This window comes from Aeromonas sp. HMWF016 (genome assembly GCF_963878195.1).
GTDB lineage: Bacteria > Pseudomonadota > Gammaproteobacteria > Enterobacterales > Aeromonadaceae > Aeromonas > Aeromonas lacus.
The window spans coordinates 6,723-61,692 of record NZ_CAWNWX010000069.1 but is presented as its reverse complement, the minus strand read 5'-3'; the positions used below and the strand labels follow the sequence as shown (position 1 = coordinate 61,692).

Genomic DNA, 54,970 nt, shown 5'->3' with positions numbered 1-54,970 from the left:
GTCATCCACCGCCAGTACCTTGATCGGCTGCAGCTGGCGAGCAGATGGCTGGGCCGGCAGCTGCTGGCGGCTCGCCTCCGGCGTGAGCAGTGCGTGCAGCAGTTTGCGATGGTTGAGCGGCTTGGAGAGACAGTGCTGGGCACCGTGAGCCAGCATCGACTCGTAGAGCGCCGGTTCATGGCTGCTGAGCAGCACTATGGTGTTCTGCTGCTGGCCGCTCAGGCTGTCGAGTCGGCTGATCACCTGTTGCGGAGTATGCAGGGTGCTGCTGCCAATGAGCACAATGTCCTGTTCACTCATCTCTGGCCAGGGAGCGTCGTTTGTCAGCAACTGCACATCGAGCTGCCACTCGGCCAGCAGTGCCAGCAGAGCGGCGCGAGCAAAGGGATCCGGCTCCTGCAGCCAGAGCCGTTTGTTGCGGATGCGATCCAGCGGCAGTTGATCGGTCTGGGGCAGGGGAGAGACCTCCAGATCCAGGCTGAAAGAGAAGACTGAGCCCTTGTCCAGCTCCGACTCGAAGCGGATCTGGCCACCCATCTGCTGCACCAGCTTCTGGGTGATGACCAGACCCAGTCCGGTGCCGCCATAACGGCGCGAGATGGAGGAGTCGGCCTGATTGAAGGCCTGGAACAGCTGGCGCTGCTGCTCTTCCGAGATGCCGATGCCGGTATCCCGGATCCGGACGTTGAGCTTCACCTTGTGGTTGCCGCTGCCGAGCTGCTCGATATGAACATCCACGTTGCCGCGCTCGGTGAACTTGATGGCGTTGCCGGTGAGGTTGGTCAGCACCTGCTGCAGACGCATGGGATCACCGGTGAGGGTATCGGGGACATCCGCATCGACCCGCAAAGAGAGCTCCAGCTGCTTGTCGTGGGCGCTGGGGCCGAGCAGGTGCATGGTCTCGTTGAGGGTGTCGCGTAGGCTGAAGGGAATATGCTCCAGCTGCAGCTTGCCCGCCTCCAGCTTGGAGAAGTCGAGGATGTCGTTGATGATGCCAAGCAGATTGCGCGCCGACTTCTCGATGGTCTGCATGTAGTCGGTCTGGCTCGGCGTGAGGCTGGTTTTGAGCAGCTGACGGGTAAAACCGATGACGCCGTTGAGCGGAGTGCGCAGCTCGTGAGACATGTTGGCGAGGAACTCCGATTTGACCCTTGCCGCCTCCTGCGCCCGCTTCTTGGCCATGTCGAGCTCGACGTTCTGGATCTCGATCTGCTCCAGCGTCTCGCGCAAATCCGAGGTGGCCTGATCGATATTCTGCTGCATCTCCTCGTGATATTCGGAGAGTGCCTTGGCCATGGCGTTGATGCCGTTTTTCAGCATGTCCAGCTCGCCGGTCAGCTCGCCGCTGACCCGGGTATCGAGCCGCCCTTCCCGGATCTTGTGCACCGCCTGCACCATGTTGGTGATGGGCTGGGTCACGCTCTTGACCAGTCGGAAGCCAAACAGGGTACTGACGGCGACCCCGAGCAGCACCATGATGATGGCGAAGAAGGTATCGCGGTAGTGAAGCAGCATGGCGCGATCCGTGGTCATCTGCATCGAGATGTAACCGATCATCGGCGGCTCCACATCGCTGGGCAGCGGGAAGCCATCCATGGTGGTTTCGGCCTGGATCGGGGTGCGCAATATGATGTCGTCACCGTAGAGGGTGATGCTGGTCAGCTCCGGAATCGGCTCGCCATCGGGCAGCTGCAACCGGGTGAAGTCCCTGTGATAGTTGGACGTCACGAATAGCTGGTTGTCCTGAGTGAAGACGGCGATGGACTTGATGAGCGGTGAGTTCTTGCGATGGGTCAGACCAATCAGCCGCTTGAGGGATTCGCGGCTGTGCTGGGTCATACCATATTCACTGGCGATGGCCAGTGGCTCTATGATGTTGATCCCTTGATCGATCAGGTTGTTTTCCAGCTGCTGGTAGCGATGGAAGGTGAAGTAGCCGGCCATCAGGCCACCGATTATCAAGGTGGGTAATATGGTAAATGCCAGCACCCGCGCCCGAAGGCCGTATTTGGTCATACTATTATTCTTGTGGGACAATAGCCTGCTGCAGATTCCACAATCATGACATAGCCACCTATAGGCACCAAGTTTTATGGCCCAGTTTTTCAAGCCCCAAAAGAAATCCACCCAGCCCCAACGCATTGAATTTACGGTAGACACTCTGGATCACCACTGTGTCGGGATCGGTCGTCATCAAGGCAAGGCGATCTTTGTTGAAGGGGCGCTGCCCGGCGAGACCATCAAGGCACGGATCACCGACGACAAAAAGCAGTATGGCCATGCCGCCTTGCAACAGGTGCTGACACCAGCCGCCAACCGCATTGCCCCCTTCTGCAGCCACTACCGCGAGTGCGGTGGTTGCAGCGCCCAGCATATGTCGGTGGCGGATCAGCAGGCAGCCAAGGCGGCCGGGCTGGTCAATCTGTTCGAGCGTCTTGGCAACATCAGTGCGCCGGCACTGGAGCCGGTGCTGACTGGCGAGGAGCGTGCCTATCGCCGGGTCTGCCGGCTGGCCATCAAATTCGACAAGAACGGTCGCTGCACCCGGGTCGGTTTTCGTCGCCGCAACAGCAACGATCTGGTGGAGATCGAAGGGTGCCCGGTGCTGGCCGAACCGCTCTCTGCACTGATTGCGCCGCTGCGCGAGTGCCTCAATCGCTTGAAGAGCCAGCGCGAGCTGGGTCATGCCGAACTGATTCAGGCTGAGCAGGGGATCATGATGCTGCTGCGTCATACCGGTCGTCCCAACGAGACGGATCGGGCGCAGCTGGTGGAGTTTGCAACCGAGCAGGGTATCGACCTCTATCTGCTGGCGGCTGACGACAAGATAGTGCCGCTGCATCAGCAGTTCGAACCCTCTTACTCGCTGGATGGCCTGTCTCTTGCATTTGCTCCGGGTGACTTCATTCAGGTCAACGGCCCCGTCAACCAGCAGATGGTCGATCAGGCGCTCTTATGGCTTGGGGCAAGCAAGGATGACAAGGTGCTCGATCTCTTCTGCGGTATCGGCAACTTCACCCTGCCGTTGGCCCGTCAGGCCCGCGAAGTGGTGGGGGTGGAAGGTGAGCTGGCCATGGTGGCGCGCGCCGAAGAGAACGCCCGTCGCAACGGCATCAGCAATGCCCGTTTCTACAAGGCGGACTTGAGCGGCGATATCGTCGGCATGTCCTGGGTGCGGGAAGGGTTCGATCTGGTGCTGCTGGATCCGGCTCGTCCCGGTGCGCTGGAGGTGATGGAGCACGTAGTGAAACTTTCACCCAAGCGGGTGGTCTACGTCTCCTGTAATCCGGTGACGCTGGCGCGCGATAGCCAGGTGCTGGTGAAGGGCGGTTATCGACTGGTACGGTTGGGTATGCTCGACATGTTCCCCCACACCGGTCATCTGGAGTCCATGGCCCTCTTCGAGCGGGGCTAGCGAGTGCTCATCAGCAACCTGAACTGAAGCTGTTTGAGCAGACGTGATTGGGGTAACCTAGCCCCTCGTAATTCGGCTGGGCCTGCCGGAGAGACCTATTGTCTTTTTTGACAATATGCCTTGAAACCCTCTCCGGAAATCCCCATTTGAGGCGATCTCACAAGGGGTGAAAGTGACTACTTTCGGCCAAACACTTTAAAGGATTGATACCATGGTTGCGGTTCGCGATATTCATTTGAAAGACAACTTCACCCTGGAGGAGTGGGTCAGCTCGCTCACCCTGAGTGACAGTGACAAGGAGCAGTTGCGAACCGTCTACCAGTATTGCCTGACGCTCGGCGACGAGGCCCTCACCAGCAAGCTGCTGGTGCGCGGCATCGAGATGGTGGGCATCCTGCTGATGCTCAGCATGGATCTCGGCACCCTCAAGGCGGCCATTATCTATCCCTTTGTCGAAGCCGGTCTCATCAGCCAGGAGCGGATGGACGAGGACTTCGGGCCCAAGATCGCCAAGCTGGTGGAAGGGGTGCTGGAGATGGAGGCCATCCGCTCCCTGCAGACCCTCCATCGCAGCGAAACCTCGCCGGAGCAGGTCGACAACGTGCGCCGCATGCTGCTCGCCATGGTCGAGGATGTGCGTGCCGTGGTCATCAAGCTGGCCGAGCGGATCGCCTGCCTGCGGGAAGCGAAAAAGGCGGATGAAGAGACCCGGGTGCTGATGGCCCAGGAGATCACCAACATCTATGCGCCGCTGGCCAACCGTCTTGGCATCGGTCAGCTCAAGTGGGAGCTTGAAGATCTCGCCTTCCGCTACCTGCATCCGGAAACCTACAAGCAGATCGCCAAACAGCTGGATGAGAAGCGACTCGATCGGGAGCGCTACATTCAGGAGTTTGTGCGCTCCCTACGCGATGCGCTGAAAGATGCGGGAGTCGAGGCCGAGGTCTATGGCCGGCCGAAACACATCTACAGCATCTGGCGCAAGATGCAGAAGAAGCACCTCGAATTCAACGAGCTGTTCGATGTGCGCGCGGTGCGGGTGGTGACCAAACGGTTGCAGGATTGCTATGCAGCGCTCGGCATCGTCCACACTCACTTCCATCATATTCCCCGCGAGTTTGACGACTATGTCGCCAACCCCAAACCCAACGGCTATCAGTCGATCCACACGGTAGTGGTAGGGCCGGAGGGCAAGACGGTCGAGATCCAGATCCGTACCGACCAGATGCATCAGGATGCCGAGCTCGGCGTCGCTGCTCACTGGCGCTACAAGGAGGGTCCGCAGGCTGGCGTCAAGGCCAACACCTTCGAAGACAAGATCGAGTGGCTGCGCAAGCTGCTCGCCTGGCAGGAGGATCTCTCCGAGAGCGGCTCCCTGCTCGAAGATCTGCGCAGTCAGGTGTTCGAGGACCGGGTTTACGTCTTCACCCCGAAAGGGGATGTCATCGACCTGCCGGCGGGCGCCACCCCGCTCGACTTTGCCTATCACGTGCACAGCATGATCGGTCACCGCTGCATCGGCGCCAAGATTGACGGCCGCATCGTGCCGTTCACCTATGCGCTGCAGACCGGCGATCAGGTGGAGGTGATCACCCAGAAGGAGCCGAACCCGAGCCGCGACTGGATGAACCCCAACTCCGGCTTCCTGCGCTCCAGCCGGGCGCGGGCCAAGGTGGCCACCTGGTTCAGAAAGCTGGATCGGGACAAGAATATCGTGGCCGGTCGCGAGCTGTTCGAGAAGGAGCTGGATCGCCACAACCTCAGCATGTCCAAGATCGACAAGGGCAACATGCTGCGCCGCTTCAATCTGGAGAGCACCGACGATCTGCTGGCCGGTATCGGCAGCGGCGATATCCGCATCAACCAGGTGCTCAACTATCTCGACACCTGCTACAACAAGCCGACGGCGGAAGAGGAAGATCGTCGCCTGCTGGAGAGGCTGGAGCAGAAGGCCAATGCGCCGATGCGCCACAAGCCAAAGGATCACATAGTCGTGGAAGGGGTCGGCAACCTGATGACCCATATCGCCCGCTGCTGTCAGCCGATCCCGGGCGATGCCATTCAGGGCTTCATCACCATGGGGCGCGGCGTCTCCATTCACCGTGAAGATTGCGAGCAGTTGAAAGAGCTGTCACGTCGCAACCCCGAGCGGCTGATCGATGCTGTGTGGGGCGAGAACTACTCCGGTGGCTATGGCCTTACCATCCGGATCATCTCCAATGATCGCTCCGGCCTGCTGCGCGATATCACCACCGTGCTGGCCAACGAGAAGATCAATGTGATGGGGGTGCGCTCACGCTCCAACGTGCGCGAGCAGACCGCCGAGATCGACATGGAGCTGGAGATTTACAACATCAACGCCTTCAACCGGGCGTTGGCCAAGCTCAGCCAGCTCAACGACGTGATCAGTGCCAAGCGGCTTTGATAGCGAACCGACCGGCCCCAGTGGCCGGTCTGCATTTGCGACCCTTTTTGAACGAATCGAAAGCGAATATCCCATGTCCCCACGTTATGACCTCTCCCAACTGCTCGACATGAGATTGCTCGACTGCGCGGCCTGATGTCGCTTCCTCCCCATTTAACGAATCGAAAGTGAGTAGCCCATGTCTCAACGTTACGATCTGCCCCAACTGCTCGACATCATGGCTCGCCTGCGCGATCCGCAAAACGGCTGCCCCTGGGATCTGAAACAGAACTTCCAGACCATAGTGCCGCACACCCTGGAAGAGGCCTACGAAGTGGCCGATGCCATCGAGACCGAAGATTGGCAGGGGTTGAAAGGGGAGTTGGGAGATCTGCTGTTTCAGGTGGTGTTTTACGCCCAGCTTGGCAAGGAGCGTGGTCTGTTCGACTTCGCCGACATCGTCGATACGGTCAGCGAGAAGCTGATCCGCCGTCACCCCCATGTCTTCTCTGATGCCGACCTTGGCGACGAGCAGGCGGTGAAAGCGAACTGGGAAGCAGAAAAGGCCAAGGAGCGGGCGGCGCTCGACAAAGAGAGCGTGCTGGACGATATCCCCCTCTCGCTGCCGGCCCTGACCCGCGCTGCCAAGATCCAGAAACGCTGTGCTACCGTCGGTTTTGACTGGAAGACGCTGGGGCCGGTGGTGGACAAGATCCACGAGGAGATCGACGAGGTAATGGAAGAGGTGCTGATGGTCGATGTGGACGAGGCGCGGGTGAGCGACGAGCTCGGCGATCTGCTGTTTGCTACCGTCAATCTGGTGCGTCATCTGGGCAAGGACCCGGAGCAGGTGCTGCGGGGCGCCAACGCCAAGTTCGAGCGTCGCTTTCGTCAGGTTGAACAGATAATCGCCGCAGAAGGGCTGAAAATGACCGATTGTACCCTCGAAAAGCTTGATGCTGCCTGGGACAAGGCGAAGGAAACCGAGCAAAGTTGATTTGGCGCAAGATGGGGCGGCAAGGAGCCTGATAGATTTTTGCTCATTGTTTGGGAGAGGGGTTTTTGGTATACTGTTTCCCCGTCCTGCTTCATCCCCGAAGCACCCCTTAAAATTCCCTAAACTTCTTTCAGGTTCAGCATGACGACCAAATATATTTTTGTTACTGGTGGCGTTGTTTCATCCCTCGGCAAAGGCATTGCCGCAGCTTCTCTGGCAGCCATTCTGGAAGCCCGTGGTCTGGATGTGACCATCATGAAACTGGACCCCTACATCAACGTGGATCCGGGCACCATGAGCCCGACCCAGCATGGTGAAGTGTTCGTAACCGAGGACGGGGCCGAAACCGATCTGGATTTGGGTCACTACGAGCGTTTCATCCGCACCAAGATGACTCGTCGCAACAACTTTACCACCGGCCGTATCTACGCCGACGTACTGCGTAAAGAGCGTCGTGGTGACTATCTGGGTGCCACCATTCAGGTTATCCCGCACATCACCAACGCCATCAAAGAGCGGGTGATTGCCGGTGCCGAAGGCCATCAGGTTGCCATCGTCGAAGTGGGCGGTACCGTAGGTGACATCGAGTCCCTGCCGTTCCTCGAAGCCATTCGTCAGCTGGCTGCCGAAGTGGGCCGCAACAATGCCATGTTCATGCACCTGACTCTGGTTCCTTACCTGGCCGCTGCCGGTGAAGTGAAGACCAAGCCGACCCAGCACTCTGTAAAAGAGCTGCTCTCCATCGGTATCCAGCCGGATGTGCTGATCTGCCGCTCCGACCGTGCCATTCCGGCCAACGAGCGCGCCAAAATTGCCCTGTTCTGCAACGTGCCCGAGCGCGCCGTCATCTCCATGAAAGACGTCGACTCCATCTACAAGATCCCGGCACTGCTGAAATCCCAGAACCTGGACTCCTACTTCACCGAGCGTTTCGGTCTGGAGTGCAAAGAAGCTGACTTGTCCGAGTGGGAACAGGTTATCTACGAAGAGGCCAACCCGACTGGTGAAGTGACCATCGGTATGGTCGGCAAGTACGTCTCCCTGCCGGACGCCTACAAGTCCGTCAACGAGGCGCTCAAGCACGGTGGTCTCAAGACCCGTCACTCCGTCAACATCAAGTACATCGACTCTCAGGATATCGAGACCCGTGGCTCCGAGCTGCTGGAAGGTCTGGACGCGATCCTGGTGCCGGGTGGCTTCGGTGAGCGCGGTGTGGAAGGCAAAATTCTGGCTGCCCAGTATGCCCGCGAGAACAAGATCCCCTACCTGGGTATCTGCCTCGGCATGCAGGTTGCCATGATCGAATTCGCTCGCAACGTCGCGGGCATGGAAGGGGCTCACTCCTCCGAATTCAAGAAAGATTGCGCGTACCCGGTCGTCGGCCTCATCACCGAGTGGGTGGATGAAGAGGGCAACATCGAGACACGTACCGAGAAGTCTGATCTGGGCGGCACCATGCGTCTGGGTTCCCAGCTCTGCCACCTGGTCGAAGATTCCAAGGTGCGTCAGATGTACGGCAGCCCGACCATTTACGAGCGTCACCGCCACCGTTATGAAGTCAACAACAAGCTGCTGCCGCAGATCGAGGCAGCCGGCCTGAAAGTGACCGGTCTCTCCGCTGACAAGAAGTTGGTGGAAATCATCGAGATCCCGGATCACCCCTGGTTCGTGGCCGCGCAGTTCCACCCGGAGTTCACCTCTACTCCGCGTGATGGCCACGCCCTGTTCGCCGGTTTTGTGAAGGCGGCAGGCGAGTATCAGAAGCGTAATTTGAAGTAATTGAAAATAAATGCGGTTGGGGCACTGTGCCACAGCCGCTTTTTTTGGCATATTTTTGTTGTTTTTTTACGAAACCTGAGGAAATACACATGTCCAAGATCGTTAAAGTGATCGGTCGTGAAATCATCGACTCCCGTGGTAACCCGACCGTTGAGGCCGAAGTTCACCTGGAAGGTGGTTTTGTTGGTATGGCAGCCGCTCCGTCTGGCGCGTCCACCGGTTCCCGCGAAGCGCTGGAACTGCGTGACGGCGACAAGAGCCGTTTCCTGGGTAAAGGCGTTCTGAAAGCCCTCGAAGCCGTAAACGGCCCGATCGCTCAAGCTCTGCTGGGTAAAGATGCCAAGGACCAGGCCACCGTTGACCAGATCATGATCGACCTCGACGGTACCGAGAACAAATCCAAGTTCGGCGCCAACGCCATCCTGGCTGTTTCCCTGGCTAACGCCAAAGCTGCCGCTGCTGCCAAAGGCATGCCGCTGTACGCCCACATCGCCGAGCTGAACGGCACCCCGGGTGTTTACTCCATGCCGCTGCCGATGATGAACATCATCAACGGTGGTGAGCACGCCGACAACAACGTCGACATCCAGGAGTTCATGATCCAGCCGGTTGGCGCCAAGACCCTGAAAGAAGCCGTTCGCATGGGCGCAGAAGTGTTCCACAACCTGGCTAAAGTGCTGAAGTCCAAGGGCTACAACACTGCAGTTGGTGACGAAGGTGGTTTCGCTCCGAACCTGAAATCCAACGCCGAAGCGCTGGAAGTTATCGCTGAAGCCGTTGCCGCTGCCGGTTACAAACTGGGCACCGACATCACCCTGGCTATGGACTGCGCTGCTTCCGAGTTCTACGACGCAGAGAAGAAAGAGTACAACCTGAAAGGCGAAGGTCGTGTCTTCACCTCCAACGGTTTCTCCGACTTCCTGGCTGACCTGACCACCAAGTTCCCGATCGTCTCCATCGAAGATGGCCTGGACGAATCTGACTGGGAAGGTTTCGCCTACCAGACTGCTGAACTGGGCAAGAAAATCCAGATCGTTGGTGATGACCTGTTCGTAACCAACACCAAGATCCTGAAGCGCGGTATCGACAACGGCATCGCCAACTCCATCCTGATCAAGTTCAACCAGATCGGTTCCCTGACCGAAACTCTGGCTGCCATCAAGATGGCCAAAGACGCTGGCTACACTGCCGTCATCTCCCACCGCTCCGGTGAGACCGAAGACGCGACCATCGCCGACCTGGCTGTTGGTACCGCTGCTGGCCAGATCAAGACCGGTTCCATGAGCCGTTCTGACCGTGTTGCCAAGTACAACCAGCTGATCCGTATCGAAGAAGCTCTGGGTGCCAAAGCTCCTTTCCGCGGTCTGAAAGAAGTTAAAAACCAGGCTTAATCAAGCCTCGGTCGTCAACCTCGGTTGACCCGGCCAGACCTAAGGTTTGGCGAACAATCCGGAGCCCTTGTGGCTCCGGATTTTTTTATGGCTGTTTTTCGTCGGCGTTGCCGGCGTGGCAGAAGTTGGCGGTGCAGCTGGTCAGCCAGGGTCAGCAATCCCTGACCGGCAACAGATAAAAAGAAGCCCGCATGATGCGGGCTTTTTGCTTGGGGTGGGCTCAGCTTTTGGCGTGGTCAGCCTTGCTGTGGTGTTCGGCTACCGTAGTCGTTGCGGCGGCCGGGGGGCTCTGATCGGCCAGTTGCGGTGCAAGCAGGCTGGCTGGGGCGAGCTGGCCATAGGCGCGCGACTTGCCGTCAAACAGCAGGCTCTGCTGATACCAGGTGGTGGCCCAGCTGAAGTCCCGCTCGCGGGCCGCCGCGTCGTCGCAAGGCTGCGGCCGGTGCAGTTGCAGATCCGCCTTCCAGTTAAAGCAGGTGAGCTTGTCTGGCTCGCGCATCGGATACTCGACGATCTGCTCGCCGTAGACCCGCCCCAGGGTGCCGCTAGCGGCATAGATGCCCCCGCGCGGCGGTTCGCTTAGCAGGGAGTGGCCGGTAAACCAGGGCGCCTTGCCCCCCAGCAGATCGAGGATGGTGGGGGCGATATCCTGCTGGGCGCCGATGCCCGGTTGATGGCGCGGGGCGATGGAGCCATCGGTGGCGAACATCAGGAAGGGGATCCAGTACCGCCCCATATGGCCGCTGCGCTCGCCGGCGGTGTGATCGGCGGTGATGACGAACAGGGTCGGGCCAAGGTTGGCCTGCTTGAACTCCTCGATAAAGCGGCCGAGCGCCTTGTCGGCGTAGTGGAGCACGCTCATCTGCCGCTCGTTGCTGCTTTGGTCGCCAAACAGCCAGGGCTCGCCCGGCGGCAGCTGATCATCGTGAGTGGTGGTGTTGTTCACCATGTAGAAGAAGGGGCGCGACTCCTCGCGCGCCTTGCTCAGGATAAAGCGGTAGAGATCCGGGTCCTGATAGCCCCAGCTGTTCTGCTCCACCTCGGCGGCGGGCATCTCCAGCTTGCCGTAAGAAGCCTGCGTCCCCAGCAGCTGGGCCAGCTGTCCGGTCTCCCCCTTGTGCATCCCCTGAAAGACCGCAGTGCTCCAGCCTGCGTCGCTCAACAGTTTGGGCAGGCACTCGTAGTGCTGATCCTGCAGCGGCGTATTGGGGATGCCCGCCTCCAGCGGATTCTGATAGGAGCAGAGCGCTGTAAAGAACCCCTCCACTGTGCGACGGCCGCCGGCGATCAGACCATCGGTGCGCAGCCCCTCGCGGTGCAGCGCATCCAGATGGGGGGTGGTGAGCGGCGCAGCCGGGTTGTAGCTTTGCATCAGCTCGGCAGGCCAGCTCTCCAGCAGCATCAGAATGACGTTCATCTTGCGCTGCGGCGGCTGATAGGGGGCGTGGCCATCGAGCTGTGCCAGCGTCGCCAGCTGCTGCGCCGCGGGTGGCGGCAGCTGTTGATAGAGCGGCGTGCCGCCACCGGTCTCGTCGGCGGAGCTGCTGCTGACCAGCATGGCGTAGACGGGGTTGAGGGCGAGCAGCGCCTGCTGGGGATTGCCGATGGCGTAGGCGCGATCCGGCTTCATCGGCAGATCGGTCAGGGAGCCGCGCACGCAGAGCACCGCGACGGCAAACGTGAGCAGCAGCGGCAGTTCGGTCTTCGCCAGCGACATGCGCGCCGGCAGGCGCAGCTGGCGACGGCACAGCAGGGCGCTGGCCAGCGCACCGGCCAGGGTTGCGACCATCAACAATGGGTACTGCTTGAGGGCGGTGGTGAGCAGACTGCCCGCCTCGCGGGTCACCTCGCCCAGCTCATAGCCGATATGGCGCCCCGAATTGGCGAAATACATCAGGTCGGCCACCTGCAACCCCGCCAGCACCATGGCCGGAACCCACCACCAGAGCCAGGAGAGGCGACGCAGCCCGAGCCGCACCGCCAGCCAGCAGAGCAGGGCAACAGGCGCCCACAGCAGGGCCGCCGCCGCCAGATCGAAGCGAAAGCCCCACAGCAGCGCCTCAAGTTGTTGAGTGGTGGTCAGCACCGCAAAGCTGGCGGGCGACCAGAACAGCAGCAGAGATTTGAGCAGCAGTGCCAGGAGCGCGAGCAGCGCCAGACCCGACAGCAGAAAGCGAGCGAACATAGCCAATCCGGAGTATCAGGAAGTCATCGAGCGGCTATTGATAACGGATGTAGTTGTCGGCTTACAAGCATTACTGTCACGCAATGGTAACCAGATGTGACAAGTGTGAAGAGGTTCGCCTTTGCCGGAGGGATGCGAGAGCCAAGTGCGCTCGCATCCCCTCCCTGTTGTGCACCTAGCGGGCGGCGGATTGGCTGGTCAGCCACTCCTGCAAGGTATTGGCAAAGGCGGCGGGTTGCTCGATGGGGTAGAGGTGGTTGGCCCCGTCGATCCGCTTGAGCTGGCAGTGCGGCAGCTGCGCGGCAAGGGCCTCGCCGACCAGCGCGAACAGCGGGCGGGTCGCCGCTCCCAGCATCACGCAGGCGGGCAGGGTCAGGGTGGCAAGACGTGCTGGCGACCAGTCAGGGCGTTCGCTCTGGCTCAACTGCTTGGGCAGGCTGGCGGCCTCGGCCAGCTGCGCCTGCTGCCACTTGACGGGCTGGCTGGCAAAATAGCCGCCGCGGCCACCCGAGCCATCGATCAAACTGGCGACCGCCTGCGGCAACTTGCCCTCCTGCACCTGTGCAAACAGCGGGCCGAACATGGCGCCGGCATCGGCCATAAAGGCGGCAAGGCCTTGCTCATCGAGGGCGCCGGGGCAACCCGGCTCCACCAGACAGAGTGAGCGAAACCGCTCGGGCGCCATCAGGGCAGCGGTCAGGGCGACATCCGCCCCGTATGACCAGCCCGCCAGATGCACTGGCCCGCACGGCAACTGTTCCAGCAGGGCAAGCAGATCGCTGGCATGGGTCTCAAGACCAAACGGCCCCTCTTTGCCCGCCTCGCCAAAGTGGCGCAGGGTGGGGGCATAAACGGTGTAGTGCTGCGAGAGCAGCTCGATATGTTCGAGCCAGAGGGTGTGGTTGGCCAGCGCGCCATGGATCAGCAGCAGCGGCTCGCCGCTGCCCGCCTGCAGGCAGGGCTGCGAGTTACCGTTGACGATAAAGGTGTGAGTCTGTGACTGCATATCAACGCCTCCCCGGCGTGTCATAAGAGCGGAGGAGTATATGACAAGCGCCCTGCGGCCGGTAAGTGGGCGCTTTCAGGTTGGCGCTAACCACTATAAGCAAAAGTTGGGTCATTATCGGAAAACCCATAAATCCAGCTTATAGTGACTCCGGTGCGCCTTGGGTTGCCCCAAGGCTGCCGATATCAACCCCGCAAGGGGATCTTCCGATCCTTGTTTATTTTCATGGCTGGGTTATACGAGATTGTCAGAATACGTTTTGCAATTCGAAATTATGGGCTCTAGCTGATTGAAGTAAATGTATTTGATATGTCAATTGATAATAGGCGAGGAAAGTCATTAATGACTGTGTTAATAATATCCTTCTTTAGAACGCTATCTCCACCATTGTTGCTTCTGACGCTTTTTAGTATTGGCCAAGTATCCTTTATAATTTCTTCTAGTTTGTGCCCTTTCATTTCAAAAGAATCTTTTCGTACTTGAAGTTTATACCCACTTAATAATTCGCTTTCAATCATGTGGTTATTTCCCCATTTTATTTTCCCATGAACATTGTCTGCAATTGTTTGAAGTACATCATTGTTAGCTTCAATAGCTTTTGTTACATCAAGATATGAATTGCAAGTTGCAAGGCCTAGCTCATTGGGGTTTACAAATTTTTTGTATATTAAGTACAATCCAAGGAAATGAGGTTCAAATATATAGTTCTCTATAGCATAACGATTCCCTAATCCAAGAATTATGACCTGTTGCTCAGGTGAATTTTTTAGATCCCAATCAATTAATCCATAAACATGAGGATTACCCATATCTCGAAGTTTACGCGTTATTTCTAAAACAGCATCGCAATTCGAACCATTAAGTGTATGTGGTGGGAGAAACTGAGGAGTTACAGTAAATTCCTGATGTCTGGAAATTATATCAAATAATGCTTCGTAGTATTCGACATCGTAAGTATGTTCTACAAAGACCTGACGTCGATGTTCAGTGGAAACTCTCAGGTTTGGAATGCCATAGGTCAATATTTTCATGGAGTCTTCTAGGTCGCATTGTGCTGGAACCTTGTTTGATGCTGATATTTTGTAAAGAGCATTAGCTGGTGAGCATGCAATTGTTGTTGGTGAATGGGTTGACAACAATACAGGGATTTTGTGCTTTCTTACTATTTCTTCCTCAATGATTTCTAGCATTAATTTTGACATAGAAGGATGTAGTGGTGCATCAGGTTCATCCAATATGAGAAATCCAGTCCTATCACGAGTTCCTGTAGAGTTGTATATGGCTAAGGCCAAGGACATCAATGTTTTTTCTCCAGTAGATAGGTCATTTGTTTCGATCTCTATACCAGAGTGTTTATGAACCAACTTGAAGATAAATGTTGTATCTCTCATTGTATTCATTGGGTTATTAACAGTGTAAGGCAATTTTAATTTTTCTAGAATTCCATTTACAAATGTCCATGGAGCCTCGCCATATTTAGCATTGAATTTCTCTTCATTTAGGTATGGAGGTGCATCAAGAATTCCTTCATCGGCGTAAATTTTATTTAGTTTATTATCTAGATATCTTATGTGATATGCCTTGAATATGAGCGCAAACTGACTGTTAAATAAGCTTTCACCTGAAAGGTCCATTATGCTGATATTATCAGCTACAAGATCCTCGGTCAGATTTGAAGGTAAGACATTTAACTTTTTCGAAATGTCTTTAATTAAATTTTTATACTGATTGGCGTACAAAAAAACAGGATCGTTCTCTAGTGTTCCTGAATAAACAGAACCTTGTTGGTGTCCCACAAAATTCTGCTTGAGTTGTGCAATTGTTTGCCAAACATGTTTCACCCGTTGTGATATTTGAGCTGGGTCGCATTGCTGATCAACTTGAGGGTTCAATCCCCCAAATGGAATATAACTAATTGATTTTAGCAGTTCCCCATCTAAATAAACCTCACCATTGTCAGCATTACCAATAGCTTCAAATAAATGCGTTTTTCCACTGCCATTTTCACCAGTTAAGACTGTAAATATAGGCAATTCAAATTCAAGATTGGATTGAATTGATTTATGGTTTTTTCTGATTTTTATTTTCATTTTAAATCCAATGTAAGAAGAGTCATTTTGAGGATGTAACTTTCTTTAGGTATGCTTGATTACACACATGAACCGAATGTGTAATCTCGAATGTTGAGCTTCATGAGGCTTTGCTCCAACCGAAAAAAACACGCTACCGCCCCTGAATTTCAGCCTCCAGTCTGCTGCTTTTAACCAACGGGTATGGCTGGCATGGCTCATGGGGTGACTCCGACGAGGCGTGTGTTGCCAATTGGCTATAGTACCGGCCCATTGGCCAAGGGAAAGGGCGATGCGGGGAGTTTCTGAGCCAGATCAAGCAATTAATAAATCGCGACCGGTTGGCGCAGCGAGTGGAAAGTGCTGCCACTGTGTTGCTGGATAAAAAGTGTTGGCGGGTAGCCGTGTCGGTGGGTAAAAGCGCTGGCGGGTAAAAAACAAGAAGCCCCTGAACGGGGCTTCTCTTTGGCGGCATAGCCACAGTGAACGGCTTGACTGATCGTCTCGCTGGCGCCTTGATCGGGCGCCGGAGCGGGCTGGTGCGGGCTTACTCTTCGACCTTGTTGAGCCACTCGACCTTGTACTGGGCGCCGGCGCCCTGCGCCAGTTTGGCACAGAGGGGTTTGAGGAAGGCTTCAATCTGCTCGTCCAGCATCCAGGGCGGGCTGATGATCAGCATGCCTGAGCCGTTCATACCCCAATCCTTGGTCTGACCGGCCACTTCCAGCTCGGCCACCAGCACGTTACCGAAGTTCTCGCGCTTGATGGCGCGCAGCATGTCGCGGGATTTGTCCGCCTCTTCACCCAGAATGGGATACCAGAGGGCGTAGATGCCGGTGGCCCAGCGCTTCTGCGCCTTTTTCAGGGTATCGACCACCGCGAAGTAATCTTCCTTGAGCTCATAGGGCGGGTCGATCAGCACCAGCCCGCGGCGCGGGGTGGGCGGCAGCAGGGCGACCAGCCCCTCGAAGCCGTCACGATGGTGGACGGCAACGCGCGGGTCGTAACCCATGTTGGCGCGCAGATCTTCCACTTCGTTGTTGTGCAGCTCCATCAGCGCCAGCTTGTCCTGCTCGCGGGTGAGGCGGCGGGAGAGCTCCGGCGAGCCGGGGTAGTAGTGCAGCTCACCGTTCTGGTTCATCTCCTCGATAACGGCGAAATAGGGGGCCATGGCGGGCCACTGGCCGCGCTCGTCCCACAGTCGGCCGATACCGTCGGCATACTCTGCCTTCTTCTGCGACCACTCGCCGCGCAGGTCATAGAGACCGCCACCGGCATGGGTGTCCAGCACGATGAAGGGTTTCTCCTTCTTCTTGAGGGACTCGATGATCAGGGCCTGAACGGTGTGTTTCAGTACGTCGGCGTGGTTGCCGGCGTGAAAGGCGTGGCGATAACTCAGCATATTAGGTCTCTGAGGGGGCCCTGCGTGGCCCCCAGTAGCGATAGATAGTTCAACAGATTCTGGCTCTTGCCGCGCACCAGGGTGAGGCTGCGCAGGGTTTGCAGCAGCACCCCCTGCTGGAGCCGTTCCAGCTCCAGCTCGTGGGCCAGCATGGCCTGATATTCGGATTCGCCGAGCCGCCCCTTGGCGTTTTTGCGCAGGGCGCGCCAGGGGGTCAGCACGGCTTCGGTTTGCAGCAGGGCGGGCTGCAGGTCGAGCAGGTCGACCGGGATCATGAGCTCATCGAGGCGATGCAGCAGCAGGGCCAGATTGACGCTGCCCCCCAGCTCTTGCACGGTGAGCCAGTCATGACTGCGGGCGCCATACACCTCGCCGCTCCACTGCCAGAAGCCGCGCGGGGAGGGGAGTTCATCGGCAGCGATCCGCTCCGGGGCCATCAGCATTTCGTCACGCAAGGAATTCCTGCTCCATGGTTTCCAGCTCCTCGGAGAGGCTCATCCACTCCATCTCGACGTTCTCCAGCTCCTCCTTGATGGGGCCCTGGGACTTGAGTAGTTCGGAGAGTTTCTGCTTGGCGCTCTCCTCGTAGATGGCTGGATCGGCGAGCTGGCTCTCGATATCGGCCAGCTTGCCCTGCAGCTTCTCCATGCTCGCTTCGAGCTTTTCGAGTTTCTGGCGCAGCGGACGGGTCGCTTGCCGGAACTCCGCCTCGCGTCGCTTCTGATCCTTGCGCGCCACCGCCGAGTTGGCGGAGACGGGGCCATCGGCCGGTTTGGCGTTGGCCTCTTTCTCCTGCTCGCCGAGCCACTTGTGGTAGTCGTCCAGATCGCCGTCGAACGGCTCGACCCGACCACCGTGCACCAGATAGAAGTCGTCGGTGGTGGTGCGCAGCAGGTGCCGGTCGTGGGAGACCACCACCATGGCCCCTTCGAAGCCTTGCAGTGCCATGGTCAGGGCGTGGCGCATCTCCAGATCCAGGTGGTTGGTCGGTTCATCGAGCAGCAAGAGGTTGGGCTTTTGCCAGGTGATCAGGGCCAGCACCAGCCGCGCCTTTTCGCCGCCGGAGAAGGGGGCCACCTTGTCGAGCGCCTTGTCACCGTGAAAGCCAAAGCTGCCCAGATAGTTGCGCAGCTCCTGCTCGGTCTTGTCCGGCGCGAGGCGCACCAGATGATCGAGCGGGGTGTCGTCGAGACGCAGGGTCTCCAGCTGATGCTGGGCAAAATAACCGATGCTCACCCCGGCGCTCACTTCGAGCTTGCCGGAGAGCGGCGGGTTGGAGCCGGCCAGCATCTTGATAAAGGTCGATTTACCGGCTCCGTTGCGACCGAGCAGACCGATACGGGAACCCGGTACCAGATTGAGTTTGATCTTCTCGAGGATCACCTTGTCGCCGTAACCGGCAGAGAGGTTCTCCATGGCGATGAGCGGGGTCGGCAGGGCCGACGGCTCGCGAAACTCGAAGCTGAATTCGGAGTCGGCGTGGGCGGGCAGGATCTTCTCCATCCGCTCCATCGCTTTCAGGCGGCTCTGGGCCTGACGGGCTTTGGAGGCCTTGTAGCGGAAGCGGTCCACATAGGATTGCATGTGGGCCATCTCCCGCTGCTGCTTCTCGTACATCGACTGCTGCTGGGCCAGATGTTCGGCGCGTTGCAGTTCGAAGTCGGAGTAGCCGCCGGTGTATTCGTTGAGCTTGCCGTTTTCGATATGGATGATGCGGCTGATGACCGAATCGAGGAAGTCGCGGTCGTGAGAGATCAGTACCAGCGTGCCCTGATAGCCCTTGAGCCACTTCTCCAGCCAGATGACGGCGTCGAGATCCAGGTGGTTGGTCGGTTCATCGAGCAGCAGCAGATCGGAGCGGCAGAGCAGCGCCTGGGCGAGGTTGAGGCGCATGCGCCAGCCACCGGAGAAGCTGCGCACCGGCGAGCTCAGCTGCTCGTCGGCAAAGCCGAGGCCGTGCAGCAGCTCGGCGGCGCGGGCGCGGATGCTGTAGGCGCCGATGGTGTCGAGCTTGCTGTGCAGCTCGGCTACCAGCAGGCCGTTGTCATCCTGCTCGGCCCGGGCGAGCTCGGCCTCCAGCGCGCGGAACTCCTTGTCGCCGTCGATCACATAGTCGAGGGCGGAGCAATCGAGCGCCGGGGTCTCCTGCGCCACGCCCGCAATCTGCCAGCCGGCGGGCAGGCTGAAGCTGCCGCTGTCGATGGCCAGCTCCCCCCGTACCAGTGCAAAAAAGGTGGACTTGCCACAGCCGTTTTTGCCCACCAGACCCACCTTGTGGCCCGGGTGAATGGTGGCGGAGGCGTTGTCCAGCAGCTTGCGGCCGCCGCGGATCAGTTCGATTTGACTGGCAACTATCATGGGTGGGATCTGCTTGCTCAAAAATGGAGGAGAAAAACTGGCGCGGATCTTACGTGAAAAGGCGCAGATTTGCACTTTGGCGCGCGGCTCGCTATGGCTGGTATGACAAAAACATGCCATAACAGAGAAACCAGTTTGGTTACGGGAGGTTAGCATGCTTATCAGGGATATTATGACGACCCGGGTTGCCACCGTGTCGATGGATGATCGGCTCAGCGTCATCAAGGATATCTTCGAGCAGGCCCACTTTCGCCATCTGCTGGTGCTGGAGGAGGAGGAGCTGGTGGGGGTCATCTCCGACCGCGACCTGTTTCGCGCCATCAGCCCCTATCTCGACTCCGAGGCCGAGATGACCCGCGATACCGAAACCCTCACCAAGCGGGCGCACCAGATCATGAGCCGCCACCCCGTCACCATCGCCCCCCAGCTCACCGTGCGCGAGGGCGTGCAGCTGATGCTGGAGAAGAATGTCTCCTGCCTGCCGGTGCTGGAAAACGGCGCTCTGGTCGGCATCATCAGCTGGAAGGATTTTCTGCGGGTTGCACTGACGCCGGACGGGCTCTGAATCGCACCAGCCAGCTCACAGCCTATGGCTAAACGGGCACTGATAACCGGAATAAGAGAGGGGAGCCATGGCTCCCCTCTCGCATTGAGGCTCACAGGTCGGTTGGGCTTTACGACGCCGGCGGCTTGCCGGCATTGCTCGCAGGCATGCTGCCGGAGAGCTGGGGTTGCAGGTGGCTGCGGATCTCGCTCAGGGTCTGGCGATACTGCTCCCCGTGCTGCTCCAGAAAGGCGGGGCTATGGCGCAGGCGTCGCTCCAACCGGTCCACCACCAGCGCCACCTTGGGCGCCGCCATGCCGGCGGGCCAACTGTGTTGCAGCAGCTCCAGCAGTTGCCAGGCATCGCCGGGCAGAGCGGGGAACTCCTCCTGCAGTTGCAATCCCGCCTGCAACGCCAGCTGGTGGTCGCCGATGTGCATCGCCCGGTGGCGGGTCTGGCGCAGCTCGGTGAGGCGCTGTTCACGGGCCGTCAGGCGCACTCCCAGCTCGCTCACCAGATGGTGAAAGAGCTGGCGGGTGAGGGGATGGGGGGCGACCCGGATGCGATATTCAGAGAGCTGGGTCAGGTAGCGGCTCGCATGGTGCGGCAGCCCGCAGAACTGGCTGACGGCAAAGCCGAGCAGCAGGGTGACATGGCTGGTGCTTGCCTGATCCGGCTGATGGTGCGAGATGAGGATCAATGCCTCGTCGAAGCGGTACTCCAGCCCCAGCTTCAGCGCCTGCAGCAGCTCGTATTCGTGCGCTTGCAGGGTCACTGTGCGCTTGAGGTGAGCCCACTCCTGCTGCAGGGAGCGGATCCGGTTGGCGGAGGGGCTCTGCCACAGTACCGCCAGCGCCGCGCTCAGCATGAAGCTCTCCAGCGACTGGCGGGGATGCAGCTCACCGAAATAGCGCAGGTTGAGGCTGTGGACCTGCTCCAGCACCTTATCCTCATCCTGCAAGATCAACCCCAGCAGCATGGCCAGCTGGTGCCAGCGTGGCTGGTGGGGGCGGATTTTTTGCAGCTCCTGCAGCGTGCTCCAGGCGGTTTGCCACTGATGTTGGTGGAGCTGGCTGGCCAGCGTCAGCTCCCGCTTGATGGCCAGCGGTAAAGTATCCTGATGGCGCTGCAGATCGGTGAGTGCGCTTTGCAGTCTGCCCAGCCCGAGCAGGCTGTAGAAGAGGCCGGCTCTGGGCCAGCTGGTGCGGTATTCGTTGGCACAGAGGGCATAGTGCTGGGCGGCTGCCATCTGATCGGTGGATTGCAGCAGCAGATAACCCTTGAGTCGATCCAGCCAGGGGTTGAGCTCCCGATGTTCCGGCTGGAACAGCAGGTCTTCACAGGTGGCGGTAGCGATCTGCCACTCCCGCAGGGCGATGGGGGCGCTGAGGGAGGGGGTGAGGGCGCTCAGGTGTACCAGCTGGCGCAGAACCTCGTCGAGCTGACCGGTCATAAAGGGGAGCGGCAGATAGAGGGAGAAGTAGAGATCCGAGGGGAGAAACTCCTGCTCGCTGGCGTCGGCATCGAGCAGCAGCAGGACGCAACCGGGTTGCAGCAGGCCGAGGTAGTGCGCCTCGTGGAGCAGACGGGCCCCTTCAAGCCCCTGCTGCTTGTCCTGCTGGCAGATGATGGCATCAAACGGTTGTTGCTGGAGCAGGGCAAGCAGGCCGTTGTGCCCATGTTCCGGGTGGTTGTGATAGTGAATATGCTCGGCCAGTACGCCCTGTTCGGTCAGTTGCCGGATGATGGCGCTGCGCAACAGAGGATCCTCATCAAGCAGCAATATCGCCATGCAACACTCCCTTTTTGCCAATCCCTGAATGGATCATGGTAGAGCCAAGAGACACTTGGGCCCAGTCTTGGGCGGGTGAAAAGTTGACAGTAGTCAGCAGCGTGCGGGATGGGGCATGATGAGCAGTTATCACATCTTGCTTGTCTTGGCCGGGAAGCTGCACTCGGTCTGCCTGATCATGCGCTCCCCTTCTCCCCCGGCACCTTGCCAGCTTAGTTCGAGCTGCCCGAGGTGGCCAAGGTGGCGCAGCTCGAATTCGTAGCGCTGGCAGGGATTATCCAGCGGCAGGGTGCTCATCCCCGCCGGTAACCGGTAGTCATAGCTGAGCCGCGGCCCATCCTGCAGCTGGCTGCGAATCGGCACCAATCCCTCCGGCGTGGGGGTTGGTGCCTTCAGATAGCGGCGCAAGCTGAGCGGTGCATCGATCGCCTTCTGATAGTTGAGGCCGTTCATGGCCGCCAGCTCTTCCTCCAGCCGTTGCAGCTCCCCCTCCAGACCCGTGATGACTACCCCCAGCTGTTGATGGGCTGGCGAGGCGCACCCGCCCAGCAGCAGGGTTGAGGCGAGCAGGGTGGCTCTGAAGCGGGGCATGGTATCTCCTTGACGGGTCACTGTGGTTGGCAGGGCAGACTATAGCAGGGGATTGCTGGGGGGCGTGCCCCGCAGCAGCTGGGCCAGCCGCTCCAGCCCTTCGGCTACGCGGGCATCGGTAGCGGGCTGGCTCAGGCTCAGGCGTACCCCCTGCGGGGCGGCAAACTGGCCGGCGGCGAAGTGTTCCCCGCTCGCTACCCCGACGTCAAGGGCATCGGCTGCGGCGGCGAACTCCTGACTGCGCCACGGCTCGGGCAGCGGCAGCCAGGCGTGCATGCTGCCCGGCTGCCAGCGCGCGCCGGGCAGCAGGTGGCGCAGCAGCTCGCCACGACGTGCCAGAGTCTGCCGCTGCTCGCGGATCAGCTGGTCGATCCCCGGCTGGCTCACCAGCTGGCAGGCCAGCTCGACCAGCAGGGGGCTCACCATCCAGCTGGAGAGGCGCATCGCCTGGGCGAAGGCCTGCTTGAGGTGGTCAGGCGCCAGCACGAAGCCGACCCGCATGCCGCCGCAGGCGATCTTGGCCAGACTGCCGAGGTAGATGACCCGCTCCGGCGCCAGATTGACCAGCGGCACCTGATGGGGCTCCGGCAGCAGGCCGTTGACGTCATCCTCGATGATCAGCAGATCGTGCCGGCGGGCAATAGCGACGATGGCCTCGCGCCGCGCCAGCGACATGGTGGCGGTGGTGGGATTTTGCAGGGTAGGGGTGAGGTAGAGCACTCTGGCTCGCCGGCTGCGGCAGGCTGCCTCCAACGCATCGGGCAGCAGTCCCTCCTCATCCATGGCAAGGCCGATGACCTGATTCTTCAGCTGGCGGGCATTGCCCAGCATGCCGGGATAGCTGAGCCCCTCGCACATCAGACTCTCGCCGACACAGCCGGTTGCCAGCATGGCCAGCATGATGCCGTGCTGGGCTCCGTGGCTGAACAGCAGTCGCTCCTCTTGCGCTGCAATGCCCTGCCTTGTCAGCCACTCGATAAAGCGCTGGCGCTGATCCGGCTGGCCCGCCTCCTTGCCATAACCGAGCAGCAGATTGAGATCCCCCTGACTCAGGTTTTCCAGCAGCGGGCGGATCAGCGCGGCTCGATCGAGCTGCACCGGCAGGTTCTGCCACAACTCGATGCGCGGCCCCTCCTCGGTGCGGATTACCCACTGATTGGCGGGATTCGTGCTCGCTCCTTTAACCCAGGTGCCGTGGCCGACCCGTGCGGCGACCAGCCCGCGCCGTTCCGCTTCGCTGTAGGCGCGGGTGATTGTGCCTACCGTGACCCCCAGCTTGTCCGCCAGCGCCCTGTGAGTGGGCAGACGAGTTTGGGCCGGCAGCGAGCCATCCAAAATGGCCTGCTCGATGGCGCTGGCCAGTCTGAGGTAGAGGGGGCCATCGAAGGCGGAGAGATCCGGTGTCCAGATTGTCATGGTGACAATAAATCCATTGATCGAAACGTGAGGGCAATATAGCGTGAATTTCAACCTTATAACAACCGTTGAAGGTTGATTGTATCGATACAATCTACTTTCAAGAGAGGAGTCGCTTATGACGTTCGAATGGTATGCCACCCTGTTTGGCTTCGCTGTGCTCACCTGCGGCACGCCCGGCCCCAATAACTTGATGCTGACGGCCTCCGGCGCCAACTTTGGCGTGCGGCGCACCCTGCCACACCTGTTTGGCGTAGCGCTGGGGCAACCTGTGCTGCAGCTGGTGCTGGCGCTGGGGCTCTATCCCCTGTTCGAGCACTGGCCCTTGCTGCGCCTCGGCTTGCAGATCTTCGGCAGCCTCTATCTGTTGTGGTTGGCCTGGCGTATCGCGGTAGCGGGCGCGCCGGGGGATCCGGCGCGGAGTGCCCGTCCGCTGACCCTGCTGGAGGGGTTGGGGTTCCAGTTTCTCAACCCCAAGGCGTGGATGATGGGGATCTCCGCCATCAGTCTGTTCAGCCTGCCCGGCGCCAGTTACTGGCCGAGTCAGCTGGCGGTGATGGTCATGTTTGTGCTGGTGGCGCTGCCGGTCTGCTTTGTCTGGGTGCTGTTCGGCCATCAGCTGAGCAACTGGATCAGCTCGGATCGGGGCTGGCGGCGGCTCAACGGTTCCCTCGGTCTGCTTACCGCTCTCTGCGTGGTGATGCTCTGGTATTGAGGCTTTTCTCGCCCGCTTTCTTCTTGTGGTCGGGCTGCGGGTTCTGCATATTGGTGGGCTGCTTTATCCGGCGGATTGTCTGGCAGACAGTCCGATATGTGGTCTGAACGAGGTTGAGATGGATCTGAACTGGGTACTGCCCCTCGCGGGGTTTGCGCTGGTCACCTGCGGTACGCCGGGGCCAAACAATATGCTGCTCACCAGCGCCGGGGCGGCGCAGGGATTTCGCCGCACGCTGCCGCTGCTGGTGGGGGTGGTCGGGGGGATCAACCTGATGATCCTCGCTACCGCGCTGGGGCTTGGCGTGGTGTTCGAGAAGGTGCCGCTGTTGCACGACGGGCTCAAGCTTATTGGCTCGGCGTATTTGCTCTGGCTGGCGTGGAAGGTGGCGACTGCCAGCGGCCCGGCCGAGGGCAACCGGCCGCTCATTCCCGCCCATCAGGGGGCCATGCTGCAACTGCTCAACCCCAAGGCGTGGATGATGGCGCTCTCCGCCATCAGCGGTTTTACCCTGTCGGGAGAGGCCTACTGGCCATCCGCCATCTGGGTGCTCGCCATCTTCTTTGTGACCGGCCTCTATACCGGTGCTTTCTGGGTACTGTTCGGCGCCCAGGTGCGCCGTCTTATCCGCACCGCCCGTGGCTGGCGCCGTTTTAACCTCGGCATGGGGATCGCCACGGCGGCCTGCGTGCTGATGATCTGGATTTAGCCCGGGGTTTACCCGGGCCTTTACCGGCTGTCTTGTTGGCCCTGCGGGGCCTTTTTTATCTCGCCCGTATTGCCTTGCCTGCAAGGTGGTGTGGCACAGCCTTACCTTGGGATGAAAGGAGTTGTTATGAAATGTATCGGTCTGCTGGGTGGCATGAGCTGGGAGTCCACCGTCAGTTACTATCAGGCGCTCAACCGCGGGGTGCGGGCCAAGCTCGGTGGCTTGCACTCGGCGCGGGTGCTGCTCAACAGTGTCGACTTTGCCGTTATCGAGCGGCTGCAGCATGCCGGTGACTGGCCAGCCACTGCCCGCCTGCTGGCGACCGAAGCGCGCAGACTGCAGGATGGCGGCGCCGATTTCTTGCTGATCGGCACCAACACCATGCACAAGGTGGCGCCCGAGATTGAGGCCGCCATCGACATCCCGCTGCTCCATATCGCCGATGCCACCGCGCGCCGCCTGCAAGCGGACGGGATACAAAGGGTCGGCCTGCTCGGCACCCGCTTTACCATGGAGCAGGATTTCTACAAGGGACGGCTGCAGGCGCACTTCGGGCTGGAGGTGCTGGTGCCTGTCGAGGCTGAGCGGGAGCTGGTCCATCGCATCATCTATGACGAACTCTGTCTGGGCGAGATCCGCGACGCATCGCGCGCCGAGTATCTGGCCATTATCGAGGGGCTGGCGGCTGCCGGCGCCGAGGCGGTGATCCTCGGTTGCACCGAGATTGCCCTGCTGGTCGGGGAGGTGCAGGCGGCCGTGCCGCTCTACGACACCACCGCCATTCATGCCGAGGCTGCCGTCACCCTGGCCCTGATATCCGATTAATTAACTGGTCAGATCTCACTATTCATGCTTGTCTCATACCCCTTGCCATAAAAGCGTGTAAAATTGCGCCCTGAATTTTCCCCGGCCAACGCGGGTTGGCTGCGGTTTCCTAGCATGCAAGGCTGACATTGTGACTGAAGTTGACAGATTCGCGGATATTCGCCCTTACCGCGATGAAGAAGTGCCGGCGGCCATCGAACGGCTGATCCAGGATGATGAATTTATCGGTGCCATCGCCAAATACCGTTTTGGCTCCCTGATGAGCTGGCTGGGCTGGGCCATTCGCCCGTTGATCCGCCAAGTGCTGCGCTACAAGTGGTCAAAAGTGACCACAGTGCATCAGGTGCAGGTCGGGGTGACCAACTATATGTCCCGGATGATCGCTACCTCCACCAAGGGGGTGACCTTCTCGGGGATCGAGCATCTGAAGAAGGAGCAGGGCTACCTGTTCGTTTCCAACCACAGGGACATCGCCATGGATCCGGCCTTCGTCAACTGGGGTCTCTATACCCACGGTTTTGACACGGTCCGCATCGCCATCGGCGACAACCTGCTGCGTAAACCCTGCGCCACCGAGCTGATGAAGCTCAACAAGAGCTTTATCGTCAAGCGCTCCGCCAAGGGGCCGCGGGAGATGATGAAGGCGCTCGGCGAGCTCTCCGCCTACATCGGCCAGTCGGTGCATGAAGGCCACTCCATCTGGATCGCCCAGAAGGAAGGGCGCGCCAAGAATGGCGATGACAAGACGGATCCGGCCATCCTCAAGATGTTCTACGTCGACGGCAAGAAGCAGAAGATCGATTTCGTCGACTACATGCGCAGCCTCAATATCGTGCCGGTCAGCATCAGCTACGAGCTGGACCCCACCGACAAGGCGAAGGCACGCGAGCTCTACGAGAAGTCGGTCAACGGCAGCTACGAGAAGGGCGAGTTCGAGGATATCGAGAGCATCGTTGCCGGCATCGTCGGCATGAAGGGGCGGGTACACGTTGCCTTCGGCGCGCCGATTACCGAGGGCTTCAGCGATCCGGATGAGCTGGCGGCGCTGATCGACAAGGCGATCTGGAGCAGCTACCGCCTCTTCCCGAGCAACTATCTGGCGGCAGATGTCTCCGGCAAGGCCAACACCATCGAGCAGGCGGCCTTCCTGACCCGTCAGTCGGAGGTGCCGGAAGAGCACAAGGCAATCTGGCGTGCCATGTATGCCAAACCGGTAGAAAACGCCGGCAAGGCTTGAATGAAACCGGTTGCGTGAAAAAAACGGGAGCAGATGCTCCCGTTTTTGCGTCTGGTCAAAGTCGCCGGCAAAAGGGTGGTGAATAATATGGTTTCAGCTGGTACGATCACCCGAAAAATGGGGTTCACGCTCTTGGCAACCACCGGATGAGTGTGTAACAGTGCCCCAATATGCTGAATGTGAGCATTAGCTCTAATCCCTCTGCACGGATCGCCGGGGGCATTATCGAAGGACCTGTAACAGGTCCTTTTTCATTGGGCGGCAAAGATGCCGCGCAGATATACCTAACAGGAAGATGCTCGCACCATGATCACCGGTAGCCTGAATACTTTGCAGCGTACGCCGCTGCCTGCCCCGCTGGATCGCATCATGGTTGAGGTGGTCAAAAGCGTTGCCCTCTGGCGCGAGGCGCCCCTTGGCAAGAGCGAGATCGACGGCCTCAAGCTGTTCTGTCTGGTGAGCGAGGAGATGACCGAGCCGGCTGCGGATCGCCGTGGCGAGTTCCACCGCGACTATCTCGATATCCAGCTGCTGCTGGCAGGCGAAGAGTGGATCGGTGTCGGGCCTCATGAGTATGCAGACGAAGGTGCTGATCATCCCCATCCTGACCTCTGGTTTGTCGATGACGAGCAGACTACCTATCTGGCGCTGCAACCGGGCGATTTCGCTATCTTCTGGCCGGGCGAACTGCATCGCCCGCTCTGTACGCGCAACCAGCCCGCCAAAGTGAAGAAGCTGGTGGTCAAGGTACACCGGGATCTGCTGGCCATCGCCTGAGCATCCCCATTGAAGCGAGCCCTGCGCAGCTGATGCGTCGAGACTCGCAAGCATTGAAACGAGTGATACGCACCACAAGTGGCGATGACTCTTTCAAGAGCAAGAATTGAAAAATTGGACGCACCCTCCTGCGACCATAAGCCCCCGGCAGGGGAATCCCATCCTCTTTTGGATGACACGACACTGTCGGCATAAAGCCGAAGCACAGGAAGATGTAGAAAATGAGCAAGTTGGTACTGATCCTTAACTGCGGTAGCTCTTCCCTGAAATTTGCCGTAATGGACGCCGAAACAGGTGAGGACATGCTGTCCGGCCTGGCCGAATGCTTCAATCTGGATGATGCACGTATCAAATGGAAACTCCACGGGGTCAAGGGCGAAGCCATGCTGGGAGCGGGTGCCGCTCACCAGGAAGCGCTCGACCACATCGTGGGCCACATCCTGCCGCAGGATCCGTCTCTGGCCGGTCAGCTGGTGGCCATCGGCCATCGCATCGTACACGGTGGCGAGCAGTTCTCCCGTTCCGTTCGCATCGATGACAGCGTGATCGCCGGCATCGAAGCCGCTATCCCGTTCGCCCCGCTGCACAACCCGGCTCACCTCATCGGTATCCGCGCTGCGCTCAAGGTGTTCCCGCAACTGGCTGACAAGAACGTGGCCGTGTTCGACACCGCGTTCCACCAGACCCTGCCGCAGGAGGCCTACCTCTACGCGCTGCCTTACAAGCTCTACAGCGAGCACGGCATCCGTCGTTACGGCGCGCACGGCACCTCCCACCGCTACATCGCGGAAGAGGCGGCCAAAGAGCTGGGCAAGCCGCTGAACGAACTGAACATCATCAACTGCCACCTGGGCAACGGTGCTTCCGTTTGCGCCATCAAGAACGGCGAATCTGTTGACACCTCCATGGGCCTGACTCCGCTGGAAGGTCTGGCGATGGGCACCCGTTGTGGCGACATCGATCCAGCTGTGGTCTTCTTCATGCACGACCAGCTTGGTTACAGCGTGGAGCAGATCAACCACACCCTGACCCGTGAGTCCGGTCTGCTGGGTATGACCGAAGCGAGCAGCGACTGTCGCTATGTCACTACCAACTACGCTACCGACGCCGGTGCCAAGCGTGCGCTGGATGTCTTCACCTACCGTGTAGCCAAGTATGTCGGCGCCTACGCCGCTGCGATGGACGGTCGTCTGGACGCCGTGGTATTCACCGGTGGTATCGGTGAGAACGCCGCCATGGTGCGCGAGATGGTGCTGGCGCGTCTGGCCCTGTTCGGCTTCAAGGTGGACAAAGAGGCGAACAACGCTGCTGTACTGGGTGGCGAAGGCCGCATCACTACCGCCGACAGCCGTTGCGCCATGGTGATCCCGACCAACGAAGAGCTGGTCATCGCCCGCGATGCCCTGGGTCTGGTCGGCTAACGCCAATCGGTCTCATCACAACGCCCGGCTTTTGCCGGGCGTTGTCGTTTGTGGCGACCCGTTATTTGACTTGGAGGCTCGGGGCGTTACCCTGACGGCCACGTTTTGGCATTGCAGCATAGGGGGAGAGGAATGAAAGAGACGTTTTTTAACTGGCTGTCGGAGCTTGGGGTCGAGGTGACCGGCATGATGGGGCTGGTGATTGCGCTCGCTTTCATCCTCGTCACCTCGCTGCTGCTGCATATGATGTTGCACCGCTTTCTACTGGTGCGGCTGGTGGGCATTCTCGGCAGGGCCAAGCAGGTGTGGCTGCCACCCCAGTTGCAACAACGTCTCTTCTACCGGCTTGCTTTCGTCTTTCAGGGGGCCGTGCTGCTCGGTCAGGCGGAGATCTGGCTGCCGCGCAATTCCGACAGCCTGAAGCTTATCGAGATGTCGGCCCAGCTCTGGATCCTCTTCTTCCTGCTGCTCTCCTTCTTTACCCTGCTCGACTGCGTGCTGGCGGTGAGCCGCAACATCCGGCTGTGGCGGGATCTGCCTCTGCGCGGCATTTTCCAGGGGGCCAAGCTGGTGGGCAGCATTCTGGTCGGCATCCTGATGATTGCCCTGCTGCTTGGCAAGTCGCCGCTGTTCCTGTTCAGCGGTCTGGGCGCCATGACCGCGGTGCTGATGCTGGTGTTCAAGGATCCCATCCTCGGTCTGGTGGCAGGGATCCAGCTCTCTGCCAACCGGATGCTGAACGTTGGTGACTGGCTGCAGATGGATAAATATGGCGCCGATGGCGAGGTGACCGATATCGGCCTTACCACGGTCAAGGTGTCGAACTGGGACAAGACGGTCACCACCATTCCCACCTATGCCCTCATCTCCGACTCCTTCAAGAACTGGCAGGGGATGACCGAATCGGGTGGGCGGCGCATCAAGCGCAGCATCAATATCGACATGACCAGCGTGCGCTTCATGACGGCCGACGAGCAGTTGCAGCTCAAGCAGGCCCAGCTGCTGGCACCCTATCTCACCCGCAAGGAGCAGGAGCTGAGCAGTTACAACCAGCAGCTGAGCGATGCCTTGAGTTGCCCCATCAACGGCCGTCACCTCACCAACCTCGGCACCCTGCGCGCCTATCTGGATGCCTATCTGCGCGCCCATCCCGGCATTCGCAAGGATATGACCCTGATGGTGCGTCAGCTGGCGCCGACCTCTGACGGCTTGCCGCTGGAGATCTACTGCTTTACCGCGACCACCGCCTGGGCCGAGTACGAAGGGATCCAGGCCGATATTTTCGACCACATTTTCGCCATCATCGAGCAATTTCATCTGCGGTTGCACCAATCTCCCACTGGATACGATATGCGCTTCTGGCAGAAGGGATAAGCGGGCGACAGACAGGGGCTGGCGGCGGATAAAAAAAGCGATATTAATCGTCGACCCGCCGCTACTTGTCAGTTGAAATTTGCTTTGCAGAGGAGAAAAATGGCGGCCTTCTCTTCGCGCCCCTGATCCTCGTCTGATCAGCTGTCAGCCCAGAGATGTCAACTCAGTCATTATCATGGGAAAGTTATGAAGCTCCTTCGCAATAGTGTGGCAACACTCTGCTACAGCCTGCTGCTGACCGCTGCGCCGGTTTTCGCTGTTGAATATGCTCTGCCTGCGGCCAACAGCCGTCTGGTGGGGGAAAATCTGGAATACGTGGTCCCGGCCGAAGAGAACGGCCAGCCGCTGGAGGCCATTGCCGCAAAATTCCAGCTGGGGCTGACCAACATGATCGAAGCCAACCCCAAGGCTGACCCCCTGCTGGTGCAGACCGGCGAGAAGCTGGTGATCCCCCATCAGCTGATCCTGCCGGATGCGCCCCGTGAAGGGATCGTGCTGAACGTGGCCGAGATGCGCCTCTACTACTACCCGAAAGGCAAGAAGGTGGTGGAAGTGTTGCCCATCGGCATCGGCCAGCTGGGCACCGACACCCCGGAGAACTGGGTGACCAGCGTGCAGCGCAAGAAAGCGGGCCCGACCTGGACTCCGACTGCCAAGATGCATGCCGAATACGCCGCCCGTGGCGAGAGCCTGCCTGCGGTATGGCCGGCCGGCCCGGACAACCCCATGGGGCTGTTTGCGCTCTACATCGGCAAGATGTACGCCATCCACGGTACCAACGCCCAGTTCGGTATCGGCCTGCGGGTGAGCCACGGCTGTGTGCGTCTGCGCAACGATGACATCGAGTACCTGTTCAAGAAGGTACCGGTAGGCACTCGCGTCCAGTTCATCAACCAGCCGCTCAAGGCCTCTGTCGAGCCGGATGGCCGCCGCTATCTGGAAGTGCATCAGCCGCTTTCGCGCAGCGAGGAGGAGTTCAACTCCAGTCTGCCGGCACCGCTGCCGATGACTCCGGCTATCACCCGCTTCATTGCCCACGCCGACAGCGACTCCCAGCTGGTCAAACAGGCGCTGGAGCAGCGCAGCGGCATGCCGGTCGCCATCAACGGCTAATCCCGGCCATCGGCCACAAGAAAGGGCGAACAGCGTGCTGTTCGCCCTTTCTCTTTTCTGACTGTGTACGGGGCAGGATTAGCTGCGGCGCAGATTGTCGGTGAGCTCCCCGGCGAGCTGATCGAGCAGCTGGTAGCGCGCCTTGTAGCTGGCCCGCTTGCGGGAGGGGATCTCCTCCAGCGTCTTGCGTGGTATCTGCAGCGGCAGGCTCATCCAGAGTTCATCCATGACGTTGCCCTGATGCTCTTGCCACAGCCCATCCAGATCGAACTTGACCCGGCTGGCGGTGCGCTTGCTGCACTGGTAGACGTGACTTTGAGTGCGGATCCCTAGTAGGGTTTCACACCCCAGGCCACGGGCCAGTTCGGCCGCCATATAGACCAGCAGGGACATGGGACGCAGGCCGCCACACGCCTTGGTGACCAGCTTGATCTCTTCGCTCAACCCCTTGCCCCCTTGCAGCGAGCAGATCTCCAGCGTGGGCTGCGGCTCGCAGCGCAGGTTGAGGGCCATGAAGTAGAGCGCCGACTCGCCGAGCTTGAGGGTCAAGCTCATCTCCCCCTCTTTGGCCATGTGGGTCTGGTAATCGAGCTGCAGGGTGAGCGGCGTTGCAAGCTTGTCGCTCTGCCAGCTGGCGAGCTGTAAGCCGCTCTGGCTGTAGATCGCCTGCTGCTGCGCTTCGGGCAGGGCCCGTGCCAGCTGTTGATAGTGGGCGGTGATGAGCCCGGCGCGCAACCCCTTGCGCAGCCCCTTGTGGCGATAGGGGTGAATCGGCTTTTCCAGAATATCGGGGAAGCGGGTGATCGCCTGCGCCAGCAGCGGCAGCGTCTCCTGCTGGCGATAGAGGGCGCGGGCGCCCGGATGCAGCCAGAGGCGGCCAACGAATTTGGCTCGTCTGATGAGATGGCCCGACTCCTCTACTGGATGGAGACGGCGGGCAAGGGTACGCAGTTGTGACAGATGAGAGGACATAGGCGTGGCCCCGGTTCGTTGGATTCAGGGCGGCGAGTGTAGGAGGGGACGGGGAGGATGTAAAAAGCTCGATAGTAACAAAATGTGAAGATAAAACGCTCAATAGCAGCGACAAGAGCTCTGATCTCTCGCCAGGACGGAAAATGAAATTCGGCTCTATCTCCTTGATGTAGAGATGATTTGCTGCGCAAAGGTTTTTAATGTGTTTTCTGTTTGTTAATAAAGAGGTTGAGCCGATAGGGATGGGTGATTAAGCTAGGCCGGTTTTTAGGGACGAGCCCGTCATCAGAGCGGGTAAAAGATGAAATAAAACGGAGTTTTGCATGACAGCCAGCACACCCATGTTAATCACCTTTCTGGTGTACATCCTCGGGATGGTACTGATCGGCTTTGTTGCCTATCGCGCCACCCGCAACTTTGATGACTACATTCTGGGCGGCCGCCGGATGGGGAGCTGGGTCACCGCCCTCTCCGCCGGCGCCTCCGACATGAGCGGATGGCTGCTGATGGGCTTGCCGGGCGCCATCTTCATCAGCGGCATCTCCGAGAGCTGGATCGCCATCGGTTTGGTCATCGGTGCCTACCTCAACTGGCGTTGGGTGGCGGGCCGCCTGCGTGTTCATACCGAGAAGAACCGCAACGCCCTGACCCTGCCGGACTACTTCACCTACCGCTTCGAAGATCACAGCAAGGTGCTGCGCATCCTCTCGGCGCTGGTGATCCTGCTCTTCTTCACCATCTACTGCGCCTCCGGCGTGGTGGCCGGTGCCCGCCTGTTCGAGAGCACCTTCGGCATGGATTACAACACCGCCCTCTGGGTCGGTGCGGCCGCCACCATCACCTACACCTTCTTCGGCGGCTTCCTCGCGGTGAGCTGGACCGATACGGTGCAGGCGACCCTGATGATCTTCGCCCTGATCCTGACCCCTGTCTTCGTCATCATCGCCGTAGGCGGGGTAGACAGCGCCATGATCGAGGTGGCCGCCAAGAGCGCCAGCAACCTCGACATGTTCAAGAATCTGGACGTTATTGCCATCATCTCCCTGATGGCGTGGGGGCTCGGCTACTTCGGTCAGCCGCACATTCTGGCCCGCTTCATGGCGGCGGATTCCCACCACTCCATGGCCAATGCCCGTCGCATCAGCATGACCTGGATGATCTTCTGCCTTGGCGGTGCGGTGGCCATCGGCTTCTTCGGCCTGGCCTACTTCGCCCGCTTCCCGGAAGTGGCGGGCGGTGTCACCGGCAACCCGGAGCGGGTCTTTATCGAGCTCTCCAAGATCCTGTTCAACCCCTGGATCGCCGGCGTGCTGCTCTCGGCCATTCTGGCGGCGGTGATGAGTACCCTGAGCTGTCAGCTGCTGGTCTGCTCCAGCGCCATCACCGAGGATCTCTACAAGCCGTTCCTGCGCAAGAACGCCTCCCAGCGCGAGCTGGTGTGGGTAGGGCGGCTGATGGTGTTGGTCATCGCCCTGATCGCCATCGCCGTTGCCATGAATCCGGAGAACCGGGTGCTCGGGCTGGTGAGTTACGCCTGGGCCGGTTTTGGTGCCGCGTTCGGCCCTGTGGTGCTGCTCTCCGTGCTCTGGCCGCGAATGACCCGCAACGGCACGCTGGCCGGCATGCTGGTGGGCGCCATCACCGTCATCGTCTGGAAGCAGTTCGGCTGGCTGGGGTTGTATGAAATCATCCCGGGCTTCCTGTTTGCCTGTATCGCGATTGTAGCGGGCAGTCTGCTGGGAGAAGCTCCTTCGAAAACCATGCTGGAGCGTTTCCGCGAGGCCGAGGAGGAGTACAACACCCCGGCCGAGCTGGAAGGGGAGCCGGTCGCCGTCAACTGATAGCGGCACCTCCATTCTGACAATCAACCCCGCCCCGGCGCATCTTGACCACACTGGTCAATCCTTGCGCCGGTTTGGCGGGGTTTTGCGCTATCTGACTCACCTTTGGGCACTTTTTTCTGCTTGCCCGGCCCCTTCGGGCTATTGGCTTTCTTTTGTCTTTGCACCGAATATGGGACACTAGGCCGCTTGAAGGAGACCTAGAGCATGCGCCTATTCACCCTGATCCTGATCCTCCTGCTGGGAGGTCTGCAATATGACTTCTGGCTTGGGAAGAACGGGCTGTCCGACTACCAGAGTTTGTCGGAGGCCATCTCGCAGCAGCAGCGGGACAACCAGAGCCTCAAGGATCGCAACGACCTGATTTATCGCGAGATCGATGATCTCACCTCTGGCCTTGAGGCCATCGAGGAGCTGTCGCGCAACGATCTGGGCTACATCAAGCAGGGCGAGACCTTCTACCGGATCATCCCCAAAGAGAAAGAAAAAGAGAATGAGCCAGCGGATGCCCCTTACGATGACTGATGCGAGCCGCACACCCGCCCTGACGGCGATCGTGCCGGCCGCTGGCATTGGCAGCCGGATGGGGGCCGAGTGCCCCAAGCAGTATCTGCAGCTGGCGGGCAAGACCATTCTCGAGCACACCCTGGAGCGGCTGCTCACACACCCCGCCATCGCGCAGGTGATCGTGGCGCTGGCTCCCCATGACCGCTGGTTTGACACCCTTCCGGTGGCGCAGGATGAGCGGATCCTGCGGGTCGAGGGGGGCGCCGAGCGCGCCTTTTCCGTCCTCAACGCCCTCCATGTGGCGCAAGGGGAGTGGGTGCTGGTGCACGATGCGGCCCGCCCCTGTCTGACCCACGGCGATCTCGATGCCCTGATTGCCACCGCCATGACGAGCGGCGGCGCCATCCTCGGCAGCCGGGTGCGCGATACCATGAAGCGCTCCGATGCGGCTGGCAATATCATTGCCACCGTCGAGCGCGAGCAGCTCTGGCATGCCCTGACGCCGCAGATGTTCCCCACCGGCCCCCTCAGACGGGCGCTGGAAGAGGGGTTGGCGTTGGGTGCCACCATTACCGATGAGGCCTCCGCCATGGAGCGCGCCGGTTTTGCGGTGCGGATGGTGGAGGGGCGCGCCGACAATATCAAGGTGACCCGGCCGGAGGATCTCTCTCTGGCGGGACTGTTTTTAAGCCAGCAGGCATAAGCCCACCTATCAGAACAAAGAGGTCTGAACCAACAGGCCGAACAAGGAGCGAGCATGATCCGGATTGGACATGGTTTTGACGTACACAAATTTGGCGGGGTTGGTCCCTGCATGCTGGGCGGGGTGCCGGTTCCCTACGAGCAGGGACTGATCGCCCACTCCGATGGTGACGTGGTGCTGCACGCGGTGAGCGATGCCCTGCTGGGCGCCATCGGTGCCGGTGACATCGGTCGCCACTTCCCCGATACCGCCGCCGAATTCAAGGGTATCGACAGCCGTATCCTGCTGCGCGATGTCTTTGCCCGCGTGCAGCGCGCAGGGTATGCCATCGGCAATCTGGATGTGACCATCATCGCTCAGGCGCCCAAGATGGCGCCTCACATCGACGCCATGTGCGCCGTGCTGGCTGCCGATCTGCAATGTGATTTGAACCGGGTGAACGTCAAGGCGACCACCACCGAACAGCTTGGCTTTACGGGGCGCAAGGAAGGGATCGCCACCGAAGCCGTCGTCTTACTGGTGAAACAATAATGCTGGAACAACTTGCCTACCTGCACGGTGCGCCCACCGCCCGCGGTATCCTCAAGGCCGAGGCCGCCGACTTCGTGGTCAACGAAGATCTCGGGTTTGAACCCTGTGGGGAAGGGGAGCACATCTTCGTCCGGGTGCGTAAAACCGGCGAGAATACGGCCTGGGTGGCCGGCCTGCTGGCCGATGCCGCCGGGGTCAACCGCAATGCGGTGACCTGGGCGGGCCTGAAAGATCGCCACGCAGTGACCGAGCAGTGGTTCGGTATCCACCTGCCGGGCAAGGCCGAGCCGGATCTCTCCGTCATCGAGAGCGACAGCATCTGGATCCTGGAAGTGAAGCGCCACAACAAGAAGCTGCGGGTCGGCTATCTCAAGGGCAACCACTTTACCCTGCGCCTCACCGGTCTGGAGCAGGCCGACGGGCTGGAGCTCCGCCTGCAGGCCATCGCCGCTCAGGGCGTGCCCAACTACTACGGCGAGCAGCGTTTCGGCCGTGAAGGGAACAACCTGGAAGCGGCCAAGGCGATGTTTGCCGGCAAGCGGATCAAGGATCGCAACAAGCGCTCTCTCTACCTCTCCGCCGCGCGCAGCATGCTGTTCAATGCCATCGTCAGCGCCCGTATCGAGCAGGGGCTGGCTCACCAGCTGCTGGCCGGGGATTGCGTGATGCTCAAGGGTAGCCACTCCATCTTCAGCGAAGAGAACGTGACCCCCGAGCTGGAGGCGCGTCTCGCCTCCGGTGACGTGCAGCTCACCGCGCCCCAATGGGGTCGTGGCCGGCTGGCCAGCCAGGGTGCGGCGGCCGAGTTCGAGCAGGGCGTGCTGGCGGCTTACAGCGACTGGTGTGACGGACTGGAGAAAGCGGGGCTGGATCAGGATCGCCGCCCGCTGCTGCTCAAGCCGGAGCAGATGAGCTGGCAACTGGAGGGTGAGGTGCTGACTCTCTCCTTCTTCCTGCCGGCGGGCGCCTTTGCCACCAGCGTGGTGCGCGAGTTAATGCAGGCCGAAGAGGCCGATCACGGTTTCAGGAATCAAACCGATGCGAATTCTGGTCAGTAATGACGATGGTGTGCATGCCGAGGGCATCCGTGCCCTCAGCGAGGCGTTGCGCGCCTGCGGTGAGGTCGTGGTGGTGGCACCGGATCGCAACCGCAGCGGCGCGAGTCACTCCCTGACGCTGGAGGTGCCGCTGCGGGTCACCCGCATCAGCGAAACCGGTTATCATGCGGTGAAGGGGACGCCGACTGACTGCGTCCACCTCGCGGTCAACGAGCTGGTGCGCCCCGAGCCTGACATGGTGGTGGCCGGTATCAACCACGGTGCCAATCTGGGGGATGATGTCATCTACTCCGGCACGGTGGCGGCTGCGACTGAAGGGCGCCACCTTGGCTATCCCTCCCTCGCCATCTCACTGGTGGGCAAAACCCATTTCGCCACGGCGGCCCACTATGCGGCCCTGCTGGTGAAGGGGTTGATGAAGCACCCCCTGCCAGCGGATCAGATCCTCAATGTGAACGTGCCTGACCTGCCGCTTGAGCAGATCCGGGGGATCAGAGTGACCCGCCTTGGCAATCGCCATCGGGCGGAGTCGGTGATCCGCACCGAGGACCCCCGCGGTCAGCCCATCTACTGGATTGGCCCTCCCGGCGACAAGCAGGATGCAGGAGAAGGAACCGACTTTGCTGCCATCGAGCAGGGTTATGTCTCGATAACTCCCCTGACCATTGACATGACTGCCTATGACAGTCTCGCTGGTCTGGGGGCCTGGTTAGATCTGCAGGGATGAGGGTGTGATAGTACAGCGCCTGTTAAATCAGCTCATTGCGCAGGATATTCGCGATTTTCGCGTACTGGCGACCATCGCGAAAGTGCCGCGCCAGCTATTCGTGGATGAGGCCATGGCCCACAAGGCGTGGGACAACACCGCCTTGCCCATTGGCCATGGCCAGACCATTTCGCAGCCCTACATGGTGGCGCGAATGACCGAGCTGCTGATGCAAAATGATCCGGCCCACGTGCTGGAGATTGGCACTGGCTCCGGTTACCAGACGGCGATCCTCGCCCATCTGGTGGAGCACGTTTATACCGTGGAGCGGATCAAGTCGCTGCAGTTCCAGGCAAGACGCCGGCTGCGCCAGCTCGATCTGCACAATGTCTCGGCCAAGCACGGTAACGGCTGGCTGGGATGGCCCAACAAGGGGCCTTATGACGCCATTCTGGTGACGGCGGCGGCGAGCGAGATCCCGACGGCGCTCACCGATCAGCTGGCCGATGGCGGTCGGCTGGTATTGCCGGTGGGCGATAGCCAGCAGACCCTGCAACTGATTGAACGCTCCGGCTCCCAGCTGACCAGCCGAATTCTGGAACCGGTGCGTTTTGTTCCCCTGATCGACGGAGATGTTGAGTGAAGTTGTTTTCCCGTTTGTATGTACTGGTAATGCAGTGGGCGCGCCACAAATACGCCCCCTGGTATCTCTCCATCACCGCCTTTATCGAATCGGTCTTCTGGCCCATCCCGGTTGACGTGATGCTGGCGCCGATGGCGCTCGGCAAGCCGCACAAGGCGTGGCACTACGCCACGCTGGCCACCGTCTTCTCGGTGCTGGGCGCGCTGTTTGGCTATGCCCTTGGCTACGCCCTGTGGGATCCGGTGGTGCAGCCGCTGGTGGCTTCCGTCGGTTATGAGGGCAAGATCGCCATCGCCCGCCACTGGTTCGAGCAGTGGGGTATCTGGGTCATCTTTATCGCCAGTTTCACCCCGATCCCCTACAAGGTCTTTACCGTGACGGCAGGGCTGTTGCAAATGGCTCTGTTGCCCTTCATCATCACCTCCCTCATCGGCCGCGGTTTGCGCTTTTTCCTGGTGGCAGGTTTGATGCGCTGGGGTGGCGAGAAGATGGAACGCAAACTGATGCACTACGTAGATGTGCTCGGTTGGCTCTGTATTGGTCTGGCCGTCGTGGCCTATTTCTGGTTTAGTCGTTAAGGATCCGCTATGCGTTCGCGTATTTGGCAGGGAAGCAGTGTCGTCGTTCTTTCATGGCTGCTGCTTGCCTGTTCCTCCAGTAAAAATGCCGCTCCGGTTGAGGGGCTGGGTGATGGTCCCTTTGTCTCGACCATCCCGACCCGTCAGGGCGGCGCTCAGGTCAGTGCCCCCATTCAGGGCAACAGCTACGTGGTGAAGCGGGGTGATACCCTCTACTCCATCGCCTTCAACTCCGGCAACGACGTGCCGTCGCTGGCCAGCCTCAACAACATCAGCCCGCCCTACAACATCTATCCGGGGCAGCGCTTGCGACTCGATGGCTCCAGCGCCAGCGTGAGTAGCAGCCGCAGTTCCGGCACCTATGAGGTGCGTCGCGGCGATACCCTGAGCAGCATCGGCCGCCAGTTCGGCATGACGCCGCAGGCGCTGGCCCAGAGCAACAGCCTGAGTGCCCCCTACGCCCTGCAGCCGGGTCAGGTGCTCAACGTTCAGTCTGCCGGTGGCAACAGCACCCAGATGGTGGCTGCAACCCGCCCGGTGACACCGGTTCCGGTGCAGACCACCACCACTCGACCCAGCAGCGGGCCACGTCCATTGGCAGAACCGAGTGGATCTGGTCAGACCACGCCATTCATCTCGCAGAAATCCGTTGCTGCGGAGGCACCGAAGGAATACGCTCAGGTCAAAGAACAAAAAACAGACAACTCCCAGTCGAGACTCTCCTGGCACTGGCCCGCAAAAGGCCGGATCGTCGAGGGGTTCTCTGTTGCAGAACAGGGTAACAAGGGTATCGACATAGCCGGCCAGAAGGGGCAACCCGTCTACGCCGCCAGCAGTGGTAAGGTCGTATACGCTGGCAGTGCTTTAAGGGGGTACGGCAAGCTGATCATCCTCAAGCATGATGATGACTATCTCTCCGCCTACGCACACAACGACGAGTTGCGGGTGAAGGAAGGGGACAGCGTCAAGGGGGGCTCGGTCATTGCCAACATGGGCAGCACGGACGCGCCGGATGTGCGATTGCATTTCGAAATCCGGTACAGAGGCAAGTCGATCAATCCGATGAGCTATTTGCCAAAGCGTTAACCCCAGAGAGACCGTCTTACTCTGGTAACGTCAGGGAGACACACCATGAGCCAAGAACAACTGGTAATGCAGGATGCAGAGTTAGAGTTTGACGCTGACCCCGAGTCTCACGAAGAGGTAGAAGAGCTGGAGGAGGTGGCCGCCGAGGCGGAAGAGACCATCTCCGATGAATTGCTGGCACCGGAACTGAACAAGGTGATGGATGCCACCCAGCTCTATCTGGGGGAGATTGGCTTCTCCCCCCTCCTCACAGCCGAAGAAGAAGTCTATTACGCCCGTCGTGCCTTGCGGGGTGACAAAGCAGCCCGCAAGCGCATGATCGAGTCCAACCTGCGACTGGTGGTCAAAATCGCCCGTCGTTACAACAACCGCGGCTTGGTGCTGCTGGATCTTATCGAAGAGGGCAACCTCGGTCTTATCCGTGCGGTCGAGAAGTTCGACCCCGAGCGCGGCTTCCGTTTCTCTACCTATGCCACTTGGTGGATCCGCCAGACCATCGAGCGGGCCATCATGAACCAGACCCGTACCATCCGTCTGCCCATTCATGTGGTCAAGGAGTTAAACGTTTACCTGCGCACCGCGCGTGAGCTCTCTCACCGTCTCGATCACGAGCCGACCGCCGAAGATATCGCCCATGCGCTCGATCGTTCGGTGGATGACGTGAACCGTATGCTCAAGCTCAACGAGAAGATCACCTCGGTGGATACCCCCATCGGTGGCGATCGCGACAAGGCGCTGCTGGATGTGCTCTCCGACGAGCGCGGCATGGGGCCTGAGCTGGAATCTCAGGATGACGACATGCGCGCCAGCATTGTGCACTGGCTGGAGGAGCTCAATCCCAAGCAGCGGGAAGTGCTGGCTCGCCGGTTCGGCCTGCTGGGCTACGAGCCTGCCACCCTTGAGGATGTGGGGGCCGAGATTGGTCTGACCCGCGAGCGGGTACGCCAGATCCAGGTCGAGGGGCTGCGTCGTCTGCGGGAGATCCTGTTGAGCCAGGGGCTCTCCATCGAGGCCCTGTTTAGAACAAACTGAGTCCAGAAGCAACTGATCAGCGGAATAACCGCATCGGGGCTGTAACGCCAGCCAGATAGCACGAGGGGAGCAACTGCTCCCCTCGTTTTTTATTGCCTGTCGTTTGGCGATACCGATGCGGTTAGACCAGCTCAGCCAGCATGGTATCAGCGTAGGGCACCAGCGCTTCGCCCTTCTTCACCTTGGTGAGGTAGTCCGGGTTGGCGATAAGCGGACGACCGATAGCCACCAGATCGAAGCGGTTGGCCTCGATGGCCGCGGCGGCGCGCTCGGCGTCGTAGTTGCCCACACCCACAAGATTGCCCTTGTAGTGGGCGCGCAGATAGTCGGAGGCGCGGCCACCCAGATAATCGAAGGTGAGGTTGTCATCGAAGATGCCGAGGTGGATATAGGCCAGCGGGCGATCATTGAGCTTGCCCAGCAGGTAGTCGAACACGGCGCGATCTTCCGGGCTGCCCGCCAGATGGACATAGGCACCCGGGGAGAGGCGAATACCAACCCGATCACCGCCGATCCGGGCGCTGATGGCATCGACCACTTCCAGCGCGAAGCGGCTCATATTTTCCGGGCAGCCGCCGTAGTTGTCGCTGCGCAGGTTGGTGGAGTGGTGCAGGAACTGGTCGATCAGGTAGCCGTTGGCACCGTGGATCTCCACCCCGTCAAAGCCCGCCTCGATGGCGTTGGCACCGGCAGTCGCGTAATCCTGCACCAGCTGGGCGATTTCCGCCTCGGTCAGGGCGCGCGGCACCTGATAGGTCAGCTCGCGCATGCGCGGCACTGTACCCTCGTGCGCCACGGCAGAGGGAGCCAGCACTTCCGCCTGATGGAAGAAGGGGTGGGAGAGGCGACCGACGTGCCACAGCTGGGCGAAGATCTTGCCACCCTTGGCGTGCACGGCGCTGGTCACTTTCTTCCAGCCATCGATCTGAGCCTGGGTGAAGAGGCCCGGAGTATTGGGGTAGCCCTGCGCATCGGGGCGGATGATGACGGCCTCGGAAACAATCAGGCCGATGTCGGCGCGGCGGCCGTAATAGGCAGCCATCTGCTCGGTCGGCACCAGACCTGGGCCTGCCATGCAGCGGGTGAGCGGGGCCATCATGAAACGGTTGGCCAGGGTCAGAGTGTCATTGAGTCGATACGGCTGAAACAGGGTATTCATGATAGGTTGTCCTGAACGGGTTATTCTTGAACGTGCATTCAAGACGTTTTTTTGTTCCGATGCAAGTCTTTTTTGAATGTGCGTTCAAGATGGTTGGCCCCGACCTGCGAGTGGGGTACACTTGCCGACCTTTTCCAGCGCGCGTTGCCAGCGGCTCTTTTTGTGTCGTGGCAACGAACCATTTCCGACGGGAGGAGCCATGCGCATTGCCGAGTTTGATCGTGACGAGGTGCTACGAAATGCCATGGAGGCGTTTCGCGCCAAGGGGTACGCCAAGACCACCATGCAAGAGCTGGTGGCCGCTACCGGCCTGCACCCGGGCAGCATCTACGGCGCCTTTGGCAACAAGCGTGGCCTGCTGCTGGCGGCCGTCGATCACTACGTGGAGAGCAAGCGAGCCCTGCGCCGCTCCCTGCTCGACAACCCGAGCCCGCTGGCGGGTCTGGCTGCCTATCTCGATCAGGTAGTGACCGAGGCGCTCTGCGGCACCTGTCTGGTGACCCGCACCATGATGGAGCTGAGCGAACAGGATGAAGAGCTGACCCAGCGGGTCAAGGGGATCTACGGCGAGCTGGAGCAGGAGCTGGCGGATCTGCTGGCACAGGCGCAGCAGTGCGGTGAACTGGCGCCGGATCGGGATATTCGCACCCTGACGGCTCTGCTGCTGATCAACCTGCAGGGCCTTATCACCTTCGCCCAGTGCCGTCCCGATCGCCCCCTGCTCGACGACGTGGTCGCCCAGCTGATACGGGCCCTGCGGGCGTAAGTTAGCTATAGAATTGTGTTTCCCCTCCTCCCGTTTTCACTTGTTGAATGGGTGGGAGAAGGGGTCAATCAGTCTGGCGTAATGAGAGCCGGATAAAATCCAGCACTGCATTGAGCCCGCCCAGCACATCGTTATTCCACACTCGGATCACCCGAAATCCCTGCTGATTGAGATAGGCCGCTCGAGCTTCGTCATGTATTTGGTTCACTTGCTCGCCATGTTGCGAGCCATCCACTTCGATGACCAATCCCTGTTCAAGGCAGATGAAATCCACCACATAGGGGCCAATTGGCATTTGGCGGCGAAATTTCACACCCGCCAGACGGCGATTGCGCAACTGTTGCCACAGCTTCTGCTCTGCCAGCGTGGCATCCCGTCTCAGTCGCTTGGCAAAGAGGTTGCTCTCCATAAATTGCCCCTGCTCTGTGTCGCTCTATAGATATAGCCAGCTTCCCATCATGGTTACCGGTTGGATATTGCGTCCCCTCACCCTAGCCCTCTCCCGGAGGGAGAGGGAACAGATCGAGGTGCTGTCGGGACTGGGCTGATCAGCACTGTGCTTATTGCCGTATTCGAGCTGGGTCAGCTGGATTTGGTGATATGTATTTGGCGATAAATTATTGAATGTGCTGGGAATCGTCTGGCTGATTGGTTGTCCGCGATGCAGCAAGTTGTCGCGTAACAGCTCCCTTCTCCCCTTGCGGGAGAAGGGTTGGGGATGAGGGGGAGGGAGCCGCCCTCACCCTAACCCTCTCCCGGAGGGAGAGGGAACTGATCGAGGTGCTGTTGATATTTGGTTGACCACAATGGGCCATAGCTGGTCATTGGTAATGACGAGCTGACGAGCTGACGAGCTGACGAGCTGACGAGCTGACGAGCTGACGAGCTGACGAGCTGACGAGATGCTGAGTTGATGGGCATTGCCCTACTAGTTGGTTACCCGTGATGTTGCCGATTGTACTGGATCAGCTCCCTTCTCCCCTTGCGGGAGAAGGGTTGGGGATGAGGGGGAGGGAGCCGCCCTCACCCTAGCCCTCTCCCAAAGGGAGAGGGAATTGATCGAGGTTCGGTTTGGGCCAAATGCTCCGTCAGCAAGTGCTTTTCACTGGGTCGGTTGGTGATCCCATCCAATTTCGGAGGCAAGAGTGTTTACCTCGGCCCCACCAGCTCTTTCATCAAATCCTTGAGCCATACCAGTGCGGGTTGCTGGGCATGCACGGGGTGCCAGACGCAGTTGAGGTGGTAGTCGGGCACATCTTCGGGCAGCGGCAGGCTTTTCAGCGGCCAGTGAGTGGCGAGCAGCTCGGCCACCATGCTGGGCAGCACCAGCAGGTGATCGCTCTGGCTGACGATGGCGGCGGCGGACATATAGCTCTGGCTGTTGACCGAGATGGTGCGGCTAAAGCCCTGACTCTTCAGATAGCGGTCGAGGCTCGCTTCCGAGGTGCCCAGCGGCGAGTGGAACACATGGGGCATGGCGATGAGCTGCTGCAAGGTGATGCGCTCCTGCCATTGGGAGGGGTCATCCTCAGCCCCGGCGGGGGCGGATTTGGCAATCGGCAGATCGGCGCGCACCAGCCCGGCCAGCGGCTCGGTGAGCCAGGTCTCCTTGCCGAGATACCCCGGCACCTGCATGTACTCGTCAAACCCCAGCACCAGATCGATCTCGCCGCTCGCCAGCTCGGCTTCGGGCAGGGTGTCGCGCAGGATGCGGATCTCGATGGTGACCCCCGGCGCCAGTCGTCTGAGCCGCTGAATAAGCGGCGGGATCAGCACGCACTCCACGTAATCTGTGGTGCAGAGCACGAAGCGCCGTTTCGACTGGCTCGGCTCGAACTCTTCTTCCTCGGTGAGTTGCTGCTCCAGCAGCCGCAGCGCCTGCTGCACCCCGAGATGCAGCCGCTGGGCGCGCGGGGTCGGCAGCATCCCCTGCGGCGTGCGCACCAAAAGCGGGTCGCCAAGAAAGGTGCGCAGCCGGTTAAGCGAGTGGCTCATAGCGGGCTGGCTGATAAAGAGCGCTTCGGCGGCGCGAGTGACGCTGCCCTGCGTCATCAGGGCGTCAAAGGCGAGCAGCAGATTGAGGTCGAGCTGGTGCAGTTTCATGGGGGGATTATTCGCCGTGTTTATGGGACAATCCATCCTATTCATTTGATGGATGGGGGCGCAACGTCTTAATCTGCGACCCACTCTTATTTTTCCGGGTTCCCGCGCCGCATCGGGCGTAAACGGGGCCTCAATCCATGCAAGGAGCCTTGCGATGAGCATCAAGACCATTAACTCCACGCCGGCCGCTGACGGCTTCACCATGCCCGCCGAGTGGGCGCACCAGCAGGCCGTCTGGATGATCTGGCCGTTTCGCCCGGACAACTGGCGCGTAGCCGGTCGCTTCGCGCAAGAGACCTTCGCCAAGGTGGCCGATGCCATCGGTGGCGCGACTCCGGTCTTTATGGGGGTACCGGCCCAGTTTATGGAGCAGGCTCGCGCCATCATGCCCGCCCACGTCACTCTGGTCGAAATGGACAGCGATGACTGCTGGGCCCGCGATACCGGCCCGACCATTGTCACCAACGCTGCCGGCGAGTGCCGTGGCGTGGATTGGGGCTTCAACGCCTGGGGCGGTCACAAGGGCGGTCTCTACTACCCGTGGAATCAGGATGAAGAAGTGGCTGCCCAGATGCTGACTCAGCACGAGATGGCTCGCTACGATGCGCCGCTGATTCTGGAAGGGGGCTCCATCCACGTCGATGGCGAAGGCACCTGCCTGACCACCGCCGAGTGCCTGCTCAACGAAAACCGCAACCCGCACCTGACCAAAGAGCAGATCGAGGCTTACCTGCGCGACTATCTGGGCGTTACCAGCTTTATCTGGCTGGACGAAGGCGTCTACATGGACGAAACCGACGGCCACATCGACAACATGTGCTGCTTCGTGCGTCCGGGTGAAGTGGCCCTGCACTGGACTGACGACCAGAACGATCCCCAGTACGCCCGCTCCGTGGCCGCCCTCAAGGTGCTGGAGGCGGCGGTTGATGCCAAGGGGCGCAAGCTGAAAGTGTGGAAGCTGCCCCAGCCGGGCCCGCTGTTCTGCACTGAAGAGGAGTCTGCCGGTGTCGAGAGCGGTACCGGTGTGCCGCGCGAGGCAGAAGGCCGTCTGGCCGGTTCCTATGTGAACTTCCTTATCACCAACGATCGCATCGTCTATCCGCTGCTGGATGTCGCCACTGATGGTGAAGCCCAGCGCATTCTGGAAGAGATCTTCCCGGAGCACACCGTGGTCGGCGTGCCGGCCCGCGAGATCCTGCTGGGCGGTGGCAATATCCACTGCATTACCCAGCAGATCCCCTCCGGCAAATAAGAACCGGATGACGATCCTGCTGCGAAGCCGTGATCAAGGCTCATGTGCTGCTCGGAAGCCTCACGTATGTTTATACGCTCCGGTTCCTGTGCTGCTCTTCACCTTGCTGACGGCCTCTCGCGACGGGTCGTAAACCGGTTTACGCCAGCTGAGGTTGGTATTCAAAACCCCACTCAGTGGGGTTTTCTCTCTTGATGGTGTGATGAGCGCCGGCGTTGATGCGGCGATCATCATGACAAACAGTCACCCTTTTACAGGAGATCCCCATGATCGAAGTGACCGAGGTTTCCATTGCCGAGCTGCGTGCCGCGCTCGAATCAGGCCGCACCACAGCGGTCGAACTGGTCAAGGCCTATCTGGCCCGGATCGAGGCCTACAACGGCCCCGAGACTGCCACCAAACTCAACGCCGTGGTGGTCGCCAATCCCGATGCGCTGAAAGAGGCCGAGGCTTCTGATGCCCGCCGCGCCCGTGGCGAGACCCTGAGCCCGCTCGATGGCATCCCCTACACCGCCAAAGACAGCTATCTGGTCAAGGGGCTGACCGCCGCCTCCGGCAGCCCGGCCTTCAAGGATCTGGTGGCCCAGCGCGATGCCTTTACCGTTGAGCGGCTGCGCGCCGCCGGTGCCATCTGCCTTGGCAAAACCAATATGCCGCCGATGGCCAATGGCGGTATGCAGCGCGGTGTCTATGGCCGTGCCGAGAGCCCCTACAACGCCGACTACCTGACCGCGCCGTTTGCCTCCGGCTCCTCCAACGGCGCCGGTACCGCCACCGCCGCCAGCTTCTCCGCCTTTGGTCTGGCGGAAGAGACCTGGTCGAGCGGCCGTGGCCCGGCTTCCAACAACGGTCTGTGTGCCTACACCCCGTCCCGTGGCGTCATCTCGGTGCGCGGCAACTGGCCGCTGACCCCGACCATGGATGTGGTGGTGCCCTATGCCCGCACCATGAACGATCTGCTGGAAGTGCTGGATGTGGTGGTGGCCGATGATGCCGATACCCGTGGCGATCTGTGGCGCCTGCAGCCCTGGGTGCAACTGCCCAAGGCCTCCGAAGTGCGTCCGGCTTCCTATCTGGAGCTGGCTGCCAAAGCCGATGCCCTCAAGGGCAAGCGCCTCGGCGTGCCGCGCATGTTTATCAACAAGGATGAACTGGCTGGCACCAGCGAAAACCCCGGCATCGGCGGCCCGACCGGTCAGCGCATCCATACCCGCCAGACCGTGATTGCCCTGTGGGAGCAGGCCCGTCAGGCGCTGGAAGCCGCGGGCGCGGAAGTCATCGAAGTGGACTTCCCGCTGGTATCCAACTGCGAAGGGGACCGACCCGGCGCGCCGACCGTGTTCAATCGCGGCATCGTGAGCCCGGAGTTTCTCAACGACGAGCTGTGGGAGCTCTCCGGCTGGGCGTTCGACGACTTCCTGCGCGCCAACGGCGATCCCAAGTTGAACAAACTTGAAGATGTCGATGGGCCGAAGATCTTCCCCCACGATCCGGGCACCTTGCCGAACCGCGAGGGCGATCTGGCGGCGGGCATGGACGAGTACGTCAATATGGCCAAGCGCGGCATCAAGCGCTTTGACGAGATCCCCACAGTGCCGGACGGCCTGCGCGCTCTGGAAAAGACCCGCAAGCTGGACTTGGAAGATTGGATGGACGGGCTCAAGCTCGACGCCGTGCTGTTCCCCACCGTCGCCGACGTCGCCCCGGCTGATGCGGATGTGAATCCGGCCTCCGCCGATATCGCCTGGAGCAACGGCATCTGGGTTGCCAACGGCAACCTCGCCATTCGCCATCTCGGCGTGCCGACCGTCACCGTCCCCATGGGCGTCATGGCCGATATCGGTATGCCGGTGGGGCTGACCTTCGCCGGTCGCGCCTATGACGACAACAACCTGCTGCGCTTCGCCTCGGCCTTCGAGTCCACCGGCAGCAAGCGTATGGTACCGCCACGCACGCCGCCGTTGGGGTGATGACAGTTAGTCGGAAAATGTATTGAGGTCGCCCAGCGATAACAAAAAACCACTGCTTAGGCAGTGGTTTTTTCTGGTGTTCTATATGTAAATACCTCACTGACAGGCGATAGATAATCGAGGGCTTTGGCTCGATAAAAAAACTATCTGCTATCTGTAAATTCAGTGAAATACACCATGTTATTTAGTTGTTGTTTTTTGCCCTATTCACCATATTAGCAACTTCTTCGGTCATATTACATGTTGCCATAGTAATGTGTGGGTTTTTATTGGCATATACTCTAAATACTTCATCTGCAAATGCTTGCCCAATCGAGGGAACACCTTCAAAATCAAAAACAACATTATTAAAACGTTCTATTCTAGTTAGTAATCGCTTTGCCTGAGAGCGAGATATCAGTTTTTCATTTTCATATAAGGCAAGTCTTACAGGGATGACTGTTTTATCAAATCGGTAGCTATCTTTACTGTCAGTAAATTTATCAAAAATTTCTTTAATGGTTGTCTCGCTGCTTCTAGAGATTTGCATAACGACAAGCGTACTAATCTTATCATTGTGACTGCATTCAATTTCATGTATAAAATCATAAGGATGCTCTCCATCATGAGAGAACCTTACACCTAGTGAATCGATAGTGAATTTATCAAATGCCCTAGATGTGAAGAATATGCCTTCCCCTGAGTGGTTGTCGGGATCAGTAGTAAGTTTCCCTTTTGATAATTCAAGCAAGGATTGTCTTTCATCACTTAGGTTGAAAAGTCTCTTTATCCTTTTGAATATTCCCTCACCATCATCAGCTATTAATATTTTAATATCATTAGCCTCTCGAGATACATAAATAAATACATTGTTACCATCAGAATGATCTATTGCATTATTCAATATCTCAGTAAAACCGTAATGACAAATGTCTTTAATGTTTTCAGCAAGACCATCAAAAATGTATGCAAAATGCTCGCGCCATATTTTATCCTCTGCTAGCTCATTTGTAATTTCAAATATTACACTATTGTTTCGTATATCTCCTAGGCTATAGTTTTTACCCTTGCCTACTCCTGAAGATACGAGGTATCCATCATGCTCAAGCTTATTTATATGCCTGCTTACGGCTTGTGGTGTGATTGAAAATATATTTGCGATATGTTTAACAATATCACGTGGATGATGTTTGACATCCCGTAATATTTGTCGGCGAATAGTATCTCCTCGATCTTTGTGCGATGTCATGTATGTTTTCCTCAACAAGACCTTTGTTTTCTTAAACAATACTCCGACTTTTCTTAAAGGACAAGGTGTTTGGTGTAAGGGCTGTAGGTTCGAATAGCGAAGCGTATTCGGACGATCGCGAATAGGAGGTCACTGCTGATTTTCCCTGACTTCACCCAGACTTCACACAACCTCATTTTCCCCTCACAAATCCCCCGTATCTTCTGCCCACTGCTTAAAAGGCCCGGCTTGCCACAGGGGTGGCGAGGGGGCGGTTGGTTCGAGGGAGCAAGATGATGAAAGGTTGGATGAAGTGCGGATTGGCCGGGGCCGTGGTGCTGATGGCGAGTTTCTGGGGCGGCAGCGTGCGGGCGGCGGGGATCGAGCTCAAGCAGGTGAGCGGCCCTGTCTATGTGGTGGAGGACAACTACTACGTCAAAGAGAACTCCATGGTCTATTTCGGGGCCAAGGGGGTGACGGTGGTGGGGGCGACCTGGACGCCGGATACCGCCCGCGAGCTGCACAAGCTCATTAAACGGGTCAGCAGCAAGCCGGTGCTGGAGGTGATCAACACCAACTACCACACCGATCGGGCGGGCGGTAACGCCTACTGGAAGTCCATCGGGGCCAAGGTGGTGGCGACGCGCCAGACCCGGGATCTGATGAAGAGCGACTGGGCCGAGATTGTCGCCTTTACCCGCAAGGGGCTGCCGGAGTACCCGGATTTGCCGCTGGTGCTGCCAAACGTGGTACACGATGGTGACTTCAAGCTGCAAGAGGGCAAGGTGCGCGCCTTCTACGCGGGCCCGGCCCACACGCCGGACGGCATCTTTGTCTACTTCCCCGACGAGCAGGTGCTCTATGGCAACTGCATCCTCAAGGAGAAGCTGGGCAACCTGAGCTTTGCCAATGTGAAGGAGTATCCGCAGACCATCGAGCGGCTCAAGGCGATGAAGCTGCCGATCAAGACAGTGATTGGCGGTCACGACTCGCCGCTGCACGGCCCCGAGCTGATTGAGCACTACGAGGCGCTTATCAAGGCGGCGCCGCAGAGCTGACCCGCGCTGTTTTTAAAAACGCCGCAGCTTGTGGCAAGCGCAGCGCCGGTATAGAACGCTGCACACCATCTATGCAAAAGGGCCCGTTACGGGCCCTTTTGTTATCAGATCAGCCACTGCCACCAGGTGAGGCCGATGCTCATCACCACGGCAAAGCCCACTATGGCGATCACCAGACCGATGCGCATCCACTCCGCGCTGGTGTGATAGCCCATCCCCATCAGCAGCGGGATGCGGGCGTGGGAGTAGGTGGCGAGGTTGCAGCCGACGTTGGTGATGGCGGCGATGCTGAAGATGGCGAGCTCGGCAGGTACGCCGACCGCCAGCAGGGCCCCGGCAATCACCGGCGCCAGCGCCACCACCTTGGCGGTGGCCGAGGCGAAAGCGTAGGAGGTAAAGAGGTAGAGCCCCATCACCACCAGCAGCATGGGAATGGTGCCGAGCCCGCCGAGGGTGCTGTGCATAAAGCCCGAGAGTTCATCCCCCAGCCAGCCGGTAAAGCCGACCCGCTTCAGGTTGTCGGCCATCCCCATCAGCACGCTGAACCAGATCAGGGTATCGAAGGCGGCGCTGTTGCCCTTCACATCGTTCCAGTTCAGCACGCCGAGCAGCAGCAGGGCGGCCAGACCGAGAAAGGCGACCGTGGTGGCATCCAGCCCCAGATTGCTGCCGCCAACCCAGAGCACCACCAGACCGACAAAGACCCCGAGCAGGCTCTTCTCATGGCGGGAGAGGGGGCCCATTTTGGCCAGCTCCTCGCGGGCGAAGCGGGGGGCATCCGGCGTGTCGCGGGTCTCGGGGCGGATCACCATATAGAGCACCAGCGGCATGATCAGCAGCAGACCGATGGCGGGCGGCAGCAGATAGAGCGCCCATTCGCGAAAGCCGACCGTCAGCCCGGCGACGCTGGCGGCAATGCCGACCAGCGCCAGATTGCCGGCAAAGCCGGTGCTGAAGGCGACCGCCGAGGCGTCGTTCATGGCGCTGACGCTGGAGAGCAGGAACTGGCCCAGCTTGCGGTCATCCTTGTTGATGGTCTTGGCCAGCGAGTCGGCAATGGGGGCGACGATGGCGGCGCGGGCCGTGTTGCTCGGGGTGGCGGGGGCCAGAATAAAGTCGGCAACCGCCAGACAGTAGGCGGAGCGCAGGGTGGACTGGCCGAAGCGGCTGAGCAGCAGCAGGGCGATCCGCTTGCCAAGGCCGGTCTTGGCAAAGGCGCTGGCAATCATGAAGGCGATGACGATAAGCCAGATCAGCGGGTGGTTGAAATCGACCAGCGCCCCTTCTATGGCCGCCTTGGGGGTCGCTTCGCCGCCGGCATGGAGCACGGCGTAGAGCCCGAGGGAGAGGATGGCGATATAGCCGGTCGGCGCTATGTTGGTGACGATGACCAGTATGGTGGCGATAAACAGAATGGCGGTGTGGTAGGCCGCCGGTGCCAGTCCGGCCGGTGCTGGCAGTTGCCAGCAGAGGATAGCCAGCAGCACGGTCACGAGTGCGGCGAGCTGGGCGAGAGTGAGTTTTTTCATAAGATTCCTGTCCGGAATGAGTGGGGAGGGAGCGATTGAGGCCGCTTTAGCCCCCCTACTATAAAAGGGGTATTGATGGATGCCAAATCCATCAATTGCATCAAATTGATTTTTTGATTAATTGCTGGTGGTTATTTGGTCTTGGCTGGCCTTGTGGAGATGGGGTGGTGCAGGGCAATCGGCGGGCAATGAAAAAGTGGTGAACAACAAAACGCCCGGGATCGGGCGTTTTGCTCTTGGTTGCTGTGAGTGCCCGGGATTAAGGCTGTTCAAGGCGGGTGGGCTTTCATAAGATGGCGTTTAGTCATTCCCCGGAAAACCATAAATTTTCGTTATGCAATACGCCTCTCTTGCACGCCTCAAGCAGGCGTTTATCACCGGGATGTGGGCCTCGCTGGTCAGCATCGTTATCGGCTTCGCCTTCAAGGTGTGGCTGGCGCAGTGGGTCGCCAAGGGGGAGCTGGCGCTGTTCAACAGCGTGGTGGATCTCATCTCCCTCTCCTTTATCCTGATGACAGGTTTTCGCTCCTCCATGGTGGTGAGCTACTCCCAGACCAAAAACGATCGGGACATCATCAATATCTTTCGCTACTTCCTCATCGGCATTGTGCTGCTCACCTGGGGGGCGGTGATCCCCTATATCAAGCACGGGCTCCATATCCGGGTGGAGTATCTGCAACTGGTGGGGGTCATCTTCGGGCTGGGGCTCAAGGTCTACTTCACCAATCTGGTGGCCATGTACCGGATGTATGCGCTCTCCAACCGGGTCACCTGGCTAGAGCCGCTGGCCAACGGCCTGCTGTTTATGGCCTGCTATTTCGGGCTGGGGATGGATGCGCTTGCCTCGCTCTTCTACGGGCTGACCTTCTCGTCGCTCGCCATCGCCGGTTATATGTATGTTTCGCGGCGCCGGGCCATCGCCACCAGGCCGCTCGCCAAGGTGGCGCTCGGCCCCGAGATGGTGAGCTATGTGAAGAAGAGCTTTACCGCCTCGCTGGAGGCGGGGGCCAGCATCCTGATGATTTACATCACAGTGCTGCTCACCATCCGCCACTTCAGCCTCGACGAGCTGGGGGATTTTCAGGTGGTGGTGCGCCCCATCTTCACCTACATGACCACCTTGTTTGTCTTCCCCATCTACCGCTTTGTGCTGCCGGAGCTGGCGGTCAATCTGCGTAACGGCGATCACCGCCAGATCAGGATGATCCGCAGCTGGATCTTCCGTCTCTCCGCCATCGTCAGTCTGCCCTTCTTTGGCTTGATGCTGCTGGCGGGCAAGCCGCTGGTGCTGTTGTTCTTCCCCGCCGACTACGTGGGGGCGGTGCCGGTGCTGTTCCACTTCTCCATCTTCTTCATCTTTATGATGCTCAACGGCTATCAGCTCGCCTATATCAAGGCCCACGGTTACTTTACCCAGAGCCTGCTGATCCGGCTGGCGGGTATAGTGGCGCTGGTCGCCGCCTACTATCTGGTGGCCGAGTTCACCGCCAACGTGGTGGCGATTATCGTGGCGCTGGGCCTCGGCTATATGGTGATGTTTATCCTCTCGACCCTGGCGGAGCGGCAGATTTTGCGTACCCTGCCACCCGAGCTGGCGGCAGCGCCCTAGGTTCGGCAGCACCTGTTGGCTGGCGTGACAATGGCTGGAGCAAGCGGTCGGAGTGAACCGCCTGAGAAAAAGAGCACGCCCGGTCGGGCGTGCTCTTTTTATGGATTCTGGCGGCCTGGATTTGGCTCTTGGCCGTCAGATGGGCCTTGGGAGGGGAGGTATAAGCTAAAGTTGGGTCATTTCGGGACAACCCATAAATTCTGCTTATAGTGAGCCGGTTTGCCGCTGCGCCCCTGCACGGCGGAAAAACCGGCCGCGCAGGGGCTTGTTCCGGTTTGCAGGGATGGGTTTGCAAGGATTGGGTTGCAAGGATTGGCGGAGGTTAGCGCTTCCCCTTGATCCCTTTATTGCCAGAGAGCGCCTGCTTTCTGGCGCGCTGCTTCTGGGCCGCCTTGCTGTTGCGACGCGGCTCGGGCTCGAAGCGGGTGAGATCCGGCTCAAAACCGGGAAACCACTGCTGGGGCAAACGGGTGTCGAGCACCGCTTCCACCTTCTCCAACAGCGGCGCATCTTCCGGACTGAACAGGGTGATGGCGAGCCCCTTGTTGCCAGCGCGGCCGGTGCGACCGATACGGTGGACGTAATCCTCTGCCACAAAGGGGAATTCGAGGTTAATCACGTAGTTGAGATCCGTGATGTCGAGGCCGCGGGCTGCCACGTCGGTGGCGACCAGCGCCTGCAGGGTGCCGGCGCGAAACTCCAGCAGCACTTTTTCCCGCGCGCTTTGCGACAGATCGCCGTGGAAGGCCAGCGCATTGATGCCCGCCTTGCCAAGCTGCTGGGCCAATTTGTCGGCCCCTTGCCGGGTGCGGCTGAAGATGAGGGCAGGTGCCCAGCCCTTCACTTTCAGCATGTGTTCGACCAGCGCCAGCTTGCGATCGCCATCCACGGTATAAACCCGCTGCTCGACCTCGGCTGCCGTGGTGTTGCGTGGTGCCACCTCGATAAGCGCCGGGTCGCGCAGCAGCACCTTGCTCAAGGCAAACAGGTTGTCGTCGCAGGTGGCGGAAAACAGCAGGGTCTGGCGATCCGCCGGGATCTGTTTAAGCAGGGCTTTGATCTCGTCCATAAAGCCCATATCGAGCATCCGGTCCGCCTCGTCAAACACCAGATGGCGCAGCGCCGCCAGACTCAACGCCC

The 54,970-nt window shown here is 59.7% G+C and carries 45 protein-coding genes and 1 pseudogene; 29 read left to right on the top strand and 17 right to left on the bottom strand.

Features of this window, described 5'->3' with window-relative positions; genetic code table 11:
• Window positions 1-2,016, bottom strand: a 2,016-nt coding sequence (gene barA / locus AACS24_RS10100) for a two-component sensor histidine kinase BarA (RefSeq protein WP_258223179.1), incomplete at its 3' end; no start/stop codon positions are given.
• Window positions 2,017-2,092: 76 nt separating this feature from the next.
• Between barA and rlmD the strand changes: the two genes are divergently transcribed.
• From rlmD to eno, 5 genes are all read left to right on the top strand, one after another.
• A complete protein-coding gene (gene rlmD / locus AACS24_RS10095; RefSeq protein WP_108573504.1) occupies window positions 2,093-3,415 on the top strand; it encodes a 23S rRNA (uracil(1939)-C(5))-methyltransferase RlmD in 1,323 nt (440 codons plus the stop codon).
• A gap of 211 nt (window positions 3,416-3,626) precedes the next feature.
• Window positions 3,627-5,840, top strand: a complete 2,214-nt coding sequence (gene relA / locus AACS24_RS10090) for a GTP diphosphokinase (protein WP_108573502.1) — start codon at window positions 3,627-3,629, stop codon at window positions 5,838-5,840.
• 178 nt (window positions 5,841-6,018) lie between these two features.
• A complete protein-coding gene (gene mazG / locus AACS24_RS10085) occupies window positions 6,019-6,816 on the top strand; it encodes a nucleoside triphosphate pyrophosphohydrolase (RefSeq protein WP_108573500.1) in 798 nt (265 codons plus the stop codon).
• A gap of 141 nt (window positions 6,817-6,957) precedes the next feature.
• Entirely contained in the window at window positions 6,958-8,595 is a 1,638-nt protein-coding gene (pyrG, locus tag AACS24_RS10080) for a glutamine hydrolyzing CTP synthase (protein WP_033113091.1), read from the top strand.
• Between the two features lie 89 nt (window positions 8,596-8,684).
• Window positions 8,685-9,986, top strand: coding sequence for a phosphopyruvate hydratase (gene eno / locus AACS24_RS10075; protein ID WP_106553325.1), 1,302 nt, complete (start codon window positions 8,685-8,687; stop codon window positions 9,984-9,986).
• A gap of 220 nt (window positions 9,987-10,206) precedes the next feature.
• On the opposite strand, the gene AACS24_RS10070 is transcribed toward eno, so the two are convergent.
• From AACS24_RS10070 to AACS24_RS10045, 6 genes are all read right to left on the bottom strand, one after another.
• Entirely contained in the window at window positions 10,207-12,171 is a 1,965-nt protein-coding gene (locus AACS24_RS10070) for an LTA synthase family protein (RefSeq protein WP_108573498.1), read from the bottom strand.
• A 175-nt stretch (window positions 12,172-12,346) separates the two neighbouring features.
• The gene (locus tag AACS24_RS10065; protein WP_108573496.1) at window positions 12,347-13,177 is read right to left on the bottom strand and encodes an alpha/beta fold hydrolase; all 831 of its coding nucleotides are present in this window, start codon (window positions 13,175-13,177) and stop codon (window positions 12,347-12,349) included.
• Between the two features lie 281 nt (window positions 13,178-13,458).
• Window positions 13,459-15,267: an ATP-binding protein gene (locus tag AACS24_RS10060; RefSeq protein ID WP_108573494.1), complete on the bottom strand. Its 1,809-nt coding sequence runs from the start codon at window positions 15,265-15,267 to the stop codon at window positions 13,459-13,461.
• A gap of 526 nt (window positions 15,268-15,793) precedes the next feature.
• The gene (locus AACS24_RS10055) at window positions 15,794-16,648 is read right to left on the bottom strand and encodes a 23S rRNA (adenine(2030)-N(6))-methyltransferase RlmJ (protein WP_108573492.1); all 855 of its coding nucleotides are present in this window, start codon (window positions 16,646-16,648) and stop codon (window positions 15,794-15,796) included.
• Window positions 16,642-17,103: a DUF2390 domain-containing protein gene (locus tag AACS24_RS10050; protein ID WP_181364364.1), complete on the bottom strand. Its 462-nt coding sequence runs from the start codon at window positions 17,101-17,103 to the stop codon at window positions 16,642-16,644. Before AACS24_RS10050 ends, AACS24_RS10055 begins: the two co-directional genes overlap by 7 nt.
• Window positions 17,096-19,006, bottom strand: coding sequence for an ABC transporter ATP-binding protein (locus AACS24_RS10045; protein ID WP_108573490.1), 1,911 nt, complete (start codon window positions 19,004-19,006; stop codon window positions 17,096-17,098). The genes AACS24_RS10050 and AACS24_RS10045 overlap by 8 nt, the downstream gene beginning before the upstream one ends.
• A 154-nt stretch (window positions 19,007-19,160) precedes the next feature.
• Here AACS24_RS10045 and AACS24_RS10040 point away from each other — a divergent pair, with 154 nt between their 5' ends.
• On the top strand, window positions 19,161-19,571 hold the full coding sequence (locus AACS24_RS10040; RefSeq protein ID WP_108573488.1) for a CBS domain-containing protein: 411 nt from the start codon (window positions 19,161-19,163) through the stop codon (window positions 19,569-19,571).
• A 109-nt stretch (window positions 19,572-19,680) separates the two neighbouring features.
• Here the strand turns inward: AACS24_RS10040 and AACS24_RS10035 are convergent, their stop codons facing one another.
• The 3 genes from AACS24_RS10035 to AACS24_RS10025 form a co-directional block, all read right to left on the bottom strand.
• Window positions 19,681-21,342: a hypothetical protein gene (locus AACS24_RS10035; protein WP_108573486.1), complete on the bottom strand. Its 1,662-nt coding sequence runs from the start codon at window positions 21,340-21,342 to the stop codon at window positions 19,681-19,683.
• A gap of 129 nt (window positions 21,343-21,471) precedes the next feature.
• The gene (locus AACS24_RS10030) at window positions 21,472-21,933 is read right to left on the bottom strand and encodes a hypothetical protein (protein ID WP_108573484.1); all 462 of its coding nucleotides are present in this window, start codon (window positions 21,931-21,933) and stop codon (window positions 21,472-21,474) included.
• 39 nt (window positions 21,934-21,972) lie between these two features.
• Window positions 21,973-23,349 (bottom strand): aminotransferase-like domain-containing protein, encoded by a 1,377-nt coding sequence (locus AACS24_RS10025; RefSeq protein ID WP_108573482.1) that lies wholly within the window; start codon window positions 23,347-23,349, stop codon window positions 21,973-21,975.
• Window positions 23,350-23,467: 118 nt separating this feature from the next.
• Here AACS24_RS10025 and AACS24_RS10020 point away from each other — a divergent pair, with 118 nt between their 5' ends.
• From AACS24_RS10020 to AACS24_RS09985, 8 genes are all read left to right on the top strand, one after another.
• The gene (locus AACS24_RS10020) at window positions 23,468-24,064 is read left to right on the top strand and encodes a LysE family translocator (RefSeq protein ID WP_108573480.1); all 597 of its coding nucleotides are present in this window, start codon (window positions 23,468-23,470) and stop codon (window positions 24,062-24,064) included.
• A 118-nt stretch (window positions 24,065-24,182) separates the two neighbouring features.
• Complete coding sequence (locus AACS24_RS10015) at window positions 24,183-24,773, top strand: LysE family translocator (RefSeq protein ID WP_108573478.1); 591 nt, start codon at window positions 24,183-24,185, stop codon at window positions 24,771-24,773.
• A 126-nt stretch (window positions 24,774-24,899) separates the two neighbouring features.
• On the top strand, window positions 24,900-25,598 hold the full coding sequence (locus tag AACS24_RS10010; RefSeq protein WP_108573476.1) for an aspartate/glutamate racemase family protein: 699 nt from the start codon (window positions 24,900-24,902) through the stop codon (window positions 25,596-25,598).
• Between the two features lie 130 nt (window positions 25,599-25,728).
• Window positions 25,729-26,835 carry a 1-acyl-sn-glycerol-3-phosphate acyltransferase gene (locus tag AACS24_RS10005; RefSeq protein WP_033113764.1) on the top strand — a complete coding sequence of 369 codons (1,107 nt, stop codon included), beginning with the start codon at window positions 25,729-25,731 and terminating at the stop codon, window positions 26,833-26,835.
• Between the two features lie 306 nt (window positions 26,836-27,141).
• A complete protein-coding gene (locus AACS24_RS10000; RefSeq protein ID WP_071912874.1) occupies window positions 27,142-27,612 on the top strand; it encodes a YhcH/YjgK/YiaL family protein in 471 nt (156 codons plus the stop codon).
• 221 nt (window positions 27,613-27,833) lie between these two features.
• Window positions 27,834-29,033 (top strand): acetate kinase, encoded by a 1,200-nt coding sequence (locus tag AACS24_RS09995; RefSeq protein WP_033113766.1) that lies wholly within the window; start codon window positions 27,834-27,836, stop codon window positions 29,031-29,033.
• Between the two features lie 132 nt (window positions 29,034-29,165).
• Window positions 29,166-30,407 carry a mechanosensitive ion channel family protein gene (locus AACS24_RS09990; RefSeq protein ID WP_108573474.1) on the top strand — a complete coding sequence of 414 codons (1,242 nt, stop codon included), beginning with the start codon at window positions 29,166-29,168 and terminating at the stop codon, window positions 30,405-30,407.
• Between the two features lie 186 nt (window positions 30,408-30,593).
• Window positions 30,594-31,520, top strand: a complete 927-nt coding sequence (locus AACS24_RS09985) for a L,D-transpeptidase family protein (RefSeq protein ID WP_033113768.1) — start codon at window positions 30,594-30,596, stop codon at window positions 31,518-31,520.
• A 78-nt stretch (window positions 31,521-31,598) separates the two neighbouring features.
• Here AACS24_RS09985 and AACS24_RS09980 read toward each other — a convergent pair whose 3' ends face one another.
• Complete coding sequence (locus tag AACS24_RS09980; protein WP_108573473.1) at window positions 31,599-32,492, bottom strand: VirK/YbjX family protein; 894 nt, start codon at window positions 32,490-32,492, stop codon at window positions 31,599-31,601.
• Window positions 32,493-32,815: 323 nt separating this feature from the next.
• Between AACS24_RS09980 and putP the strand changes: the two genes are divergently transcribed.
• The 10 genes from putP to rpoS all read left to right on the top strand — a co-directional run bounded on the left by putP (window position 32,816) and on the right by rpoS (window position 41,177).
• Window positions 32,816-34,333 carry a sodium/proline symporter PutP gene (gene putP, locus AACS24_RS09975; protein ID WP_108573471.1) on the top strand — a complete coding sequence of 506 codons (1,518 nt, stop codon included), beginning with the start codon at window positions 32,816-32,818 and terminating at the stop codon, window positions 34,331-34,333.
• Between the two features lie 207 nt (window positions 34,334-34,540).
• Window positions 34,541-34,858, top strand: coding sequence for a cell division protein FtsB (gene ftsB, locus AACS24_RS09970; protein ID WP_033113771.1), 318 nt, complete (start codon window positions 34,541-34,543; stop codon window positions 34,856-34,858).
• Window positions 34,851-35,543, top strand: coding sequence for a 2-C-methyl-D-erythritol 4-phosphate cytidylyltransferase (gene ispD, locus AACS24_RS09965; protein ID WP_108573469.1), 693 nt, complete (start codon window positions 34,851-34,853; stop codon window positions 35,541-35,543). Before ftsB ends, ispD begins: the two co-directional genes overlap by 8 nt.
• Window positions 35,544-35,597: 54 nt before the next feature.
• Complete coding sequence (gene ispF, locus AACS24_RS09960) at window positions 35,598-36,074, top strand: 2-C-methyl-D-erythritol 2,4-cyclodiphosphate synthase (RefSeq protein WP_033113773.1); 477 nt, start codon at window positions 35,598-35,600, stop codon at window positions 36,072-36,074.
• A complete protein-coding gene (gene truD, locus AACS24_RS09955; RefSeq protein ID WP_108573467.1) occupies window positions 36,074-37,132 on the top strand; it encodes a tRNA pseudouridine(13) synthase TruD in 1,059 nt (352 codons plus the stop codon). Before ispF ends, truD begins: the two co-directional genes overlap by 1 nt.
• Window positions 37,113-37,859, top strand: coding sequence for a 5'/3'-nucleotidase SurE (gene surE, locus AACS24_RS09950; RefSeq protein ID WP_041210183.1), 747 nt, complete (start codon window positions 37,113-37,115; stop codon window positions 37,857-37,859). The genes truD and surE overlap by 20 nt, the downstream gene beginning before the upstream one ends.
• A 4-nt stretch (window positions 37,860-37,863) precedes the next feature.
• A complete protein-coding gene (locus AACS24_RS09945) occupies window positions 37,864-38,481 on the top strand; it encodes a protein-L-isoaspartate(D-aspartate) O-methyltransferase (RefSeq protein ID WP_033113776.1) in 618 nt (205 codons plus the stop codon).
• On the top strand, window positions 38,478-39,059 hold the full coding sequence (locus tag AACS24_RS09940) for a YqaA family protein (protein ID WP_033113777.1): 582 nt from the start codon (window positions 38,478-38,480) through the stop codon (window positions 39,057-39,059). Before AACS24_RS09945 ends, AACS24_RS09940 begins: the two co-directional genes overlap by 4 nt.
• Window positions 39,060-39,068: 9 nt before the next feature.
• Complete coding sequence (locus AACS24_RS09935) at window positions 39,069-40,145, top strand: peptidoglycan DD-metalloendopeptidase family protein (protein WP_033113778.1); 1,077 nt, start codon at window positions 39,069-39,071, stop codon at window positions 40,143-40,145.
• A 45-nt stretch (window positions 40,146-40,190) separates the two neighbouring features.
• Window positions 40,191-41,177 carry an RNA polymerase sigma factor RpoS gene (rpoS, locus tag AACS24_RS09930; RefSeq protein ID WP_108573465.1) on the top strand — a complete coding sequence of 329 codons (987 nt, stop codon included), beginning with the start codon at window positions 40,191-40,193 and terminating at the stop codon, window positions 41,175-41,177.
• Between the two features lie 121 nt (window positions 41,178-41,298).
• Here rpoS and AACS24_RS09925 read toward each other — a convergent pair whose 3' ends face one another.
• The gene (locus AACS24_RS09925; RefSeq protein ID WP_181364363.1) at window positions 41,299-42,336 is read right to left on the bottom strand and encodes an alkene reductase; all 1,038 of its coding nucleotides are present in this window, start codon (window positions 42,334-42,336) and stop codon (window positions 41,299-41,301) included.
• Window positions 42,337-42,535: 199 nt separating this feature from the next.
• On the opposite strand from AACS24_RS09925, the gene AACS24_RS09920 reads away from it, so the two are divergent.
• Window positions 42,536-43,102, top strand: coding sequence for a TetR/AcrR family transcriptional regulator (locus AACS24_RS09920; RefSeq protein ID WP_108573462.1), 567 nt, complete (start codon window positions 42,536-42,538; stop codon window positions 43,100-43,102).
• 64 nt (window positions 43,103-43,166) lie between these two features.
• Here the strand turns inward: AACS24_RS09920 and AACS24_RS09915 are convergent, their stop codons facing one another.
• Both AACS24_RS09915 and AACS24_RS09910 read right to left on the bottom strand, forming a co-directional pair.
• A complete protein-coding gene (locus AACS24_RS09915) occupies window positions 43,167-43,511 on the bottom strand; it encodes an endonuclease domain-containing protein (RefSeq protein ID WP_108573460.1) in 345 nt (114 codons plus the stop codon).
• A 740-nt stretch (window positions 43,512-44,251) separates the two neighbouring features.
• Complete coding sequence (locus tag AACS24_RS09910; RefSeq protein WP_033115874.1) at window positions 44,252-45,205, bottom strand: LysR family transcriptional regulator; 954 nt, start codon at window positions 45,203-45,205, stop codon at window positions 44,252-44,254.
• Window positions 45,206-45,359: 154 nt separating this feature from the next.
• Between AACS24_RS09910 and aguA the strand changes: the two genes are divergently transcribed.
• Complete coding sequence (gene aguA, locus AACS24_RS09905) at window positions 45,360-46,457, top strand: agmatine deiminase (RefSeq protein WP_108573458.1); 1,098 nt, start codon at window positions 45,360-45,362, stop codon at window positions 46,455-46,457.
• A 266-nt stretch (window positions 46,458-46,723) separates the two neighbouring features.
• On the top strand, window positions 46,724-48,427 hold the full coding sequence (locus AACS24_RS09900) for an amidase (RefSeq protein WP_108573456.1): 1,704 nt from the start codon (window positions 46,724-46,726) through the stop codon (window positions 48,425-48,427).
• A gap of 184 nt (window positions 48,428-48,611) precedes the next feature.
• Here the strand turns inward: AACS24_RS09900 and AACS24_RS09895 are convergent, their stop codons facing one another.
• Complete coding sequence (locus AACS24_RS09895; protein WP_108573454.1) at window positions 48,612-49,655, bottom strand: STAS-like domain-containing protein; 1,044 nt, start codon at window positions 49,653-49,655, stop codon at window positions 48,612-48,614.
• 272 nt (window positions 49,656-49,927) lie between these two features.
• Between AACS24_RS09895 and cphA the strand changes: the two genes are divergently transcribed.
• A complete protein-coding gene (gene cphA, locus AACS24_RS09890) occupies window positions 49,928-50,692 on the top strand; it encodes a CphA family subclass B2 metallo-beta-lactamase (RefSeq protein ID WP_108573452.1) in 765 nt (254 codons plus the stop codon).
• A 104-nt stretch (window positions 50,693-50,796) separates the two neighbouring features.
• On the opposite strand, the gene AACS24_RS09885 is transcribed toward cphA, so the two are convergent.
• Window positions 50,797-52,221 (bottom strand): DASS family sodium-coupled anion symporter, encoded by a 1,425-nt coding sequence (locus tag AACS24_RS09885; protein WP_041210173.1) that lies wholly within the window; start codon window positions 52,219-52,221, stop codon window positions 50,797-50,799.
• 334 nt (window positions 52,222-52,555) lie between these two features.
• Between AACS24_RS09885 and AACS24_RS09880 the strand changes: the two genes are divergently transcribed.
• Window positions 52,556-53,830, top strand: a complete 1,275-nt coding sequence (locus AACS24_RS09880) for a lipopolysaccharide biosynthesis protein (protein ID WP_108573450.1) — start codon at window positions 52,556-52,558, stop codon at window positions 53,828-53,830.
• Between the two features lie 322 nt (window positions 53,831-54,152).
• On the opposite strand, the pseudogene AACS24_RS09875 reads toward AACS24_RS09880, so the two are convergent.
• Window positions 54,153-54,970, bottom strand: a pseudogene (locus AACS24_RS09875) (DEAD/DEAH box helicase); the annotation flags it as partial.

Coding starts and splice junctions, on each gene's coding strand:
- rlmD (WP_108573504.1), top strand. CDS start 2,093: ATGGCCCAGTTTTTCAAGCCCCAAAAGAAATCCACCCAGCCCCAACGC.
- relA (WP_108573502.1), top strand. CDS start 3,627: ATGGTTGCGGTTCGCGATATTCATTTGAAAGACAACTTCACCCTGGAG.
- mazG (WP_108573500.1), top strand. CDS start 6,019: ATGTCTCAACGTTACGATCTGCCCCAACTGCTCGACATCATGGCTCGC.
- pyrG (WP_033113091.1), top strand. CDS start 6,958: ATGACGACCAAATATATTTTTGTTACTGGTGGCGTTGTTTCATCCCTC.
- eno (WP_106553325.1), top strand. CDS start 8,685: ATGTCCAAGATCGTTAAAGTGATCGGTCGTGAAATCATCGACTCCCGT.
- AACS24_RS10070 (WP_108573498.1), bottom strand. CDS start 12,171: ATGTTCGCTCGCTTTCTGCTGTCGGGTCTGGCGCTGCTCGCGCTCCTG.
- AACS24_RS10065 (WP_108573496.1), bottom strand. CDS start 13,177: ATGCAGTCACAGACTCACACCTTTATCGTCAACGGTAACTCGCAGCCC.
- AACS24_RS10060 (WP_108573494.1), bottom strand. CDS start 15,267: ATGAAAATAAAAATCAGAAAAAACCATAAATCAATTCAATCCAATCTT.
- AACS24_RS10055 (WP_108573492.1), bottom strand. CDS start 16,648: ATGCTGAGTTATCGCCACGCCTTTCACGCCGGCAACCACGCCGACGTA.
- AACS24_RS10045 (WP_108573490.1), bottom strand. CDS start 19,006: ATGATAGTTGCCAGTCAAATCGAACTGATCCGCGGCGGCCGCAAGCTG.
- AACS24_RS10040 (WP_108573488.1), top strand. CDS start 19,161: ATGCTTATCAGGGATATTATGACGACCCGGGTTGCCACCGTGTCGATG.
- AACS24_RS10035 (WP_108573486.1), bottom strand. CDS start 21,342: ATGGCGATATTGCTGCTTGATGAGGATCCTCTGTTGCGCAGCGCCATC.
- AACS24_RS10030 (WP_108573484.1), bottom strand. CDS start 21,933: ATGCCCCGCTTCAGAGCCACCCTGCTCGCCTCAACCCTGCTGCTGGGC.
- AACS24_RS10025 (WP_108573482.1), bottom strand. CDS start 23,349: ATGACAATCTGGACACCGGATCTCTCCGCCTTCGATGGCCCCCTCTAC.
- AACS24_RS10020 (WP_108573480.1), top strand. CDS start 23,468: ATGACGTTCGAATGGTATGCCACCCTGTTTGGCTTCGCTGTGCTCACC.
- AACS24_RS10015 (WP_108573478.1), top strand. CDS start 24,183: ATGGATCTGAACTGGGTACTGCCCCTCGCGGGGTTTGCGCTGGTCACC.
- AACS24_RS10010 (WP_108573476.1), top strand. CDS start 24,900: ATGAAATGTATCGGTCTGCTGGGTGGCATGAGCTGGGAGTCCACCGTC.
- AACS24_RS10000 (WP_071912874.1), top strand. CDS start 27,142: ATGATCACCGGTAGCCTGAATACTTTGCAGCGTACGCCGCTGCCTGCC.
- AACS24_RS09995 (WP_033113766.1), top strand. CDS start 27,834: ATGAGCAAGTTGGTACTGATCCTTAACTGCGGTAGCTCTTCCCTGAAA.
- AACS24_RS09990 (WP_108573474.1), top strand. CDS start 29,166: ATGAAAGAGACGTTTTTTAACTGGCTGTCGGAGCTTGGGGTCGAGGTG.
- AACS24_RS09985 (WP_033113768.1), top strand. CDS start 30,594: ATGAAGCTCCTTCGCAATAGTGTGGCAACACTCTGCTACAGCCTGCTG.
- AACS24_RS09980 (WP_108573473.1), bottom strand. CDS start 32,492: ATGTCCTCTCATCTGTCACAACTGCGTACCCTTGCCCGCCGTCTCCAT.
- putP (WP_108573471.1), top strand. CDS start 32,816: ATGACAGCCAGCACACCCATGTTAATCACCTTTCTGGTGTACATCCTC.
- ftsB (WP_033113771.1), top strand. CDS start 34,541: ATGCGCCTATTCACCCTGATCCTGATCCTCCTGCTGGGAGGTCTGCAA.
- ispD (WP_108573469.1), top strand. CDS start 34,851: ATGACTGATGCGAGCCGCACACCCGCCCTGACGGCGATCGTGCCGGCC.
- ispF (WP_033113773.1), top strand. CDS start 35,598: ATGATCCGGATTGGACATGGTTTTGACGTACACAAATTTGGCGGGGTT.
- truD (WP_108573467.1), top strand. CDS start 36,074: ATGCTGGAACAACTTGCCTACCTGCACGGTGCGCCCACCGCCCGCGGT.
- surE (WP_041210183.1), top strand. CDS start 37,113: ATGCGAATTCTGGTCAGTAATGACGATGGTGTGCATGCCGAGGGCATC.
- AACS24_RS09935 (WP_033113778.1), top strand. CDS start 39,069: ATGCGTTCGCGTATTTGGCAGGGAAGCAGTGTCGTCGTTCTTTCATGG.
- rpoS (WP_108573465.1), top strand. CDS start 40,191: ATGAGCCAAGAACAACTGGTAATGCAGGATGCAGAGTTAGAGTTTGAC.
- AACS24_RS09925 (WP_181364363.1), bottom strand. CDS start 42,336: ATGAATACCCTGTTTCAGCCGTATCGACTCAATGACACTCTGACCCTG.
- AACS24_RS09920 (WP_108573462.1), top strand. CDS start 42,536: ATGCGCATTGCCGAGTTTGATCGTGACGAGGTGCTACGAAATGCCATG.
- AACS24_RS09915 (WP_108573460.1), bottom strand. CDS start 43,511: ATGGAGAGCAACCTCTTTGCCAAGCGACTGAGACGGGATGCCACGCTG.
- AACS24_RS09910 (WP_033115874.1), bottom strand. CDS start 45,205: ATGAAACTGCACCAGCTCGACCTCAATCTGCTGCTCGCCTTTGACGCC.
- aguA (WP_108573458.1), top strand. CDS start 45,360: ATGAGCATCAAGACCATTAACTCCACGCCGGCCGCTGACGGCTTCACC.
- AACS24_RS09900 (WP_108573456.1), top strand. CDS start 46,724: ATGATCGAAGTGACCGAGGTTTCCATTGCCGAGCTGCGTGCCGCGCTC.
- AACS24_RS09895 (WP_108573454.1), bottom strand. CDS start 49,655: ATGACATCGCACAAAGATCGAGGAGATACTATTCGCCGACAAATATTA.
- cphA (WP_108573452.1), top strand. CDS start 49,928: ATGATGAAAGGTTGGATGAAGTGCGGATTGGCCGGGGCCGTGGTGCTG.
- AACS24_RS09885 (WP_041210173.1), bottom strand. CDS start 52,221: ATGAAAAAACTCACTCTCGCCCAGCTCGCCGCACTCGTGACCGTGCTG.
- AACS24_RS09880 (WP_108573450.1), top strand. CDS start 52,556: ATGCAATACGCCTCTCTTGCACGCCTCAAGCAGGCGTTTATCACCGGG.